The organism is Nitratidesulfovibrio sp. SRB-5 (assembly GCF_019931275.1).
In the GTDB taxonomy this organism is placed as follows: Bacteria; Desulfobacterota; Desulfovibrionia; order Desulfovibrionales; family Desulfovibrionaceae; genus Cupidesulfovibrio.
The window spans coordinates 1-57671 of sequence record NZ_JAIOTY010000001.1; the positions used below are offsets into that span (position 1 = coordinate 1).

A 57671-nucleotide genomic window follows, 5' to 3' on the forward strand; every position below is an offset into this window, starting at 1 on the left:
GTTGCGCAACACCATGAAGGGCATGCCGTTGTCGCCGAAACGGTAGCGAATGATGTCGCCGCCGGGCAGCACCACCGAATCCAGGGCCACGGGCGCAAGCTGGCCATGCGGACCATGGGGGTTATGGGGACCTTGGGATGCATGGGATGCACCCCCGGCGGCGTTGCCCCCATTGCCCCAATTTGCATAGCAAAACCACGAGATGTTGCGCCCATTCTCGCGACAGCGCAGCCGCGAACAGCCCTTTTGCCCGCTGGCTGTGTCAAACGGCGCCTGCCACGTCGGGCGGATACGAGAAGAGTATGCGCCCTGGTGGCGGGCTTGTTTTCCTTGCCAGCGAACAAAAATGCGTGTTCGCGACGCCGTCCGGGGCGTACATGTAGCGCGTCTGCCCCGCGCGCACGAGGCGGCCCGTGTTGTCGTAGGCAAAGACACGCTCCGTCTCCAGCATCCGCAGCGCGTCGCGCGACATGCCGGGCAGCGGGTTCACCCTTGCCGTGATGCGCTGGCCCGCCGTGTTGTAGGTGTAGCGTTCCGCCACTTGGCCGTCGCGGCGCGCCTCGGTATGATTACGGATTGTTGACTTGTGTTTTTATGTTTGAAGATATAGGCAATGCGAATATGCGGCTGTGACTTTTGGGCTTGAAGGAGGGCGCGTGGGCGCGTTCAGAAAAAATCTGATAGTCGTGTTGTTGCTGTTTTTTGTGGCTGTTGATTATTTGATATGGGATTTGTTTGATGCATCTTTGAGCATACAGAATACATACATAATTGTGGCGTGCCTAGTGAGATTGTTTATCTTTGGGCTCGCCGTGTTCGCCGCGAGGCAGGCCAAGTTTGGTGCGTTGGGGGTGAAAGCTGTTGTTTCTTATGCGGCAATACTATTTATCATTTCGCTTTATTCGGGTGTTCCTGAAAGGATTCCTGGTCTGAACATAATTCCTTTCAATATTGTATGGTTCTGGAACGATCCTCTTGATATAGATAAATCATTAAAGGGAGCAATGTTGATTTTTTACTTTGTAGTATTGTGCTGTTATGGGGCATTGTTGAAAAATGGAAAGAAAAGCGGCGTTCGGTGACGCCGCTTTTCTGTTATTTATTGATGAACTCTCCTGAGTTCTTGTCGCGTGGATGATCAATTTCTCTCCATATTCTTTTTGCCTTTTGGAGAGACGCGTCTACTAGTTCAGGCATGGCGAATCCCCATGAGATAGGTGAAGTTGCTTCATCAAGCACCTGAATACTCTTCATGCCCTTGCGGAGTTCCTGCCCTTTGTCCCTGAGGATTTCTTGCACACGTCGCTTCTCTTTTGAACCATAGGGTGCCCAGAACGGGGCAACGCTAGGTACGATCGTTGTTCCCTCCAGTCCCAGCGGGTCGAAGGCGCTGACTGGGTCGTCCACGCAATAGTCGTAGGGGTCGTGGTCGCCGCCGGTGTCGCCCAGCGGGTCGGGCGCGGTGAAGCGTCCGGTGCGCGGGTCGTAGTCGCGAAAGCCGAAGCGCACGAGGCCGGTGTGCCGGTCCGTCAGCCCCCCGGCAAAGCCCAGCGGCAGGAAGAAGTGCGGGCAGGTGTCCAGCAGCGGGATGCCGAAGCTGTCGTATTCCATGCGCTTCACCACACGGCCATCGGGGTCCAGCAGCGCCTTTGGCGTGCCCGCCTGGTCGCACCCGATGCGGAAGGTGACGGAACGCTGCGGCACGGCGGGTTCCCCGGCCTTGCGGAAGATGGACGGGTCCAGCAGGTTGCCGTCCAGGCTGTCCAGCGCGGGGCCGCGCACGGTGACCGCCTCGGGCACGCGGTCCCCGCCGTAATGAAAGGTGTAGTCCGAGCCGGTGCGGTGGTCGCGGAAGCGGGCCAGGCGCAGCGGGTCGAGCCATTGGTATTCCTCGCTGGGCGCGTGGTTGCGCAACACCATGAAGGGCATGCCGTTGTCGTTGAAACGGTAGCCCGGTATTAGCTTGGCAGTTATTGTGTTTTTCTATATGTGTAGTGGCGTTGATTGCCGAGCGCATTGGTTGCCGGGTTGTTGCCGTGTCAAGATTTTTCGTTTGATGTTATATCAACGATGCAGAGAGGTTGGAGGATGGGTGGTGTTGTGGAAAGGTTAAGGCTCGACACTTTGATGTTTCAGCATGCTGCAATAATATTGATTGTTGTCGTGGATCATGTTGTTTGGTTTGGCATGGGTATCTCTGATGAAGTGAATATTGCATACGTTATTTGCGGTAGTATTTGCTCTTATGGCAACAACGCACGAATCTATGAATAGAATTCTGACAGCAATGATGGTGTACTGTTTTTTTTGATAGCTCTGGTTGGCGGCTATAGTCATAGTGGATATCATTATAGGATAATTCCGTCTGAGGATGACGATTTTATGCATTTCAAGAGGATGGATGATGTAAGGCCAAATATTGGAGTATTGTTTTTGTCGTCATGCGTGTATCTCTTCGTTATATATTTTGCACATAAACGCGGCATCGATTCTAAAAAATAAGGCAATATGTTATGGTGCCGGAATGGAGTACATATGAAATTTGATTTTGAGGCGATACTTGTTCAGCGTGTCGTTGTGGCGCTGATCGTTGTTGTTGACCATTTCGTATGGTATTTTGCTGATTTTTATAAAGATGTAAATGCGTACTATATAGTTGTCATTGAATTTTTGCGGATAGCAACTGTAATTTTTGTGTTTTTATATAGAAGCGATAATGTGATGAGGAAAATTCTTACTGGTATGATGCTATACTCATTTTTTCTTGCATTCGTAAATCTGTATGGAAGCAGTAACTCGTACTATGGACTGCATCAGCGTACCATAACAAATATGTTCTATTTTAAAAAATCATCAGATATAGAGTTTAAAGACCTGTGGCCGGCATTTTTTGCATGCATTTATCTTCAATGCATATATTTCGCTCATAGATATGGAGAAAAGAGAATCGCAAAATAGTGGTGGCCACCTTCCTGTGGAAGGTGGCCACGGCATTACTTGTCGATGAATTTGCCGGTTCCCGAATCTCTCGGATGTTTTGCCGGGTCCCATTCCTTATTTTGAGGGGGGGTGCCGTCGGCTTTGTGTGATTTTTGCTTTTCAGAAATTTTTTTAAAGAGATAGCTAATGGGCTGAAATTCGTCAGCGTGTACAGCCCCCGTCCCGAACCCGCGTGCGCGGGAACCCGCCTCCTCCTGCATTTCGGCGATGCCTTCCTTCTTCTCTTTGCTTCCGTATGGGTATGACCACCACGGGCGCAGGCGCTTCAAGATACCCTCTCCTTCCAGGCCCAACGGGTCGAAGGCGCTGACCGGGTCGTCCACGCAATAGTCGTAGGGGTCGTGGTCGCCGCCGGTGTCGCCCAGCGGGTCGGGCGCGGTGAAGCGTCCGGTGCGCGGGTCGTAGTCGCGAAAGCCGAAGCGCACGAGGCCGGTGTGCCGGTCCGTCAGCCCCCCGGCAAAGCCCAGCGGCAGGAAGAAGTGCGGGCAGGTGTCCAGCAGCGGGATGCCGAAGCTGTCGTATTCCATGCGCTTCACCACACGGCCATCGGGGTCCAGCAGCGCCTTTGGCGTGCCCGCCTGGTCGCACCCGATGCGGAAGGTGACGGAACGCTGCGGCACGGCGGGTTCCCCGGCCTTGCGGAAGATGGACGGGTCCAGCAGGTTGCCGTCCAGGCTGTCCAGCGCGGGGCCGCGCACGGTGACCGCCTCGGGCACGCGGTCCCCGCCGTAATGAAAGGTGTAGTCCGAGCCGGTGCGGTGGTCGCGGAAGCGGGCCAGGCGCAGCGGGTCGAGCCACTGGTACTCCTCGCTGGGCGCGTGGTTGCGCAACACCATGAAGGGCATGCCGTTGTCGCCGAAACGGTAGCGAATGATGTCGCCGCCGGGCAGCACCACCGAATCAAGGGCCACGGGCGCAAGCTGGCCATGCGGACTATGGGGGGCGTTGGGACTGTAGGGATTGGGGGATGCATGGGGTGCGCCATCGGCGGCGTTGCCTGCGTTGCCCCCGTTGGCCCCATTTGCATAGTAAAACCACATGCTGGAGCGCCCTTCCTCGCGGCAGCGCAGCGTGCCGTCCGGGGCGTACATGTAGCGCGTCCGGCCCGCGCGCACGAGGCGGCCCGTGTTGTCGTAGGCAAAGGCGCGCTCCGTCTCCAGCATCCGCAGCGCATCGCGCGACATGCCGGGCAGCGGGTTCACCCTTGCCGTGATGCGCTGGCCCGCCGTGTTGTAAGTGTAGCGTTCCGCCACCTGGCCGTCGCGGCGCACTTCGGTCAGGTGGCCGCGTCCGTCGTGGGTGTAGTCGTAGCTGGCGGCGCGCCCGCCGCCGCGTTCCTGTTTGGCGCGCAGCCTGCCCTCGGGCGAGAAGGTGCACTGCACGTCCAGCGCAGGGGGGATGTCGCCGGACTGGGGAGCGACGGCGGAGGCAGAGGCGGCGGACTCGTCCGTCCTGCCGGGGGCACCCTCGGCGCGGGAATGGGGCGTGTGGGGTGCGGGCACGGCGGAAGCTTCGGAAGCGGCGAGAGCCGCAGGGAATGCGTCCGCGCCGTACCCCGGCCCGGCGGGTGCCGCCCTTCCGGCAGGCACAGTCCCTCCGGTGGTCACGGGCTGTTCATTGCGGGGCCGTTTGGCGAACACCACGGTGCGCAAAAAGTCTTCGGTGGACATGGCCTGGGGTGAACGCTGGGCAGGGGCGCGGCGGGATGCGCGCCCGCGAGTGGCTGCGGACATGGCACTTCCTTTGGTTGATGATGGAAATGCCGCACCCGTAGCATGCGGGTTTCGGCCCGGCGTTGCCGCAACAGGGCCGCAGCGGGGTGGGGTGACCGTCCGGAAGGGGTACGGCCATGGCGTGACCCGGACGCAATCTGGATGCATCCCGCTCGTGGCTTCGGCATGGCCCGCCCGCCATCACGGAGGTACCCGACCGCTACCGGGCATCCCCTGGGCAGCATCCCCTCGCCATCCCGCCGTCATCCGGATGTTCCCCCCTTCGGACAACCGCAGCCCCCTTCCTCCGGCTCCCCTAGTCCGCGCCTCCTTTCCGGCCCCCGATCCACCCCGGCGCGTCTTGACCTTGCCGGGTGGCTTGATTAGCGTGGCACGTCTTCACTCCACGCGGTGCGCCGGGGGCCCGGCGCGTCATCTCCGTCACCACCCAGGCGCGGCCGTGCCGCCATCGCTGGCCGCCATGCGCCCGCCAGCGCGGCCCGCCAACGTGCCCCCAAACACGCGGGGCGTACATCCGAGAGGTAGGAAACATGGTCCAGAAAGCGGAAACCATCTGGTTTGACGGCAAGCAGGTGCCCTGGGACGAAGCCAACGTGCACGTGCTGACCCACACCCTGCATTACGGCGTGGGCGTGTTCGAAGGCATTCGCGCGTACAAGTGCGCCGACGGCGGGTCCGCCGTGTTCCGCCTGCGCGAGCACATGCAGCGCCTGCTGAACTCGGCCAAGATCCTGCGCATGGTCATTCCCTACACCGTCGACCAGCTCGTGGACGCCGTGGAAGAAACCCTGAAGCGCAACAAGCTGGCCGAAGGCTACATCCGCCCCCTGTCGTTCGTGGGCGCGGGCGCCATGGGCGTGTACCCCGGCGACAACCCGGTGCAGACCATCATCGCCACCTGGCCGTGGGGCGCCTACCTTGGCGCAGAGGCGCTGGAACACGGCATCCGCGTCAAGACCAGCTCGTTCTGCCGCCACCACGTCAACGCCATGATGACCAAGGCCAAGGCCTGCGGCAACTACGTGAACTCGGTGCTGGCCAAGATGGAAGCCAAGGCCGACGGCTACGACGAAGGCCTGATGCTGGATACCCAGGGCTTCGTGTCCGAAGCCACCGGCGAAAATATCTTCATCGTGCGCGGCAAGCTCATCAAGACCACCCCGCTCACCTCGGTGCTGGACGGCATTACCCGCAACAGCCTGATCACCCTGGCCCGCGAACTGGGCTACGAAGTGGTGGAGCAGCAGTTCACCCGCGACGAACTGTACATCGCCGACGAAGCGTTCTTCTGTGGCACCGCCGCTGAACTGACGCCCATCCGCGAGGTGGACCTGCGCGTCATCGGCCAGGGCACCGCCGGTCCGGTGACCAAGCACCTGCAGGGCGAGTACTTCAAGGCCGTGAAGGGTGAAAACCCGGCCTACGCCCACTGGCTGCACCGCTATACCATCTAGGGTCCGTCCGTGTATGATCGCCGCACGCCGGGCACCCGTCCCGGCGTGCGGCGTGCGTTGCGGCCCCCGCCAGCCCGGATGGCCCGGAATCGCCCGTAGCGTCCAGATTTTGCCGCCCCACGGCACGCACCAACCCGCGCCCCGTCCGGCGTCCCGTCCTTCCGCGCGAAGGCGGGCGGGACAGGCGGCGCTGCAGGCCCGCACTTCATGAGCAACGCCCCCCTCACCGCCAGATACCGCCCGCAGACCTTCGCCGAGGTGGCCGGGCAGGAGACGGTAAAGGCCATCCTTTCCCGCGCCGCGGCGGAAGACCGCGTGGCCCCCGCCTACCTGTTCAGCGGCACGCGCGGGGTGGGCAAGACCACCATCGCCCGCATCCTGGCCAAGGCGCTGAACTGCGAAAAGGCCCCCACCGGCGAGCCGTGCAACACCTGCGAACAGTGCCGCAAGGTGGTCATGGGCAACCACGTGGACGTGGTGGAAATCGACGGCGCCTCCAACCGGGGCATCGAGGACGCCCGCCGCCTGCGCGAGGCCATCGGCTACGCGCCCATGGAAGGCCGCTACAAGGTCTTCATCATCGACGAAGCCCACATGCTGACGCGCGAGGCGTTCAACGCCCTGCTGAAAACGCTGGAGGAACCCCCGCCGCGCGTCACCTTCGTGCTGGCCACCACCGAGCCGCACAAATTTCCCGTGACCATCATCAGCCGCTGCCAGCACTTCACCTTCAAACGGCTGCCCGAGAACGAGCTGGAAGCCCACCTGACCGGCGTGCTGACCCGAGAGGGGCAGGACTTCGACCCGGCGGCGGTGCGGCTCATCGCGCGGCGGGCCGCTGGCAGCGTGCGCGACTCCATGTCGCTGCTGGGCCAGGTGCTGGCCCTTGGCGGCGACCGCCTGACCGTGGAGGGCGCGCGCGGCGTGCTGGGCCTGGCCGGGCAGGAACTGTTCTTCGAGGTGATGCAGGCCCTGGCCTCGCAGGATTGCGTGGCGGTATCCGCCGTGGTGCGCGACCTGCTGGACAAGGGCGTGGACATAGGGTTCTTCCTGCGCGAACTGGCCGCCACCTGGCGCAACCTGTTCATGCTGCGTCAGGCGGGCGAGGCCGCCCTGCCCGCGCTGGACCTGCCGGAAGAAGAAGCCCGCCAGTGGCTGGAATGGGCGCCTAAGTTCGAGATCACGCACATCCACGCCTGCTGGCAGATGACCCTGGAAGGCCAGCGCCGCGTGCTGACCAGCCTGGAACCGGCCATGGCGCTGGAACTGCTGCTGCTGAACCTGGCCATGCTGCCGCGCCTTGTGTCGCTGGAGCAGCTGTCGCGCGGCGGCGGGGCAGGCCCCGCCGGTGGGCGCGGCGTGCCCGGTGGCGTGGGTGGAGCGGGTGGCGGACCTGCTGGCGGTTCGGGCATGCCCGGTGGGGGCGCGGGGGGCCACGGCTCCATGCCGCCTCGGCAGGGCGGGTACGGCGGATACGGCGGATATGGTGGACAGGGCGGACAGGGCGGATATGGCGCCCAATCCGGCCAATTCGGCCAATCCGGCCAATCCGGCGAATCGTTCCCGCAGGCCCAGCCGCCGCAGGGCCGGTATCCCGGTCCGGGGCAGGTCCGGCCTCAGGCCGCGTCGTCGGCATCGTCCATGTCTTCGTCGTCCGGCGTGCCCGGTGTGCCGGGCATGCAGCCCGCGGGCGGCTTTCCCCGTCCCGAGCGAGCCGCCCCGGCGGCGGCCCCCGCCCCCTCGCGCGGCGGTTCGGACACCTCGCTGCCGTGGGATGACGTGCCGTATCCCGCGCCCGGCGCAGGCGCCGTGCCCGGAGGCACCGCCGTGGCGGGTGCCCCCGGTGGCTCCGGTAGCCCCGATGGGGTGGACGCCGCGCCTGACATGGCATCCGCACCCGCCCCTCAGGGCGAGGGCACGTGGGACGGCTTCGTGCGCTACTGCGCGGAACGCAGCAACGGCGGCAACGGGTTGTCCGTGCTGGGCCAGGCGCGTGGCCGCATGGACGGCGGCCGCCTGATCGTGGAGACGCGGTTCCGCACCCAGTACGAGCACCTCTGCTCCACCGGCAATCAGGCCGCCCTTGCAGAATACGCCCGCGCCTACTTCGGCGACGGGACCACGGTGGAGGTGCAGCCCCCCACCACCCGCATCAAGACCCCCTCGGAACTGCGCGCCGAGGCCGAACGGCACCCCGCCGTGGGCCTGCTGCGCGAACAGTTCGGGGCCACCATGCTGTCCTGCCGGCCCCTGTCCGACAGCCAGCTTCAATAGAACCATCCGGAGGAATCCATGCGCGGTATGAACGACCTCCTGCGCCAGGCGCAGGTCATGCAGACCAAGATGAGCAAGCTTCAGGCCGAAATGGCCGACCGCACCCTTGAAGCCACCAGCGGCGGCGGCATGGTCAAGGTCACCGTCACCGGCAAGCAGGAAGTGAAGGCCATCGTCATCGATCCCAAGGCCGTGGACCCCAACGACGTGGAAATGCTCCAGGACCTGGTGCTGACCGCCGTCAACGAAGGGCTGCGCCAGGCCAAGGACATGATGGAGAAGGAGATGGGGGCTTTGACCGGCGGGCTCAAGATGCCCGGCCTCTTCTAGCCGCGCTCCGTCCTTTCGTTCTCCGGCTTCGTCAGCCGCGCCTTTCGCTCCGGTCACGTACGAGAAGAGCGCGATGCGGTCGCCATCCGTAACACTCACGGTGTTCGTGTAACGGCTGCCGCACGCTCCCTGCGCGAAAGCCCCGGCTTCCTTGCCGGAGAACGAAAATCCTGTCGCGCGGGGGGCTAACCTTCTGCAATGCCGCCCCGGTGAAGAGGGAAACAAAATCCCCTCCTTGTGGCGACGCCTCCTGTGGTGCCTGTGCCGCAAGAGAACGAAAAATCTGTCGCGCGGCAACTGTCTCAGAGCCTGTGCAACGGCAGGAAAAACCGATTTCCGCAATGTAACCCGGAGTGTCCGTGCAGCGACTGCCCGAACCGTTGAAGGCGCTGGTGGAGCAGCTCTCCCGGCTGCCCGGCCTTGGCCCCAAGTCGGCCCTGCGCCTTGCCATGACCCTGCTGAAGTGGCCCGCCAGCGAAACCCGCAGGCTGGGCCGCGCCGTGCATGACCTGCGCGACAACCTGCACCTGTGCGGGCGCTGCGGCGCGCTGACCGACGTGGACCCGTGCGGCATCTGCACCGACCCGGCCCGCAGTGGTGAGACGCTGTGTCTGGTGTCGGAGTGGGATTCCCTGCTCACCCTGGAAGAGGGCGGCTTCTACAAGGGCCACTACCTCATCCTGGGCGGTCTGCTGGCCCCGCTGGACAACCTGCACGCCGATTCGCTGGAACTGGACCGGCTGACCAAAAGGATGGCCGAAGGCACGGTGCGCGAGGTGGTCATGGCCCTTGGCACCACCGTGGAGGCGGAAAACACCGCCACCTACATTCGCAACATGATCGCCCGGCAATACCCGCAGGTGCGCGTGACCCGGCTGGCCCAGGGCATTCCGCTGGGGTCCGAGGTCAAGTTCATGGATCGGGAGACGCTCAGGCAGTCGATGCAGTACCGCCAAGATCTGTAGGCTCGAAAAGGTCTTTTTGCCCCCGGCGTCGTCAGGCTCGCTCCGTGCGCGGGTCGCTAAGGAAGCGCTCTGCGGTCGCCATCCGTAATGCTCGCGCGAGCGCTTGCATAACGGCTGCCGCACTCCCCACGCCCGGAACTCGCCTTCCTTGCCGGGGAACAAAAATCCTCTTTTCGAGCGGCTTCCGCCTTTGTCACAAGCAAAGGCAGAAGCCGTGGCTTGTCAGAAAAGAAACCCCGCCCACCTTCGCAATGAAGGCGGGCGGGGTTGTTTACATGCGATGTGGATGTCGCGGGCCTGTCCGGTTCTGTTCGGGGTGCCCGTCAATCAAGGGGGACCGGGGGAAGATGTTCCCCCGGCGGGGTCCGGGGCGGAGCCCCGTTTCCCATTTGTCGCGGTCCTGCCCGGCGGTAGCCGCCTACGCCGCCGTACCCTTGGCGTCTGCGTCGGGCATGGTGTTGCCCGAAGCGGGTCGGCACTGGGATTCGATGCGTTGGGCGGCGCATTGGGCCAGTTCGCCCACGGTGCACAGCAAGAGGCGCCCGCGTTCGAAGTGTTCCACCGGGGCGTCGCAGGTGCGCAGGCCGCGCAAGGCAAGCAGGGCCTCGGGCGCGCCCAGCACGCCAAGGGACCAGGCCGCCGTGCCGCGCGCGGGCAGGTCGCAGTCGGCAAGGCCCGCCAGCAGGGCGGGCACCGCCGTTTCGGCAAAGCCGGGCAGTCCGGGCCGTTCCTGGGCCAGGCGTCCGATGGCCCAGTACACGCCGCGCCGCAGGGGGGCGTGGTCGCAGTAGTTGTCGTCCTTGCCCGTCTCGCGCACGTACGAGACGAGGATGCGGTGGTATTCGTCGGCAAGGCGGGGGTGGCAGGCCAGTATTTCGCCGAAGGCCTCGGGGATGCCCCAGCCGATGTTTCCGGATTCCTCGTTCATGTGCCACATCAGGCGGCGCATGATGATGCGGGCGTCTTCCATGTTGGCGTCCGCGATGCGCGCCACCACCCGCCCCAGGGCCACCACGGCGCGCCATTTGGCCTCGCCACCCAGCAGCAGTGACGACAGCAGCGGGCCAACGGCGCCTTTGCCGGGCAGCGCCACGATTTCGTCCAGGTGTTCTTCCCACTCGGCGGAAGCGAGCAGCGCGCGCAGGTGGGTCTTCAGCGATCTGAAGCGGGGCATGCTCTCCTCCTTTCCCGTGTCGTGCCGGGCGATGGATTCGCCCGGGCGTGCAGCATATACCATAACAAGGTGAGCGCACGATGCAACCCCGGCCTGTTGCAACCCGTCGCGGCCCGGTTGGTGGCGGCCTGAACCTGTCCGGTCAGGCCTGCACTGAAAGGGGATGAGCGCGCATCCGGCCATGCGTCCGGCCAGTGTCTGGCCCGTGTCTGGCAGCGCCGCCCTGCATGCGGGCGCGTCAGGTGTTGCGCCTGGTGATGCGTCCGGTGACGCGTCCGGTGTTGCGTCCGGCCCCCTCGGTGTTCCGGATGCAGCGGGCCCGGCCAGCCGACCGGTCTGCCAGCCCTACCGGTCTGCCCGTCCGACCGCTCCGGCCAGCGCAGCCGGGCGCGCGGAGGAGCGGCCCCCATGGCCGGTTGCGGGTGTCGCCTCGTTGCGCGCCCCATGGCGATTGGATATGCTGGAAGGAGATTCGATATCCTTTCGCCCAGACGTTCTGCCCAGACTCGCTACCCGGACTCGCTACCCGGACGTTCTGCCCGGACGCTCGGCCCACATACTTCGTCCACACACTCCGTCCGGACACTTCCCCCAGACGCTCCGCCAGAGGCTACGCATGTCCAGCGCCGCAGACCGTCCCCCCAGCATCGCCGCCCGCCGGGCGCGCGTGGCGGTGCGGCGCGGCGCGGGCGGCTGCGCAGCCGCGCGTTGCGACACGTCCCCGGTGTTTCTCGCCTGTCTCCGTTCTCCCCTTGCACGGCCATGATGGGCCCCCTGCGCAGCATCCTTGCGCGCTGCTGGGCGCGTTTTCCGCTGCGGCCCCTGCTGCGGCATGTGGTGCCGCCCGCCCCGGGCCTGCGCCTGCGGATGGTGGGGTGGTGTTCTCTGGTCTGCCTGTTGCCGCTGGGCATCGTCAGCGCGGTGTTCGTGCAGGTGACCACGGTGCAGACCGACAGCTACCTGCATGCGCAGGGGCGCACCCTGGCCGATGCGGCCTCGTTGCAACTCACCCGCCTGTCGCGCACGGCAGAGGCCCTGGCCCGCGTGGTGGCCGGACTGCGGGTGGAATACGACGGCGACATGCCGGGACTGCGCCTGCGCCTGTCCGAACTGCACGGCCTGTGGCCCCGCGCCTGCATCGAGGTGTTCGACATGGGTGCCGAACCCGTGGTGCGGCTGCTGCCCGCCAGCGGCGGGCCGGAGCGGCTTGCGGGAGGCGTCACGCCCAACGGCGCCACCACCGACGGGGCGCTGGTGGTACGCCAGGCGTTGCGGGGGCTGACGCGGCGCGACGTGTTCCGGTCCGTCGACGGGCTGGCCATCAAGGCGGTGGTGCCGATCATCGTGCCCCTGGAGCAGGCGGGTTCACGCCACGGCGGGAAAATCCGGCGCCCCCTGCCCACTCCCATGGGACCGGCATCCCTGCCGGAATCTTCTCTGGGCGGCATGGTTCCGCTGCCGCCCCAGATGTCCCTGTCGAGCCAGATGGAACAGGCCCCGTACGCGCCGTTTGCCTCCGATGCGGAGGAGATCACGGGCCAGGCGGACCTGGAAGGGCTGGCGGCCCGGCAGCACGGGCGCATCGTGGGGGCGGCGGTGGTGTCGTTTCCCATGAACAGGTCGCTGTTGCGCGGTCTGGGCGATGCTGTGCGCGCCGACGTGGCGGTGTTCGACCTGGGCGGCGAGCGCCCGCGCGGCACGCTGTTTCCCGGTGACGGCACCGCCGACGTGGCCGACTGGCCGGACCGGCCGGACCGACCGGACCGACCGGACCGACCGGACCGGCCCGACCTTGCGCAGGGTGCGTCGCCTGGTGGATTGGCTGGCGGGGGTGTGGCGGGCGGTGTGCATTCCGGCACCGGCGCGTCTGGCGGCACTGTTTCCGGGGGCGGCTTTTTCGGCAGGGCGCAGGGTTTCGGTCAGGCGCAGGGCCTGCCCTTCCTGCAACGCTATGAACAGGTGGCGGGCAAGCCCTATCTGGTCAGCTACCAGCCCCTGCCGGGGGGCAGCGGCATGCCCGTGGGCGCGCTGGCCGTGTTCGTGGACGTGGAGCCGCAACGCTCGCGCCTGCGCACCGCCGTGGAATACACCCTGCTGGCCGCCGTGGTGGCCCTGGGGCTGTCCGTATGCACGGGGTTTCTCATCGCCGATCGGGTGGTGCGGCCCCTGCACGAACTGCTGCACGCCATCCGGCGCATTTCGCTCGGCAACTACAGCGAACGGCTGCCCCCGGCGGGCATGGCCGAGATAGGCCAGCTGGCCCAGGCCGTGAACCACATGGCCTCCACGCTGGAGGAAAACCGCACCAGCCTTCTGGGCGCCTTGCAGGAAAAGGTGGAGTCGGGCGAGCGCCTGGCCCGCGCCAACCGCGAACTGGAGTTGCTGAACTGGGAACTTACCCGCGCCCAGGCCAACTACCGGCGCATTTTCGAGGAATCGGCGCAGGGCATCTACCAGTCCACGCCGCAGGGCCGTTTTTTGCGGACGAACCCGGCCATGGCGCGCATGTTCGGCTATTCTTCACCGTACGAGATGGTGTCGTCGGTGACGGACATCGGCGAGCAGTTCTACGTGCGCCCCGGCGAGCGCGAGGAACTGCTGCGCCGCCTGCGCCAGGAGGGGCGGGTGTCGCTGGAAACCTGCCTGCGCAGGCGTGACGCCAGCGTGGTGCACGTGGCGCTGACCGCCCGCGCGGTGACCGGAGAGACCGGCGAGCAACTGTACATCGAGGGCGCGGTGCACGACATCACCGAGCGCGTCGAGCGCCACCGCGCCGAGCGCGAGCGCGAGACCGCCGAGGCGGCCAGCCGCGCCAAGACGCAACTGCTGGCCCGCATGAGCCACGAGGTGCGCACCCCGCTCAACGCCCTGCTGGGCATGGCCGATGTGCTGGACCGCACCCCCCTGGAGCCGGAACAGCGCGGTTACCTGGACGTGCTGCGCAATTCCGGCCATTCGCTGCTGGCGCTGCTGAACGACGTGCTGGACTTTTCGCGCCTGGAAGCCGGACGGGTGGTGCCGGAGCGGGTGGGCTTTCGCCTGGGCGAGATCATGGCGCAGGTCTGCCGCCAGATGGAACCCGCCGCCAGCGCGGACGGGCGCGGCCTGCGCCTGGACTGGGCCGTGCTGCCCGGCGTGCCCGACGCGCTGGTGGGCGACCCGCTGCGGCTGCGCCAGATTCTGGGCAACCTGGTCTCCAACGCGGTCAAGTTCACCCCTGCGGGGCGGGTGATGGTGCTGGCCCAGCCCGCCGACGGCAACGTGCCCGACCGCGATGCCGGGCCAGTCGCGTCTCCGGTCGCATCCCCGGTCGCATCCCCGGTCGCGCACCCCGCCACGCCTTCCGCGTCGCCGGACGAGGTGCCTTGCCGCCCGTCCTCCGGCAGGCGGATGGAAGTGTTGTTTTCCGTGGCGGACACGGGCATCGGCATTCCGCCGGAACATCAGGACGTGGTGTTCGAAAGCTTCATGCAGGCGGATTCGTCCATTACCCGCCAGTACGGCGGCACGGGGCTGGGGCTGTCCATCTGCCGGGCGCTGGTGGAAATGCTGGGCGGCGCCATCTGGCTGGAAAGCGCCCCCGGCAGGGGCACCACCGTGTATTTCACCCTGCCCATGCAGCCCGCCGGCGAAGCCGTCTGCGTGCCGAATCCGGCGGGTCTGGCAGGTCTGGCGGAAACGCGGCCCCCCGGTGCCTCCGAGCCCTTCGAGGGCACGGTCATGCCGGTTTCACCAGCCGCATCAGGCGCAGCCGTCCCGTTGATCGCGCGGGATGTTCCGGCCGACGCACGGGCCAGCGTACAGGCCGACCCCGTCACGCCCGTCATCCCAGTCACGCCAGTCACGCCGGGCGATGCTGTCGTTCCGGTCGGGGGCGCGGCGACGGAGGGCGTGCCCGCCGCCGGTGCCGCCGGTGCCGCCGGGCTGGCCGGGGCTCCGGTCCCGCCAGACCTGCCGGACGCGCGGCTCGGCGACGAGGGCTCCGGACCGCAACGGTCCCTGTCCATCCTGCTGGTGGAGGACAGCCCCAGCAACCGCCTGCTCTTTTCGCTGTACCTGCGGGGGCGCCCCTGCGCCATCACAGAGGTCCACAATGGCGAGGAGGGCGTGGCCGCCTATGCCACGGGACGCTTCGACCTGGTGTTCATGGACATCGAGATGCCGGTGCTGGACGGCTATCGGGCCACGCGGGCCATCCGCGCCCTGGAGCGCGAACGGGGCCTGCCGCCCACGCCGATCATTGCCCTGACGGCGCACGTGGTGGGTGAATTCCGCAACGACTGCGCGGCGGCGGGGTGCACCGGCTTTCTGGCCAAGCCCTTTTCGCGCGGGGAATTGCTGCGCTGCATGGCCCGCCACTGCGGGGGCGGCGATGCGGCGGGGGATGCCTGGCCGACCGGGAGCGATCTGACCGGCGGCAGTGATTTCACCGAGGGGGCGGGGTCTCCGGCGGGCAATCCGTCCAGTCCGGGCCCGGAATAACCGGGGGACGGCTGGCCGGGCTGGCCGGGCTGGCCAGGCTGATCGGGCGGGCAGCCGGACTGGTGGGCCGGGAAGTGCCGGTGGCGTCGGCGGCTGTGCCCGAAGGTTCAGCGCAGTCCAGCCACGTCCAGCACCACTTCCGCAGCCATGCGTCCGCCGCCGCGGCGGGGGGCCATCCATTCCTCGAAGCGGTGGCGCACCACTTCGCGTCGCAGGGGGCTGCGCAACTGTTGCAGCAGGGCCTCCGCCAGGGCGTCGCCGTCGGGCACCTCGGCCAGCAGTCCGGCCTCGGCCAGTCCCCTGTCCGTCAGTCCCCCGTCCATGGTCATCCCTCCGTCCTTGGCCAGCCCCCCGGCCTTGCCCAGCCCCCCGGCCTTGCCCAGCCCGTGATCCACCCATGCGAAATTCTCGCGCGATGGCCCCACGCAGGGCACCACCCCGTGGGTCAGTGGTTCCAGAAAGTTCTGGCCGCCCAGCCGGGCCAGCGAGCCGCCCACGAACACGGCGGCGGCGCTGGCGTACAGCGCTGCCAATTCGCCGAACACGTCCCAGATCAGCACCGTGCCACGGTCGGAAGACTGGCCGTAAGGCGCGGCCACGCGGCGCGAACGGAGTTCCCACGGCAGCCCGGCCTGTTCCAGCGCGTTCACCCACGCGGGCACGCGGTGCATGTGGCGGGGAGCCACGGCGATGTCCACATCGGGACGCTCCTGCACGATTCTCTGGATGACCGGCAGCAGGGCGGCTTCCTCTTCCTCGCGCACCGAACCCAGCACCGCCAGCGGGGCTCCATCCCGCAGTACCGTGCCCGCAAGGCCGGGCACGCCCGGCACGCCGGACGCGTCGTGTGCGCCGGGCACGCCGGATTCGTCCGGTTTTTCGGGCTGGGGCAAGGCCCGGTCGAACTTGATGTTGGGCATGACCGAGGTGCGATGGTGCCCGAACAGCAGGCCGAAGCGCTGGGCGTCGTCGGGCGAGATGGCGGCGATGCGCGCCGGGGCCAGCCCGCGCCAGAAGTCGGGGGTGAGCAGGTACCCGGCCAGGGTGCGCGGGGTCATGCGCCCGTTGACCACGGCCACGGGGACGCCCCGCGCCGCGCAGGCGGACAGCAGGCCGGGCCACAGTTCCGTTTCCAGCAGGGCCACGGCGCAAGGGCGGGCCTGGTCCAGCGCGCGGCGCATCAGGACCGGCTCGTCAAAGGGAAAGTAGCGCACCTGCACCCGCAGGCCGGGCCGGTGTGCGGCGGCCCAGTCACGGGCCTTTTCCAGCACCTCCACCCCCTGCCGGGTGCACGAGGTGAGCAGCACGGCGAGTCCGCCGTCCTGAGAGCACGGGGGAGCGCATGGGGGGGAGGAGGGGCATGGCCGGTCGGGGTTGCCCGTGGCGTCGTCCATGGTGCCGTCCGGGGTGCCATCCGTGGCGTCATTCGGGGCGTCGGGGGCGGAGCCGTACGTGATGCCCCCCGTGCCGGTGCCGTCCAGGTGGCGCAGCAGTTCCCACGCCAGATAGGCCTCGCCGCCGGAGGCCGCCTGCACCCACAGGTGGGCCGCCTCGGCCCAGTGGTCGGGCACCAGGCGCTGGTCGTAGCCTTCGGCCAGGCGGGCATTGCGGCGCAGCAGGGGGCGGGCCAGACGCCAGACGCCGCCGTAGACGGCCAGCAGTGCGGCGTGCAGAGGGTCGGACTTCATGCGGGAACCTTTTGGCGAATCAGGGAAAAGATGTGTCGGAAAGAACCGGGGCGGACATGGTGCGGGCCGCGGCAACGCCTCAGCCCGCGTTGGCGGCCAGCTTGCCGTTGCGCGACACGGCATCGTGCAGGGGCATGCCCAGCCGGACGGACAGGGCCTGCTCTATCTCCACGGCCTGCTCGTGCGATTCGCGGATGCGCTCGCGGATGCGTTCGGTGCGGCCATACCGCTCCACGAGGTCGTCGAAGCGTTCCTCCAGCGTCACCAGCTGGTCGTGCTTCACGCGCTTGTCGGCGTAGATGATGATCAGCGGCATCAGCCATTCCCGCACGGTCACGTCCACTCGCCACGGCCAGTGCACGTGGTGCATCACCCCCTGGGCGATGCGCGGGTTGCCCGTCTCGTGCAGGGTCCACGCGCCGCCGAGCTGGGCGTGGTTGCCCCCGAAACGGATGGTGTAGTCCTTGGCGATGTCGTGCAAGAGGGCGCTGGCCAGCACCGAGGGCAGATGGATGTCCGTGCTGTTCGGGCCATTCGGGCCGTCCGCGACATTGTCCAGCGCCGCGCGGGCCAGCGCCATGGCCATGTCGGCCACCCTGAGGCTGTGGGCGCGGATGTGGTCGGGCATGGCGTAGCGGTCCCACAGGGCATGGCAGGCGGCCATGTCGGGCACGGGCCAGACGTCTCCGGAACCGGAGGGGTTCGGGGACGCGAAGCTGAGGGGCGGCAGGTCGTCCGGCGTCATGCAGCGGACAGCCGCCGCCTCGCGCGGATTTTCCACGTCGCCGGTAAAGGGCATACCCACGGTGGCGGTCATGCGGTCTCCTCTGGTGACGCGCGGGCCGGGCGGACCGCCGGATGCCGGTCCCGTGCGATGCGCCGCGCGTTCGCCACATCCGCAAACATAACCACTGGCCGGGCAAAAGGCAAAGCGCGCGCCTGCGGGCGTCTGCGCTTTCGCCGCGTTGACAGCAGCCCTTGGCACGTCGTAGCACCATCGGGACACGGTGCGGAGGGCATGGGGTTGCCCGCGCGAAACCGTGCGGGCGGCGGGCCATGCCCAAGGGGCGGCACCGCCGTCGCGTCGCGCCTGACCGGCCCACGGCCCGGCGGCGCATCATCGTCCGGCGGGCGGCCCGCGGGATTCGGCCCACAGCGGCCCACCCGGGTGCACCGCCGACGCAGCGACAGGCAGGAAGACCAACGTGAGCGTGAACTTCTCCACGGCCTTCAAGGATCCGGATCTTTCCCGCGGCCTTATCGAACGGCTGCACCGCGAACTGGACCGCCCCCTGCGCTTCATGGAAGTGTGCGGCACCCATACCGTGGCCATCTTTCAGAGCGGCATGCGCCCGCTGCTGCCCGCCGGGGTCAGGCACCTGTCCGGCCCCGGCTGCCCGGTGTGCGTGACCCACGAAAGCGAGGTGGCCGCCTACCTGCAACTGGCGGAAAAGCCCGGCGTTATCATCGCCACCTTCGGCGACCTGATGCGCGTGCCCGGCCCCGGCGGCGACAACCTGAAGCTGGCCCAGGCCAAGGGCGCGCGGGTGGAGATCGTCTACTCCGCCCATGACGCGCTGAAACTGGCCGCCGACAACCCCGGCGACACCGTGGTGTTCCTGGGCATTGGCTTCGAGACCACCGCCCCCACCGTGGCCGCCACGGTGCTGATGGCGCGGCAGCAGGGGCTGGCCAACTTCTGCGTGCTCTCGTTCCACAAGCTGGTGCCGCCCGCGCTGCGGGCCCTGCTGGCCGACCCGGACTGCGCCGTGGACGCCTTTCTGCTGCCGGGGCACGTGTCCACCATTCTCGGCATGGAGCCGTACCGCTTCGTGGCCGAAGAATTCCGCACCCCCGGCATCATCGCCGGGTTCGACCCCGTGGACATCCTGCAAGCCCTGCTGATCATGGTGGAGCAGCGCAAGACGGGCGAATTCGCCATCGTCAATTCCTACCGCCGGGCCGTGGACGACGCGGGCAACCCCCGCGCGCGCGAGATTCTGGACACGGTGTTCCAGACCGCCGACGCCCTGTGGCGCGGCATCGGCTGCATTCCCGGCAGCGGTCTGGTGTTCCGGCCCGAGTTCGAGCAATACGACGCCATGGCCCGTCTGGGCCTTACCCTGCCCGAGGCCAGGCCCATCGCGGGCTGCAAGTGCGGCGACGTGCTGAAGGGCAAGATGCAGCCCTGCGACTGTCCGCTGTTCGCCAAGGCCTGCACGCCCGCCAAGCCCGTGGGGCCGTGCATGGTCTCCACAGAGGGCAGCTGCGCCGCCTACTTCAAGTACAACGTGGAGGCCTGATCGCATGGCCGGGGATACGCTTCTTCTCGACTACGGCAGCGGCGGCAAGGCCGCGCACCGGCTCATCGGTGAACTGTTCCTGAAACACTTCGACAACCCCGTGCTGCGCACGCTGGACGACGCCGCCCGGCTGGAAATGACCGGCCCGCTGGCCATGAGCACCGACAGCTACGTGGTGGACCCGCTGTTCTTTCCCGGCGGCGACATCGGCACGCTGGCCGTGCACGGCACCGTCAACGACGTGGCCATGCTGGGCGCGCGGCCCCGCTACCTGAGCTGCGGGTTCATCCTTGAGGAAGGGCTGGACATGGAGGTGCTGGAGCGCATCGTCATCTCCATGGGCAACGCCGCGCGCGAGGCCGGGGTGTGCATCGTCACCGGCGACACCAAGGTGGTGCCGCGCGGCATGGCCGACAAGGTGTTCATCAACACCACCGGCATCGGCGAGATCATCGCGAATCCCTCGCCCAGCGGGCATTCCGCGAAGCCGGGCGATGCCGTCATCATCAGCGGCAGCATGGGCGACCACGGGCTGACCATCCTGTCGCACCGGGAGGGGCTGAACTTCTCCGCCGACGTGCGCAGCGATTCCGCCGCGCTCAACGGGCTGACCGAACGGCTGCTGCTGGAGGTGGGCGACATCCACGTGCTGCGCGACCCCACGCGCGGCGGCCTTGCCACCACCCTCAACGAGATAGCCGGGCAGTCGGGCGTGGTCATGCGCATCGCGGAACGGGACATCCCCGTGCGCGATGCCGTGCGCGAAGGCTGCTCCTTCCTCGGTCTGGACCCGCTGTACCTCGCCAACGAGGGCAAGCTGATCTGCATCCTGCCGCAGGAAAAGGCCGACGCGGCCCTTGCCGTGCTGCGCCAAAGCCCCCTCGGGGCCGACGCCGCCCGCATCGGCACCATAGTGGCCGCCGATGGCGCCGGGCCGGGCCGGGCCGGGCAGGTCATCCTGGAAACGCCCATGGGCGGCCATCGCCTGCTCTCCATGCTGGAGGGCGAGCAGTTGCCGCGCATCTGCTGACGGCGGCGGGCTGGAAAGAAGACGAAGATAAGAAGAGATTGAATACGAGAGAGGGGGGCTTTGAAAAGCCCCCCTCTCTCGTGTTCTCACCCCGCAAACGCTCTGGTTGGGGGCTCACGGCGAACGCGCGTGGGTGCCTCGCGCTGTACAGAAAAATTGTGCAGTTGTTTCAGGGAGAGTCGTTTTGTTATGCGGATGTTATTTGCAATTCGTTATAAAATATAACATTGAGCGCGGGTGCATTCTGATGAATCTCCTTACCTGGTGCGATGAAAACATCTACCCAGCAAGGAGGCCGTATGCTGTTTTTGACCAACAGGGTGCCCAAGTCGGGTGGCAAGGGCAAGTATGGGAGAAGTGTTGCGTTCGACTCCCGGAACAATGAGGTTTCGTCCTCGCTGCTCTTTTGCATCAGGGATGGCGAAGACAGCTACAGGGAGGTTGGAAACGAAGCCTTTTTTGATTCGTTGAGGCAAGACGCGGCGAATCATATCGTTTTGTATATCCATGGGTTCAATAATTTTCTGGAGGAGGATATTTTTCCGCGCACGGCGCAGTTGCAGGGTCTGTTCAATGCTGATGATGGTGACCGGGTGGTGGTTGTCCCCCTGATCTGGCCGTGCAACGACAAGGTTGGAGTGGTGCGTGATTACTACGACGACCAGCGCACGGCGGATTACAGCGGCGGGATATTTCACAGGGCGCTCGGAAAGTTTTTCCAGTGGCAGGAAAAACGATCTGGCGATGATGGCCCGAAATGCTTGAAGCGCATCAACGTGCTTGCTCATTCCATGGGAAACAGGGTGTTGCGCGGCGCTTTGAACGGTTGGGCAACCTATGAACAGGACGGGGTTCCTCTGGTCTTTCGCAATGTCTTCATGGTGGCGGCCGATGTGGAGAACGAGACTCTCGCCAAGGGGAAGCCGGGCCGTTTCATCTCGGATGCCGCGAGGAATCTGGTTGTCTACCATGCCGCCGATGATCTTGCCATGCGCGCCAGCAAGGTGGTCAACCTGAAGAATGCGATCGCTTCGCGGCGTCTGGGGCACACCGGGCCCGAGGATTGGGACGAGGTTGCGAACAATGTTCATGCCGTCGATTGCGACAACGTGAACATGACCCTTGATCCGGGAAACGGGCATACATACTTCGGGGCCTATGCGGATGGCAGCCCTGGCCCCGTTTTCAGGCATATTGCGGAATGCGTCCGGACGGGGCGTGTCACCGCTCCGCCTGAAGAGCTGACCTTGCGGGATAAGGCAGGGTAGATGGACGTTCATGGGGCTTGCCTGAAAAAAAACGCCGCCGGGCATGCAGCCCGGCGGCGTTGGCAATCTGGCGGGGGAGGCGTGTCGCTACCGCGCCCCCTTGGGGAACAGGATGACCCCCACGGTCTTGAGCACGATCTTCAGGTCCAGCAGGGGCGACATGTTCTTGATGTAGTACAGGTCGTATTCCAGCTTGTAGCGGGCGTCCTCTATGGAAGCGCCGTACGGGTAGCACACCTGCGCCCAGCCGGTAACGCCCGGCTTCACGGTGTGGCGCACGTAGAAGTAGGGGATGACCTTTTCCAGTTCGCGCACGAACTGCATGCGTTCCGGGCGCGGGCCGATCAGCGACATGTCGCCGCGCAGCACGTTCCACAGCTGGGGCAGTTCGTCGATGCGCACCTTGCGGATGAACTTGCCCACCTTGGTCACGCGGGTGTCGCCCTTCTGCGCCCACACCGCGCCGTTCTTTTCCGCGTCCACGGTCATGGAGCGGAACTTCAGCACCGTGAATTCCTTTTCGTGCAGGCCCACGCGCTTCTGCTTGTAGATCACCGGGCCGGGCGATTCCAGCCGGATGACCAGGGCGGCAACGGCCATGATCGGCAGGGTAAGCACCAGCAGCACGAACGAGGTCAGCACGTCGAACACCCGCTTCAGGCGCTGCATGGACCCCTGCGTGTTCAGGTTGAAGCCGTCTTCCATCAGCAGCCATTCGTCGCGGATGAGGCTGACGGGAATGCGCCCGGCCACGTGTTCGTACAGGGTGCGGATGTCCACCACCATCAGGCCGCCCAGTTTGGCGCGCAGCAGTTCGCGGGCGATGTCCTCGTCCAGCGGGGCGTCGGGCAGCATGACCAGCATGGTGGCGCCGTTGCTGCGCGCAACCCCCAGCGGATCGTACGAGGGGCCAAGGCACGGCCCGGCGTCGGCGTCCATGTCGCCTTCGCCCACGTAGCCCAGGATTTCGGCGTGGGGCATGCTCTGCGCCAGCAGGCTGCGCACCTTGCCCGCACGGTCCACGCCCACCAGCACCACCTTGTGCCGGGTCATGAAGCGCTTGCCGATGCGGTGCCACACCACGCGCCAGGTCAGGCACAGGGTCACCACCAGCACCAGCAGCAGCACGAAGGTGGCCCGGTCGAAGCGCCAGCTTTCGAACGAATAGAAGGTGAAGCCGGTGGCGATGACCCCCAGCACGGACGCCACGCCCACGCGGGCCACGGAATCGCGGAAGTCCTCGTCGCCCACCGAATAGCAGTCCAGCACGTAGAACGAGAGCAGGAAGAAGAAGGTGGTGAAGAACGAGGCGCCCGTATAGTCGATGAGCACGCTGTATTCGTCCGGCAGCATGATTTCGCCGATGGCGTACAGCGCGATGAGGATGCACAGGGCATCCAGCAGACGGAACAGGCCGTTACGGATATTGTCGTTCACGCATTCCTCCCGGAATGGATGGGAAATCTTACGTCGCGGGGGCAGGCTGCCGCGCCCTTCGGGGCGGACCCGACGGGCGAAGGGACAATTGGCAGGCAGCCGCTACGCCAGGCGCATGACCCGCAGAATATGCTCGCTCACCTTGTCGGCGTCGAATTCCGTTTCCGCCAGCCGCCGCCCGGCCTGCCCCATGCGGGCGATCAGGTTGCGGTCGGTGATGAATCGTTCCATGGCGGCGGCCAGGGCCTGGGGGTCGCGCAGGGGCACGCGGAAGCCGTTCACCCCGTCCTCCACCACCTCGCGGCAGCCGGGGGCGTCGGTGACCACGGCGGCGCGGCCCATGCTCATGCCTTCCATCACCGAGCAGGGGGTGCCTTCGCGCCACGAGGGCAGCACCACCACGCTGGCGTCGGCCACGTACGGGCGCACATCGCGGGTCTGGCCAAGATATTCGATGATTCCTTCACGCGTCCAGCCTTCCACCTCTGCAAGGGGCACGCTGCCCGGTCCGCTTTCCGGCGGGCCCAGCACGCGAAAGCGGGCGTCGGGATGTTTCGCCTTCAGCAGGCGCGCGGCTCCGGCGTATTCACGCAGGCCCTTGGCCTCCAGCAGGCGACCCACCAGCAGGAAGGTCGGCGGGTCCAGCACCGGTTCCGCCTGGGCGAAGTGGTCCAGCGCCACGCCGGTGCCCCGGCACATGGCCACGGACGTGGAGTGCGGGATGATGTGGTTGTCCTCGAACACCCGGCGGTCTTCCATGTTCTGGAAGAACACCGTGCGCACGCAGGCAAGGGCCACGCGGTAGAGCAGGGCGGCCACCCTTGTCAGCATGCGCTTGATCGGGGTGTCCGCCTCGAACATGTAGCCAAGCCCGGTGATCATGGCGTAGCGGGCGGGCACGCGCGCCAGCGCCGCCGCCGTGGCCCCGTAGATGACCGGCTTGATGGTGAAGCAGAAGGCCACGTCGGGTCGTTCCTGCCGGAAGACGCGATACAGCGCGGCAAAGGTGGCGGCGTCGCGCACGGGGTTCAGCCCTTTGCGGTCCAGGGGATAGCCCGCCACGCGGACGCCCATGGCTTCCAGCGCGGCGCGGCCTTCGGTGTCGGTGTCGGCGTCGGGCACGATGCACAGCACTTCGTGTCCCAGCGCACGGAGCCTGCGGATGAGCACGCTCCAGAAATTGACCATGGCCCGGGCCTGATTGCCCAGAATGGCGACCTTCATCTGATGCCTCGCTGGCTGAGCGACCGGATACGCCGGGCGCAGGTCCCGGCAGGGCGCCGGGGAAGTGTTGCCCCGCCCTTGGCACACGCGGCGCGGGGAGCGGAAGAACGCGCACCTTGTAACAGGTGGGCAGCACGCTGAAAAGGGGGCCGCCCGGCGGGCGGCCGGGCTGCGTTTGCGGGCCGCCGGACCGTGCGCCCCGTGCGGGGGGCTGGCCCTCCGACCGGGGTGGGCTTCCGTTTTGCGGCGGGGCGCATCGTGCCCGCAGCGTCATCATCCTGCCGTCGGGTCTGTATCCTGTTGCACCATACACGTTTCGTGCCGGGCGGCATGCTTTCCCGCGGGCTCTTTACAGGGTGTGGCGTTGGGAGTAGAAGCCCGCACGTTGGGGTGGTGCGCGGCAAGCCCGTCACCAAGGGCCCCGGACTGCGGCGGCGGACGGAACGCCACGCCGCCGTACCGCAATGCCACCGCGCGGCATGCGCCCCGCCGCACGGGCTGCGCTCTGGCGCAACACCGCCCGGCGCGCCATCCTTTGACGCAACATTCCGGCGCACGTACAATGCGCATTCCATCCGAAACCACCACTCCCTAGGGAGGATACACCACCATGACCCGTTATACCGCCCTGATGCAGGAACTGGAAGCCGCCCCCCGCACCTGGCTTGTTACCGGGGTTGCCGGATTTATCGGTTCTAACCTGCTGGAAACGCTGTTGATGCACGGCCAGAAGGTGGTGGGGCTGGACAACTTTGCCACCGGCTATCAGCGCAACCTGGACATGGTGCGCGAAATCGTGGGCGCGGACCTGTGGCGCAACTTCCGCTTCAAGGAAGGCGACATCCGCAACCTGGAGCACTGCCGCGAGGTGTGCGAAGGCGTGGACCACGTGCTGCACCAGGCCGCCCTGGGTTCCGTGCCGCGCTCCATCGAAGACCCCATCCTGGCCAACGAAAGCAATATTTCGGGCTTCGTGAACATGATGGTGGCCGCCCGTGACGCCAAGGTGAAAACCTTCGTCTACGCCGCGTCCAGTTCCACCTACGGCGACGAACCCACCCTGCCCAAGGTCGAGGACAAGATCGGCAAGCCGCTGTCTCCCTACGCGGTGACCAAGTACGTCAACGAACTGTACGCCGACGTGTTCGCCACCTGCTACGGCATGAAGGCCATCGGCCTGCGCTACTTCAACGTGTTCGGCAAGCGGCAGGATCCCTTTGGCGCCTACGCGGCGGTCATTCCGCAGTGGTTCGCCTCGCTGCTGCGCGGCGAGACCGTGTTCATCAACGGCGACGGCGAGACCAGCCGCGACTTCTGCTACATCGACAACTGCGTGCAGGCCAACCTGCTGGCCGCCACCGCCACCGACGAGGCGGCCCTGAACACGGTGTACAACGTGGCCTTCGGCGAACGCACCGACCTGAACCAGCTGTTCGACCTGATCCGCGAGGAAGTGAGCCGCCACAAGCCGGAAGCCGCCACGGCCAGGCCCGAGCACCGCGAATTCCGCTTTGGCGACGTGCGCCATTCCCTGGCCGACATCAGCCGCGCCCACACCCGGCTGGGCTACGAGCCGGTGTACAGCGTGCGCCAGGGGCTGCGCCTTTCCGGCGACTGGTACGCCGCCAACCTGAAGTAGGCGCGCTGCGCGGGTTGCCCCGCGCGGTCCCGCACGATCGCATTGTCCGTTCCGCCCCGCCGCAGCCCCTGCGGCGGGGCGTCGTGCGTTTGAAGGGGGTGGTACCCGGCGCCATGCTACTCCCGGATGTCATGTTCGCACCCACGCCCGCGCCACACGTCCGCGCCCGGCGTCCGTTTCCGGTGTCCGCTCCCGGCGGGCAGCTTGGGCGGCACGTCTTGTCGGTCGGGCTACGGAAAGAGGGGCTTGCCAAGCCCGGTCCGGAGGAGTATTTGGCGAAACATGCAAATGATTGCACCGCAACGCACAGCCGCCCACCGCAGGCTCATCGAGGCGCAGGCCGAAATCTTCAAGGCGCTGGGGCACCCCAGCCGCCTGCTGATGGTCGAGGAACTGACGCGCGGCGAACGCTGCGTGTGCGAATTGCAGGCGCTGGTGGGCTCGGATGTCTCCACGGTGTCCAAGCACCTGTCCATCCTGAAGGGCGCGGGCGTGGTGCGCGACGAGAAGCGCGGGGCCAACGTCTACTATTCGCTGTCGTTGGGATGCGTGCGGTCCTTTCTGGAGTGCACAGGGCGGCACATCGATCAGGCCGCCCAGGTGCTGTCGCAGGATCTGGCCCGGTTGGCCGCCCTGCGGTCCGGGGACTAGCTGGCGGCTTTGCGGCTGGGGCTCGGCGCGCGTCCGCGTGGAGCCGCAGCCGGATGAACGAGCGTTTTTTTTGTGGGAACATTTGCACATTACGCCAAATGAACAACTGGCGGACGCAGTGGCGCGGCCCGTCACCGAGCGGAAGGCAACATAACGATGACCAGCGGACATGGCACCAACGGCAAGAACGGTCCCGACGGAAAGAACGGCCCCGATGGCAAGGACACGGAGACATTCGCATCACCCGGGGGTACGCGGGCGGACATGCCCGAGGATAGGCCAACGGGCCTCCCGGCGCAGGGACAGCCCGGGCATGATGCGTGGCCCGGCACGGCGGGCGACGCATCCGGATGCGCCTGCATGACCGCCGGGAGCGCGCCAGCCCCCGGCGCCCTTGCCTCCGGGTTGCGACCATTGCAGCCCGTTGCCCCGCATGCGGCATCCACCGGCGGGGGGTGCGGCTGTGCGAGCGCGTCCGGCACATTCGGCATGTCCGCCTCGTCTGGCGCGGCGGCATCGTCCGGTCCCTCGCTGACGCCCCTTGCGCCCCGTGCTACCCTTGCTCCCCTGGATGGCCCGGCCAGCCTGACCCCACTCTCCGGCGGTGGCTCCGCCGCCGGTGGGGGGTGCGCCTGTTCCGCTCCTGTCGCCGCCGCCGCGCAAGCCCCGGCCCTGTCGCCGGGGCAGGAGCGCGCCGGGCTGTTGCGCCGCCTGTCCATCATGGCTGTGTGTCTGGTCGCGTGGTGGGCGGTGTACCTGAACCTGCCCGCCGCCTCCCGCTCGCTGACGTACGGCATGCTGGGCCTGACGCCCGGTTCGCATCTGGGCGAGGCGGTGGAATTCTTCCTGTACGACACCCCCAAGGTGCTCATGCTGCTTTCGCTGGTGGTCTTCGGCATCGGCCTGGTGCGTTCGTTCTTCACGCCGCAGCGCACCCGCCGCCTGCTGGCCGGGCGCGGCGAGGCCGTGGGCAACGTGCTGGCCGCCCTGCTGGGCATCGTCACCCCGTTCTGTTCCTGCTCGGCGGTGCCGCTGTTCATCGGCTTCGTCTCCGCCGGGGTGCCGTTGGGGGTGACCTTTTCGTTCCTGGTGTCCGCGCCCATGATTAACGAGATCGCCGTGGTCATGCTGTACGGCCTGCTGGGCTGGAAGGTGGCCGCCCTGTATGCGGGCACGGGCCTTGCCATCGCCATCGTGTCCGGCTGGATCATCGGGCGGCTGGGCATGGAACGCCACATCGAGGGCTGGGTGTTGCAGGTGCGGGCCGAGGCGGAACAGATGCACGACGCGGGCCTGTCCTGGTCCGGGCGCATCGACTACGGCGTGCAGGCCATGCGCGACATCGTGGGCAAGGTCTGGCCGTGGGTGGTGCTGGGCATCGGGGTGGGCGCGGGCATCCACGGCTACGTGCCGGAGGGGTTCATGGCCTCCATCATGGGGCGTGGGGCGTGGTGGGCCGTGCCGCTGGCCGTGGCCATCGGCATTCCCATGTACTCCAACGCGGCGGGCATGATCCCCGTGGTGCAGGCCCTGCTGGGCAAGGGGGCCGCGCTGGGCACGGTGCTGGCGTTCATGATGGCCGTCATCGCCCTGTCCCTGCCGGAGGCGGTGATGCTGCGCCGCGTGCTGAAGCCCCGGCTGGTGGCCGTGTTCTTCGGCGTGGTGGGTCTGGGCATCATGCTGGTGGGGTACCTGTTCAACGCCCTGGTGTGACGGCATCCCCCACGGGGTGCATCGGAAAAAACGCAGACGGGCGCATGGCACACCCCCGGGGAGTGCCATGCGCCCGTACTGCGTTTCCGCTCCCTCTCGCCGTCCGAGCGTTGGCAGAATGACGGCGAAAGGTGATTTTCCGGCCCCTAGCGCCAGCATCGGGGCCGGAAAATCGTATGGGGAGGGGAGTATCTTGCCGGTGCGTGCCGCGTGGGGCGGCCAGCGCCTCGGCTACCCGATCAGGGCGTACATTTCGCGGGCGTCGGCGTGGTCGGGCGCGCGGTCGAGAATGACCTCGAGTTCGGCCCGCGCCTCGTCCTTGCGGCCAAGGGAGATCAGGCACCCGGCCAGCGAGAAGCGCACGTTGTCCTTTTCGGGGGAAAGTTCCAGGAAGGCCCGCAGGTGGGCCACCACTTCTTCGATGCGGCCAAGGTGGTAGCCAAGGCGCAGCAGGCCGTTCATGGCCACCAGGTTGCCGGGGTTCATGCCCAGCGCGGCCACGAAATGGTCGAAGGCCTCGGCGTGCGCGCCGGTTTCCATCTCCACCAGGCCCATGCCCGCCAGCGACTTGTCGTTGGCTTCGATGTTGGCGGCCTTGCGGTACAGCACCAGGGCGGCTTCAAGGTTGCCGCGCTGCACGGCGATGGTGGCGAGCCCGAGGTACGGGTCCGGATGCACGCCGTTGCTGCCGGCGGCCTTGCGGTAGTACTCTTCGGCCTTTTCCAGGTCACCCATGAAAAGGTAGCACTCGCCCAGTTCCTTGTTGATTTCGTAATCGAGATGGTTGCTCATGTTCTCCCCTCCATGCCGTAGGGCATTGCGCTTCTGGGTCGCCCCGCGCTGCGCGGGACGGGCGCCGTTCCGGCGCCGGAGCGGTTCGCCTGTCGGATTCGCGAACGCTCACGGGAAAGCTGTGCCCATGTCCTTCGCTTAGCACTATGCGTGCCATTGCTGGCTGCGAAGTGTTCGTGGGCGCAGCAAGCCTAGCAAACCATGTGCCACGTCATTTTGACGGGGTGATGCCGTGTTTGCAACCCACTAATATGTAAGCTGTGTTTGCAATCGTTAAGCGGGCATGGGGCCATGCTCCGGCATGTCCCGGCAGGGCACGGGGCGACGGGGACACCGCCCGCTGGGCACAAAGCGCCGGTTTGCCGTCCTTGCTGTCGTGCTCATGCCCTGCACGGGGGGCAAATCCTGCCGCATGCCTCCATGCGTCCCCGGATATCGACGCCGCCCGGTCATCCGCGTGATGGTCGGGCGGCGTCGTCATTCCGGCGGGCGCGGGCTACGCGAAATGCTGCGTTTTTTCATGTAATCATGCGGTATTAAAAACATTCATGGCGCTGGAACACCTCTTGCTGAACCGGGTGTGCATCCACGGGCCGCACAGGCGGTCACCATACCCTGCGCGGCACACGCCCCAGGGGCGAAAAGGGGAGGAATCCCGCATGAAAAGCCTTTACGAACCGCATGTGAACCTTGTCGGCAAGGTCATGGACATGCAGCTCCAGCGTCAGAATGTCGTCATGAGCAACATCGCCAACGTCCGGACGCCCGGCTACAAGCCGCGCGAACTGGAGTTCGAGAAGCAGTTGCAGTCGGCGCTGGGGCTGGACGCCAAGGGGCGGATGACCCGCACCGAGCAGAACCACCTGCCCTCCGAGTTCAGCGCCGACGGCTTCAACGCCGACTGGGAAAAGGCGGCCAAGCCGCGCGTCATCCACGGCGAAGACCGCGTGAACCTGGACAAGGAAATGGCCAAGATGGCCAAGAACTCCCTGCATTATTCCGCCCTTACCACCGTCATTCGCGGCAACCTCGAGGGCGTCAAGAACATCATACAGGAAGGGCAGAAGTAATGGACTTCATGACTGCCATTGATATCGGCGCCTCCGCACTCAACGCGGAGCGCACGAACATGAACATCATCTCCATGAACCTGGCCAACGTGAAGACCACCCGCACCGAGCAGGGCGGTCCCTACCGGCGCAAGACCACCATCATGGCGGCCCAGGACATCGACGACCCCTTCGCCAAGCACATGCAGGGCGCCCTGGACCGCGAACTGAAAGGTGTGCGCGTGATGCACGTGGCCACCGACTCGCGCCCCCTCAAGCGCGTGTACGAACCCGGCCACCCCGACGCGGACCAGGACGGCTTCGTCGCCTACCCGGACATCAACGTGGTGGAGGAAATGGCCAGCCTGATGACCGCCCAGCGCGGCTACGAGGCCAACGTGACCACCATCGACACCGTCAAGGCCATGTACACCAAGGCCTTGGAAATCAGCCGCTAGGTAACGGGGAGATACGGCCATGAGCATCCAGGCAGTAGGGCTGAAGGCCTATTCCAACGCCCTCGGCAACTTCACCAAGGCCGAACAGGCCACCCGCGCCACCGCCGCGCCCACGGCGTCCGGCGTTCAGGCCAAGTCGTTCACCAACACGCTCTCCGAGTCGCTGACCAAGGTGAACGAGATGCAGACCGAAAAGTCGCAGATGATCCAGGCGTTCGCGTCGGGCGAAACCCAGAACGTGCACGAACTGATGATCACCCTGCAAAAGGCCGGACTTGCCGTGAACATGACCTCCGCCGTGCGGAACAAGGTCATGGAGGCGTACAAGGAACTCAGTCGCATCCAATTCTAGGGCGCGGTCGGCCTTTCGCCCTCCGGCGTACCGACCCGAAGGGCGCGCAGCGTGGCCGTTAGGCGAGCTTGCGAGCCTTACGGGCATCGAGAGCAAAGCGTCAGGCATCGCCTTTTACTCCGGTCACGTACGAGAAAAGTACGCTCCCTTCGTAAAAGACTCGCCTTCCTCGCCGGAGAACGGAAATCCGGCAGATCGGGACGCCCGGCAGACGACGGGAATCATCCGAATGCCCCGGCGGGCGGTGGCCCCTCGCCGGAGAACGAAAATTCGACCACGCCAGGCGCTCGGTAAGCGACGGAAATCATCCGAATGCCCCGAAGCGAGGCTTGAAGAGACTGACCGATCCGCACCGCCCATCGCATTACGCCGCGCATAGCAGTCCAGAGACCACTCGCCAGAGACGACCCCGGAGGAAGAACACATGGCTCCCGCTCTCGCAGACGTCATCCAGAAGGCCAAGGGCTTCTGGGAACGCATCTCCATCTCGCAGCGCATCTTCATCGCCGGTCTGGCCGTGGCGGTGGTGGCCGTGTTCTTCGGCCTGGTGTTCTGGATGAACCGTCCCGACTACCGGGTGCTGTACTCCAACCTGTCGCCCGAGGACGCCAGCCGCGTGGTCAAGCTGTTGCAGGCCGACAAGGTGGCCTACAAGCTGGAGAGCGGCGGCTCGTCCATCACCGTGCCCGCCGACAAGGTGTACGACCTGCGGTTGAAGGTGGCCGGTGAAGGCAATCTGGTGGGCCAGGGCATCGGCTTCGAGATTTTCGACCAGGTCAAGGTGGGCCAGACCGACTTCGTCCAGAAGATCAACTACCAGCGCGCCCTGCAGGGCGAACTTTCGCGCACCATCTCGGAATTTCCCAACGTGGAGAGCGCGCGGGTGCACCTGGTCATTCCGCACCGCAGCCTGTTCATCGAGGAACAGCAGAAGCCGTCCGTCTCGGTGGTGCTGAAGCTGCGCGACAGCAGCAAGAAGCTGGAGTCCAAGGACGTGCAGGCCATCGTCAATCTGGTGGTCATGGCCGTGGAAGGGCTGGACAAATACAAGGTGTCCATCGCCGACACCACCGGCAAGATCCTGTACGCCCCGGACGAGGACGGCAGCATCACCGGCATGACCACCACCCAGCTCGACCACAAGCTGCGCATGCAGCAGACCCTGGAGCGGCGCATAGAAGAGCTGCTCTACCCGGTGCTGGGCGCGGGCAAGATCATCGCCAAGGTCAACGCCGACCTCGACTTCAGCCAGCGTACCATCCGCAAGGAACTGTACGACCCCGAAAAGACCGTGGTGCGCAGTGAACAGCGCAGCGAAGAATCGCAGCGCGGCCGTTCCAACCTCGAAGCCGGTTCGCCCGACGCAAATTTCCGGGGCGATTCGCCCACGGGCGGCGCGTCCACCCAGGAAGGCAACCGCGAAACCCGCACCACCAACTACGAAATCAACAAGGAAGAACAGAATATCGTTGCCCAGGTGGGCGACATTTCCCGCCTGACCGTTGCGGTGATCGTGGACGGCACGTATGAGAAGGGGGCGGACGGACAGTGGGCCTTCGTTCCCCGCAAGGCCGAAGATGTCGAGCGCATCCGCCAGCTGGTGGGCAATGCCGTGGGGTACGACCGCGCGCGCGGCGACACCATAGAGGTCAGCAGCATTTCGTTCGGCGGGCCGGACGTGCCGCAGGAATCGAGCCTGCCCCAGTTGGTCATGGACTACGCCCTGCGCCTTGGCAAGCCGCTGCTCAACGCCCTGCTGGTCTTCCTGTTCCTGGTGCTGGTGGTGCGCCCGGTGGTGCTCGCCATGATCCGTCCCCGCGTGGAGGGAGAGATGATCGAAGGGTTGGAAGGTCTGCCCGAAGGTGAAGAGCGTCTTGCGCTCATCGAGGGCGACGAGGAAGTGGACGCGCTGGACGCGTTGAAGAAGATCGAGGACATCAAGGCTCACGCCCTGCAAATGGCCGAACAGAACATGGATCAGGCCGTGAGCATCATCAGGAGCTGGTTGAAGCATGGCGACGGATCAAAGGTTGGAGCAGCTTAAGGGGCCCCAGAAGACGGCGATCCTGCTTCTCGCCCTGGGCGACAAGTTCACCGCCGAAATCTTCAAGCGCATGGAGCGGCAGGAAATCGCCGCCGTCTCCAAGGCCATCGTGGAACTGGACACCGTGCCCAAGGAGCTGGTGGAGGACGTCCTGCGCGAATTCCACCATGCCCTGGTCACCGGCCAGGACATGATCGCCGGCGGCGCCGAGGCCGTGAAGCGCATGCTCATGAAGAACCTGGACAGCGAGACCGCCAAGTACATCATGGACTCGCTGAACCTCGACTCCGGCCCCGCGCCCTTCCGCGAACTGGGCAACGTCAGCCCGCGCCTGCTGGCCCAGATCCTGCGCAACGAACACCCGCAGACCCTGGCGCTGATCCTGGGGCACATGCACCCGGACAAGGCCGCGGAACTTTTGACCAACCTGCCCGCGGGCGTGCGGCCCGAGGTGCTCATGCGCCTTGCCCGCCTGGAAGCCGTGCCCGAAGACATGCTGATGGAAGTGGACAAGGTGCTGCAAAGCCAGCTCATCGCCATGGGCGGCAAGGAAGGCAAGAAGGTGGGCGGCGTGCCCTCCGTGGCCGAAATCCTCAACGCCGTGGACCGCGCCACCGAAGAGGAAGTGCTGGCCGAAATCGAGGAAGAATCCTCGCAGATGGCCGAAGACATCCGCAACCTCATGTTCGTGTTCGAGGACGTGAAGGCGCTGGACGACCGGGGCATCCGCGAACTGCTCAAGGAAATCTCCAACGAGGACCTGACAATGGCCCTGCGCGGCGCCTCCGAGGATCTGCGCGACAAGTTCTTCAAGAACATGTCGGAACGCGCGGCCACCATGATCCGCGAAGACCTCGAGATCATGGGCCCCACGCGCCTGTCCGACGTGGAAGGCGCGCAGCAGAACGTCGTGAAGACGGTGCGCAGGCTGGAAACCGAGGGCCGCATCATCGTGGGCCGCGGAGGCGGAGATGTCTTCGTCTGATTCCGGCAAGCCGGAACGGTGGGGCACCATCTTCATGGGGCCCAGCCCCTTTGCCGAGACCACCCTGTCCGGCATGGAGGGCGCCAACCCGCGCCCGCTGTGGGACGAGACAACCGAAGAGGAATACATGGCGCGCGTGCGCGCCAAGGCGGAAGCCAGGGCGCGCGAGGTGCTGGACAAGGCCGCAGAGGTGCTGGCCCAGGCCCGTGCAGAGGCCGAGGTGCTGCGCGCCGCCGCCCACGAGCAGGGCCGCAACGACGGCTACGCCGATGGCATGGCCCAGGCCCAGCACGAACTGGACGAGTTTCGCGCGGCCATGGGCGAATCGGTGTCCGCCGTGCTGGCCGCCATTCAGGGGCAGTGCTCGTCCATTTTCGCCGCGTGGCGCGGCGACCTGGTGGACCTGATGCGCACGGCGGTGGAACGCAGCGTGGGCCTGGTGGTGGACGCCGAGCGCGCCGCCGTGCTGGAGACGCTGTTCGTGAAGTCGGTGCAGGCGCTGGAAAGCCGCCGTACCCTGACCATTCGCGTGAACCCCGAGGACGAACCGGCCGTGGCCGACATCATCGCCGCCACCAAGGACCGCTTTCCCGGCCTGGAGGCCTGGAGCGTGCGCGGTGACGCGGGCATCGGCCCCGGCGGCATGGTGGTGGAAAGCCGTGACGGCATGGTGGACAACACCATCGAAACCCGCCGCAGGATCATCGAGGACGTGCTGGCCGGGCTGACCCTGCCCGAGGATCGCCCATGATCTCGTCCATGATCTTATCCATGCGTGGGGACCGCCCGTGACTCCGCCCGACAGCCCCCGCGACAGCCGCCTGTCGGGGCTCGATCCTGCCGCCTGCCAGCGCCTGCTGGGCGAGGTGCAGGCCATGCAGACCTACGGCAAGGTCACCAAGGTGGTGGGCCTGGTTGCCGAAGGCTGCGGCATAAAGGCCCCGCTGGGCGCGGTGTGCCACATGCTGCCCGAAGGGTGCGAATCCGGCCTTGTGGGCGGTGCCGTGCGGCAGGGCGCCGCGCCAGACCCCGCCACCTGCGAGGGCATTGCCGCCGAGGTGGTGGGCTTTCGCGACGGCAACCTGCTGTTCATGCCCTATGGCGACCTGCGCGGCATCCGCCCCGGCAGCCTCATCCGCAACACCAGCCTGCCCCCCGTCTTTCCCGTGGGCGACGCCCTGCTGGGCCGCGCCTTCGACGCATTCGGCGCGCCGCTGGACAGCGGCGCCCATGTGGCCACCACCGGCGTGGCCCCCCTGTACGCCTCGCCCCCCAACCCGCTGGCCCGCCCCCGCATTTCCGACCCGCTGGACGTGGGGGTGCGCGTCATCAACAGCCTGCTCACCCTGGGCAAGGGGCAGCGCGTGGGCATCATGGCCGGTTCGGGCGTCGGCAAATCGACGCTCATGGGCATGATGGCCCGGTACACCGTGGCCGACGTGAACGTCATCGGCCTCATCGGCGAACGTGGCCGCGAGGTGGTGGAATTCATGGAAAAGGATCTGGGGCCGGAAGGCATGGCCCGGTCCGTGCTCATCGTGGCCACGTCCGACCAGTCGCCCCTGGTGCGCATGCGCGCCGCCTATGCCGCCACCGCCGTGGCCGAGTTTTTCCGCGACCAGGGCAAGGACGTGCTGCTGATGATGGATTCGGTGACGCGCTTCGCCATGGCCGCGCGCGAGGTGGGGCTGGCCGTGGGCGAACCGCCCACGACAAAGGGCTACACCCCCACCGTGTTCGCCCAGCTGCCCAAGCTGCTGGAACGCGCGGGCCGCAGCGAAAAGGGCACCATCACCGGCATCTACACCGTGCTCGTGGACGGCGACGACTTCAACGAACCCATTGCCGACGCGGTGCGCTCCATTCTGGACGGGCACATCGTGCTTACCCGCGACCTGGCCGACATGGGCCACTTTCCCGCCATCGACGTGCTGCGCTCCATCAGCCGGTTGCGCAGCGACATCTGCGCCAAGAACGTGGTGGACGCGGGCCGCGTGGTCACCCGGCACCTGGCCACCTTCCGCAAGGCCGAGGACATGATCAACATCGGGGCCTACGCGCAGGGCAGCAACCCGGACATCGACAAGGCCATCGCCATGAACGGCCCCATCAACGCCTTTCTGCGCCAGGACGTGACCGACGCCGCGCCGCTGGCAGATTCGTTCGCGCAGTTGCAGGGGTTGGCCGCCGGATAGGGCAGGTGCGAAGGTTGGCGACGATTTTCGAAACGAGAGCGGGCGGGACGGCAATGTCCCGCCCGTTGGCGTTCTGAAGGGAAATCCGGCGCGGTGCGCCCGCGTCACGCGGTGCGTCGCTGCCCTGTTGCCAGCCGCCATGCCCACACCGCCGCGCATCCGGCAAGCAGGCCCACCAGCCAGCCGCCCAGCACGTCGGAAGGGTAGTGCTTGCCAAGGTACAGGCGCGAATAGCCCACCACCAGCGGCAGCAGGAACGCCAGATACAGCAGGCGGGACGCGGGGCGCGGGGATGCCGCGTTCGTGCCAGATAGGCCAGACGGGCCAGACGGGCCAGACGGGGCGTCGTCCCTGCGTCGCCCGGCGCAGGCCGCGCCCAGGCCCGGCAGCATGGCGTACAGCGCAACGGCCACGGCCATGGTGTTGGCCGCATGGGCCGAGACGAAGGAATCGCCCTTGTTCTTGCGCTGCTTGAAGTCCGTCGGGTTCTGCCGCCATTCCCCGCCGTCGCGGTAGTGCACCATCGGCAGGGCCTTCAGCGGGCGCACCCGGTCGGTGGCCTTCTTGAACACGTTGCTGGAGGCGTCGGCCAGCCCGGCGGCAATGCCCACCACCAGCAGCAGGGCTAGCAGCGGCCGCAGCCCGGCCTTGCCGCTGCGGGCCAGGTACAGGGCTCCGCAGGCGGCAATGGCCACCCACAGCAGCAGGGTGCTGGAGACGAGCGGCATCAGCAGGTCCAGCGCAGCGTTGCGCCAGTCCACGTTGACGCGCAGCAGCCACTCGATGTCCCACGTGAAGGGGGTGTCGAAGATGTGCAGCATGGGGGTGTGGGGAAAGAGTGTGTGGTGGGCCGGATGTCCGGCCATGGGGTGGAAGCGGTCGTGCGCCTAGTTCAGGATGTAGCGCATGGGATTCACGCACACCCCGTTCAGGCGCACCTCGTAGTGCAGGTGCGGGCCTGTGCTGCGCCCGGAGTTGCCGATGTAGCCGATCAGGTCGCCCCGGTTGATGGTCTGGCCTTCCTTCAGCACGAAGCGCTGCATGTGCGCGTAGCGGGTGGCAAGCCCCCCGCCGTGTTGCAGCACCACGCAGTTGCCGTACGCGCCGTCCACGGCGGCGAAGGTGACGGTGCCGCGCGCCGGGGAATAGATGGGCGTGCCGGGGCGGTTGATGACGTCGATGCCCTTGTGGAATTCGCCCTTGCCGGTGAAGGGCGAGACGCGCATGCCGAAGGTGGAGGAAATGTAGCCGTCGGCGGGCCAGATGGAGGGGGTGGCGGCCAGCACCTCGCGGTTGTCGCGCAGGGTGCGCACCAGTTCCTGCTGGCGCACCTCTTCCAGCCGCACGTCGGTGGAAAGCTGCTGCAGGAAGCTGTGCATCTTGCGGGCCAGCAGTTCCTGACGGTGCAGGGGCAGGTAGCTCTTGGAAAAATCTTCGGAACGCGAGCCGCCCATGGAGGCGATTTCGCCGGGGTCCTTCTCCATGTTCATCATCAGGCGCAGCTTGGAGTCGAACTGCTGCACGCGCGAAAGGTCGGCCTGAAGGGTGCGCACCTTGCCCACCATGTTCAGCATCTGCCCGTTCTGTTCCTCCACCGTGCGCTCGGCCTCGGCCAGTCGGCGCTGCAAGGCCGCGTTTTCCGTATAGAAGCCCCACAACCACACGTTGGCACCGGCCAGCGCCAGCACAAGGCAGACCACGGCGAAACCGAACCACCCGCGCATGCGCAGGTTGCGGTGGGCGCCGTCGCGTTCCTTGAGGATGACGATGTGGTATTTGCCGAGCAGCATGTGTCGGGCGTGGTCCTTGGTTGTGTGGGGCCTGAATGACGGGGCCGGGGGTAGGCAGCGCCGGGCAGCAGAGGGGGCCGGATCGCACGGAAGCCGGTAGTGCAGGCGTGGCTGGCCGCGTTGCGGCTGGCGTCAGAGCGTAGCCATTGGTCTAGCGTTATTGGTCCGAGGGTGTCAACCCAAGCTGCCAGCGAATCAACCCGTTGAAAATGTTGGCTTTGGCGAATTTGCTGCCCTTGCACAGTTCCTTCACCTCGTCGGTCATCTCGCTGCGGCGCGAATCGAAGGCCGACGGGCAGGGGTTGGTCCACACGGGCAGGTTCCACTGCTTCACGGCGCGGGCAATGACCGGCTTTTCCACCAGCATCATGGGGCGGATTACCGTCAACCTGCCGCCGAAGAAGGCTTCCTTCATGGACATGCCGTCCACCCGGCCTGTCTGCACCAGGTTCATGAAGAAGGTGGTCACCAGGTCGTCGGCGTTGTGGCCGAAGGCCAGGTGGGTCAGCCCGTACTGCTTGCACAGTTCGAACAGTCGGGTGCGGCGCAGCTTGGCGCAGTAGAAGCAGGGCGAATTGCGCAGGTTGGCGGGCGAATGGGCCACGGGGCCGTGGTCGGTGACCTCTATGTGCGAGGCCACGCCGTTGGCGCGCAGCCATGGCAGCAGCGGGGCGTGGTTGTGCGGGTCGAAGCCGGGGTTCACGTGCAGGGCCATGATCTCGAACCTGAAGGGCACGATGCGCTGGCGCAGTTTCAGCACCTGCAACAGCACCCAGCTGTCCATGCCGCCGGAAACGGCCACGCCGATGCGCGCGCCGGGGTGGATCATGGCGGTCTGCTGCATCAGCTTGCCTGCGGCGGTGACGCACTGCTTCTGGGCGTAGGACAGTTTTTCGCGGGGCATGGAGGTCTCCGTATGTCGGGATGGCGGGCCGGGCGGGGGCTTGCGGCAGGGACGGCGCGTGACGGTATGGCCGGGTGCCGACCGGTGCGGAGGCGAAGCGCGGACCGCCGGGCCGCCCCCCGATACCCCGGCGCGAAGGCGGAAGCAACCGCTGACACCGCTGACACCGCAGGCGCCGCCGTGTCTGCCGGTTCGTCGCGTCCGGCTGGCCCGCCGCGCCCACCTGGCCCACTTGGCCCGGCTGGTCCGTGCGCCTCATCTGGCCGCCCGCCCTGCCTGCTCCGCCTGTTCCGCCTAGTCCGCCCGGTCCGCCCGGTCCGCCTGTTCCGCCAGACGCCCGGCCCTTCCGGGTCTCGGGTGGTCACGGGCTTCGCTGCCGCCAGGGTTTCGCCATCCCGGCGCGCCGTGCATCAATAAGAAGAACGGTGGACGTTCGCACGTTGTCTCCGCGCCCGGCACCAGGACGTGCTTGACGTGTCTTGACAGGACGGGTATGTTGCGCAGCTTGGCGTAATGCGTCCGCATGTCGCCGGTGTGCCGACTCCGATGTCATCCCTGATGTCGCCCCAGTGTGCACAAGTGTGCCCCAGTGCCGGAAGTTCACCGCCGCCCGCAGGAAATCGCGCGGGGGGCTGGACAACCGGCCTTGCCGCATTACCTGAAAGAGGCGTTGCGCGCCCGTGCCGCACGCCCAATCCTTTCCGCAAGGAGCTCCCATGGCCCGCATTACCGTTGAAGACTGCCAGGAACGCGTCGATAACCGCTTCCTTCTCGTGCAGATGGCCATCAAGCGCGTGCATCAGTACCGTGAAGGGTACGAGGCGCTGGTGGATTCGCGCAACAAGGAAGTGGTAACCGCCCTGCGCGAAATCGCCGCAGGCAAGGTGCTGCCCGATGAAGAGGCGCGCTACGTGGAGACCGAGGAAGACTTCCGGGCCGAATAGCCAGCCATGAGCCAGCGTGACTATTACGAGGTGCTCGGCGTAGCCCGGGACGCGTCGGAGGACGAGATCAAGCGGCAGTATCGCAAGCTTGCGCTCCAGTACCATCCCGACCGCAACCCGGACAATCCCGAGGCCGAACAGATGTTCAAGGAGGCCGCCGAGGCCTATGACGTGCTGCGCGACGCCGACAAGCGGGCGCGGTACGACCGCTTCGGACACGCGGGCCTCAACGGCAACGGCGGCGGCCATGGTTTTGCCAACGCCGACGACGTGTTCGCGCATTTCAGCGACATCTTTGGCGATCTCTTCGGCTTCGCCACCGGCTCGTCGCGCATGCGCGGTCCGCGTCCCCAGGCCGGGGCCGACCTGCGCTACAACCTGTCCATTTCCTTCCGTCAGGCCGCCAAGGGCGACGAAGTCACCCTGCGCCTGCCCAAGAAGGTGACCTGCGACGAGTGCAACGGGTCCGGCGCGGCAGCGGGCACCAAGCCCGAAACCTGCCGCCACTGCGGCGGCAACGGGCAGATCCGCCAGAGCCAGGGCTTTTTCCAGATCGCCGTGCCCTGTCCCGTGTGCCGGGGCGAGGGCCAGGTCATCCCCACGCCCTGCCCCAAGTGCAAGGGTTCGGGCATCCTCCAGCAGGTGCGCGAACTGGCCGTGCGCATTCCCGCCGGGGTGGACACCGGCAACCGCCTGCGCCTGCGCGGCGAGGGCGAGCCGGGCCTGCACGGCGGCCCCCCCGGCGACCTGTACGTGGTCGTCAGCGTGGAGCAGGACAAGACCTTCCGCCGCCAGGGCCAGGATCTGGTGATCACCCACGAGGTCAGCTTCGTGCAGGCCGCTCTGGGCGACCGCATCGAGGTGCCCACCCTGGACGACCCGGTGACACTGGATATCCCCAAGGGCACCCAGAGCGGCGAGGTGTTCCGCCTGACCGATCAGGGCCTGCCCTACCTTGGGCACCACCAGAAGGGCGACCTGCTGGTGGAGGTGCGCGTGCTGACGCCCGTAAGCCTGACCAAGAAGCAGGAAGAGCTGCTGCGCGAATTCGCCAAGCTGGAAGAAGGCAAGCCCTTCGAAAAGGTCAAGAAGGTGGCGCGCAAGATTGGCAAGGCCATGGGCATGGAATAACCGTCGTTTTTACGCGTGCAGATGTTCCGTCCGCCCCCGGTGTTCCGCCGGGGGCGGACGCCGTTTTTCGGGGGTTGCGCCCGGCGGCAGGTTTTGTGCGCTGCGTCAGGTTTCGCGTCCGGCGCGGCGGATTGGCCTTTGCGGTGGCGGTGTGCTAGGCTGAATCCGAGTACCGGTTTTCCCATGCAGGGGTGTCCCCGGCGCGCCGTGCCAGCGGCGCGCCGGGGCTTTGTTTCCGTCCGGCAGGAGGTGTTTCATGATTGCCGATGTCCGTTCCGGCGCGCTGTTCCGCGCGGAAAGCCTGTTCGCCGAGCACGTCTGCGATGCCGCCGTGCTGGCCGGTTTCGACGTGTCCACCGACGCGGTGCGCCGCATTCTGGCCGGAGACCCTGAGGCCCCGGCGTCCCCCGATGCCCGGACCTTCGTCCTGCGGCAGGGCCAGGCGCTGGGCTGGGTGCTGCGCCGGGTGCGTTCCGGCACGTTCGACCTCACCTGGGGCACGGCCCGCGCGGTGAACGCGCTGCTCACCGGCGCGCCGCATGACGAGACCGGAGAGGGCGTCGGCACCGCCGGGCAACCGCCCGCGTGCGACCCGCTGCCCGGCGTCGTCATCGGGCCGGACGCTTCGGACCCGCTCGGGCAAGCGGTGCGGGTGTTTCTGGAACTGGCCGTGCGGCGTCCCTTTGCCGGGGGCAACGTGCGCACCGGCTACCTGCTGGCCGAAGGCGCGGTGCTGCGGGCCGGGTTGCCCGCCATCGGGGTGCCCGGACCGTTGCGGCAGGAGTTCGACGACCTGATGCGCCGCTGCCGGAGGAGAAGCGTCGGGGAAGGACCGGCAGCCGCCGGAGTTAACGGGGCCGAGGTGGAGGCCATGGCCGGATTTTTCCGGCGTTGCGGACGGTGGCCCTAGGCGGGCCGGGCATACGACGGGAATACGACGGAGGACGACATGTGGCATCTGGACATCGACATAGCCGGTGCGCTGCTGATCTTCGGGCTGCGCCTCGCGGACGTGGCGCTGGGCACGGTCCGCGCGGTGCTGGTCATGCGCGGCATCCGCCCGATGGCGGCGGCAGTGGGGTTCTTCGAGATTCTCATCTGGGTGTTCGCCATTTCGCAGGTCATGAGCCATCTGGACAACTTTGCCAATGTCCTCGCCTATGCCGCGGGGTACAGTTCGGGCATCCTGCTGGGCATGTTCATCGAAGACCGCATGGCCCTGGGCGTGGTGGTGGTCAACATCGTGACGCCCGACGGCGAGGACATGGTCCGGGCCATCCGCCAGGCGGGCTTTGGGGCCACCGCGCTTACCGGCACGGGGGGCAGCAGCGACGTGAACATGATCCGCGTGGTGTCGCCCCGCAGGCGCTCGCGCGAATTGCTGGCCCTGTGCCGCGAACTGTGCCCCGGCTGCTTTGCCACCGTGGAGGACGTGCGCAGCGTGCGCGGGGGCTTCAGCGTCTGATGCGCGTGCGTGGTTGGCGGCATGGTCATGGGTGTTTTCCCTACTTTGAAATGAGGGTTCACCCATAAAGCCCCCATGGAACCCTCCCGGAATCTTGACGGCCCGCAGGAGACCGTGTCACTAATCAAACAGCCGGTACGCACGGTACCCGTGTGCCTGGACAGTTTGGCGCATGCCCCCGGTTTTCATGGTTTCCGTGCCGCTATGGCGCGGTGGCCGGGGTGCCATGCCCGACCGTCCCTCCCTCCGTGCCCGCAAGGAAACACCCCGACATGAATTCAGTCCAGTCGTTCCCGCGCCACGCCCGAAGCCGCATCCCCGGCAAGGGTGAGGCGCAGGCGCGGTGCTGGTCGCACGGCTTCGGGCTGGCGATGTCCGGCGTCGGCATGGCCGTGGCGACGGAACGGACTCCATTGCCCGTGCTGGCCGGGCAGGCCGTTTCGCAGGGGGCGGCCCTGCTGGCTGCGGGGCTGCTTGTGACCGCGCTGTCGTGTCTTGCCGCGGCCCCCGCGCTTGCGCGTGACGCGGATCCCGCGCGGGAGCGCGGCGCGGCGTGCACGCCGTGTGCCGCGTCGCGGCCTCGCCATCCGGAGTCCGCACAGTGCCCGTCCCGGCCTCTGGACCTTGCGCAATGCATCGCCCTGGCCCTGCGCAACAACGCGGCACCCGCCGCCGCGCGCGAGGGGCTGGCCATCGCGGAAGCCCAGCATCGCCAGGCCCTTTCGGCCTACTGGCCGCAGCTTGCCGCAACGTACACCCAGACCCGCCTGGACCGTGATCCGGCCTTCGTCTACCCGGAAGACTCCTTCAACTATACGGTGGACATGGGCGGTGGTCCCATGGCCATGCGCACCACCGTGCCCGAGCGGCGCATCCGCCTTGCCGACCGCGACATCGGTGAATTCCGGGCCGATCTTGGCCTGTTGCTGTACGACGGTGGCCGCCGCGAGGCCCGCGTGCGCGAGGCCGTGGCGGGCCGCGATGCCGCCGTAGGCGAGGCGCGCCTGACAAGCCTGCAACTGGTGCACGACGTGACCACCCGCTACTACGGGGTTGTCCTGGCGCGGGCGTTGCGCGACATCGGGCGCGAAACCGTGCAGCGGTTCGAGGCCACCCGCGACGTGGCCGAGCATTTCTATCGCGGCGGTTCGCAGCGGGTGCGCAAGACCGACTGGCTGCGCGCCCGGGTGGCCGTTTCCGGCATGAAGGGGCGTCTGGCAGAACTGGATTCCAACGTGGAACTGGCGGAATCCGCCCTGGCCAACGCACTGGGCCTGGCGTGGGACGCCCGGGTGCGAGTGGCGGACACGGAACTGCCCGCCGCACCCGCCCCAGGCGACCTGGATGGTGCCGTGGCCGACGCCTACCGCCTGAATCTGGACCTTGCCCGCTTCGACGCGGGAGCCCGCGCGGCAGAGGCCGGTCTGGACGATGCCACCGGTGAATACCTGCCGGTGGTTTCGTTGTTCGGCACCCTGTCCACGGTGACCAATTCCTACGACGGCGGCCTGGTGGCCGAGGGCGAACGCACCCGCGGCGCGGCGGGGGTGACCGTGGAATTGCCGCTGTTCGAAGGCTTTCGCACCCGGGCGCGGGTGGAGGAAATGCGCGCCCGCCTGCGCCAGTTGGCCCACCAGCGGGTGCTGCTGCGCGAGGGCGTGGCCCTGCGCGTGAAGGATGCCGTGCTGCAAGAGCGCCGTGCGGCCCGACAGGCGGACATCGGTGCCGAAACCGTGGCCGTGGCCGGGGAAAGCCGCGCCCTGACGGAGCGCGCCTACCGCGAAGGCCTTGTGGATACCCGCGAACTGCTTGAAGCCCAGATTTACGAATCCATGGTGCGCGCGGCACGGCTGCGCGCCCTGTACGAGGCGCAGGCCGCCGCCGCCGCGCGCAATCTGGTGGCGGGCGCCGAGATTCTCGAGCACCTGCGGGAGGTGGGCTATGGCGCCCGTGCGCTGCCCTGAGCCTTCCACACCGCTCCATCTGCCCGGCCATGCTGCCGGGCCGGACCCATCCGCCCGGCCTGCCCCTTTTGCCAGGCCCGGCAGGAAGCTGCTGCCGCTGCCATGCCGGGCAATCCTGCTGGCACTGCTGCTGTTGTGGGCCGCACCCCCCGTGGCGCCCGCGTCTGCCGCCCCGGCGGAACTGCGCCTTGGCTACGTGGAGCATTTTCTGCCCGGGGTGGACCGCAAGGACGTGGCCCTGGCCGTGCAGTTGTGGGCACGCCGCTACGTGGAGACGGAGCGCGGCCTTGGCGTGCACCTGTCGGCCTTCGGTTCGCGGGCCGAAATCCGCGCCGCCCTGCTGGCTGACCAACTGGACGTGGTGCACCTGCCCACCGTGGACTATCTGGCGCTGTCACGCGAGATGGATCTGAAGCCCTTCGGCGTGCCCGTCACCGACGGCGAATTCGGCGAGCGCTACGTGCTGCTGGTGGCCAGAGGTTCGGGCATCACCCGCATCGGGCAATTGCGCGGCAAGCGGGTGCTGGTGCAGGCCCTGTCCCTGGGGCAGGAAAGCCTGCCCGCGCGCTGGCTGGAACGGCTGCTGCGCGATCAGGGGCTGCCCCAGGCCACCAGGCATTTCCTGTCCGTCGATTACGAAGTGCAACCCTCGCGCGTGCTGCTGCCGGTATTCTTCGGCCAGGCCCCGGCCTGCATCGTCACCGAGCGGTCGTTGCGCACCATGGCCGAGCTGAATCCCCAGATCGAGGCGCAGATGGAGCGCATTGCCGTTTCACAGCCGCTCATAGATTTCGTGATGTGCCTTGCGCCGTCGGCGGATCCCTCGCTGGCGCCGCGCTATGCGGAACTGGGCCTTGGCCTTTCGGACAACCCGTGGGGCAGGCAGATGCTGCTGTTGCTGCAACTGGACGGCATTGCGCCGTTCCGCCCAGAGGCCATCGAACCCGCACGCCGACTGGTGGAGCCATGAGCATGCGCCCGGAAGGCCAGTCCTCTTTTGTCCCGGTGGCTGCCGGTCAGTCCACCGACAGGGGGAGCACACACGGCACCGCCCAGCCCGGCCCGTCTGGTCCGTCTGGTTCGTCCGATCCGTCCGGCTGCGTTCTCGCTTCAGGCCCGGCCATGCCGACCTCGGGGTGGGTGGACCCTCCGGAAGCGTCGAAATCGCCGGAACAGCGGGACGGGGCCGGTACCTCCGGTCCTTGGGACGGGGCCGGTACCTCCGGTCCTTGGGACGGGGCCGGTACCTCCGGGCCTTGGGACGGGGCCGGTACACCCGGTCCTGGCCGTTCGTCCCATCCGCAGCGCCCGGGTTTCGGCATCGCCTTCAAGGCGGGCGGGCTGGCCTTTGTGGCGGGGGTGATGATCATCGCGGCCATTCTGGGCATGATAATTCCCTACCAGCAGGGGGTGCTGCGCCGGGGCATGGAATCGCAGGCCGACAAGCTGGCCTCTTCGGTGGCGGAAGTGGCCGCCAGCGCCTTGGCGGCGCAGGACTACGCCGCCCTGGTGGATCACTGCACCGGCGTGCTGCAACGGCAGCCGGGGCTGGAATACATCGTGGTCACCCGCATGGACGGATCGTCGCTGGTGTTCCGGCGCGGCGGCTGGGGCTTTCAGGCTGCTCCGCGGGACTCTGCCGGTGTTGCCGCCAAGACGGAGCCGTCCAGCGGCTTTCGCCTGGGGCTGCCCCCCGGCCTTGACGTTCCGGCGCCCCGCGGGAGCGCCCGGTTGCCGGGAGGCCTGAACGGACAGCCGGGCGTTCCGGATGCGCCGGGCACCGCCAATTCCCCGGCATCTCCCAACCCCGCCGGTGCGGTAAGCCCCGGCACGTTCCCCGGTGTTTTCACTGACCGGGCCGCCGACGGGCCGGAAGTGTACCACCACACGCTGCCCGTGGAACGGGCGGGCATTTCCATCTGCACCGTTGCCGTGGGCCTTGCCCTGGACGGCTACCGGGCGGAACAGCGCGCCGCGTGGTGGCACATCGGCGCGCTGACGGCCATGGCCATGCTGGTGGCGCTGGCCACGGCGCTGCTGCTGTCGCGCACGGTGACCCGCACGGTGCTGCGCCTGTCCGGCTGGGTGCGTTCCATCGGCCCCGGCAACATGGGCCAGCGCATCCGGATCGACACCGGCGACGAGCTGGAGGGGCTGGCCAACGCCTTCAACGGCATGCTCGACCTGCTGGAGGCCTCGCAGCGGGAACTGAACGAGGCCCATCGCGAACTGGAGCGCCGCGTGCGCGACCGCACCGCCCAGCTGTGCGACGCCAACGCCAAGCTGCACCTGATGGGCGAGGTGTTCACCCACGCGGTGGAGGGCATCTTCATCACCGACAGCGCGGGCACGGTGGTGGCCGTGAACCCGGCCTTCGAACGCATCACCGGCGTGGACGCGCAGTCCATGGTGGGGCGCCTGTCCCCGGCCCTGGGCATGGTGCCCGTTAACGGCACCCGCAGCGTGTGGGACGAGATGCTGGAGCACGGATCGTGGATCGGCGAGACGCGCGGGCCGCACCGCGACGGCTGGCAGATTCCGCAGTGGCTGAGCCTGGTGTCCATCCGCGACGAGGCCGGGGTGATCCTGAACTGCGTGGGGGTGTTCTCGGACATCACCGACATCAAGCAGAAGGAAGCGCAGATCACCCATCAGGCCAACCACGACGACCTGACCGGCCTGCCCAATCGCAAACACATCTTCGAACTGCTGCACGACGCCATCGCCCGGGCCTCCGTGCGCGGGCAGAAGCTGGCCGTGGTGTTTATAGACATGGACGGCTTCAAGTTCATCAACGATTCCTACGACCACGCCACCGGCGACCAGTTGCTGTGCGACGTGGCCCGGCGGCTGCGCGCGGCGTTGCGGCCCGGCGACATCCTGGGACGGCTGGGCGGCGACGAATTCGTGGCGGCGGTGGGCGGCATCAGCGACAAGGGCCATCTGGACGGCATCATGCGGCGGCTGTTCGAAACCTTTGCCGAGCCGTTCGAATACGGCGGCATGGGCTTTTCGGTCACGGCCAGCTTCGGCGTGTCGGTGTATCCCGAAGACGGCGATTCGGCCAACGCCCTGCTGTCGCGCGCGGACATCGCCATGTACCGCGCGAAGGACATGGGCAAGAACGCCATCGCCGTGTTCTGCGAGGAACAGTGCCTGGAATTCACCCGGCGCTACCGCATGGACCAGGAGATCAAGGCGGCCATTGCCGGGCGCGAATTCCGGCTGGTGTACCAGCCCATCGCCGACGCGCGCACCCTGCGGGTGCGCAAGGTGGAGGCGCTGCTGCGCTGGGAGCGCGACGGCGCGGTGGTGGCCCCGCCATCCGTGTTCATCCCCGTGGCGGAAAGCTCCAACGCCATCCGCGAGATAACCCGGCTGGTGGTGGAAATGGCCTGCGCCCAGCACGCCGCGTGGCGGCTGGAGGGGCTGACCCTGCCGGTGGCGGTGAACATCTCGTCGCGCTGCCTGAACAGCGACGAGACCATCAGCCACATAGCCGCCTGCCTGAACGCCTACGACGTGCCCCCGGACGCGCTGGAGGTGGAGATTACCGAAACCTCGCTGATGCAGAACTACGATCGCGGCAACGCCATGCTGTGCACCCTGCGCGACCTTGGGGTGCGCGTTTCGCTGGACGACTTCGGCACCGGCTATTCGTCGTTGCAGTACCTTGCGCGCATGCCCATCCACGCCCTGAAGATAGACCGCACCTTCGTGCAGGAACTGCTGGACGAAGGCGGCAGCCTGGAAATCGTGGAGACCATTCTGGGGCTGGCCCGCAGCCTGCGTCTGGCCACGGTGGCCGAGGGCGTGGAGACGGCGGCCCAGCTTTCCGCCCTGCGCGGCATGGGCGTGGACTACCTGCAAGGCTACTGCCTTGGCCGCCCGCTGCCCGCCGACGACATCCTGACCCTGTGCCGCAGGGGCATGCGGCTGGTGCCCAGGGACGTGGAGCGGTAGACCGCGCAGGACGCGCCGGGGGCGCGGGCCTGTCCGATCCGGCTCCGGCCCAATTCCGGCCCAATTCCGGCCCGGTCCCCCCCTCGCGCGCCGGTTCCCTTGTCGGCCCTCAGGCTTTTCCATGCCTGCGGGGCATTCCCGAATCCCGAGCCCCCGCCGACGGACGCCGCATTGGCGTCCGCCCTGTTTTGCGCTACAGCCAAGAAGGATGGAGCCGCCAGCGCGGGGCCGCGCGGGGGCCGTCCCTTTGCCCAGTTTCACGCCCGGCAGGAGGTTATCCCCCCATGTCTTCCGATACGCCCAAAACGCCCCATGCGCCCGGCACGCCCGGCGTCCGGCTTGACGATATGCCCGACCCCCTCGATTATGGCGAGGACGGCCCTGACCTGCCCAACACCGGGTGCGGCTGCGGGTGCGGTGCGGCATCCTCGCTGGAATGCACCGGCGGGCTGGGGCATGCCGTGCCGGTGGCCGACGATGCGGAGGCGGCCTTCAGCCACATGACCGAGGACGGCAGCGTGACCATGGTGGACGTGGGCGCCAAGGCCCCCACCCAGCGCACCGCCATCGTGCGGGCCGTGGTGGAGGTGAACGAAAACACCCTGGACCTGCTGAAGCGCCACGCCCTGCCCAAGGGCGACGTGCTGACCACCGCCAAGATCGCGGGCATCATGGCCGCCAAGCGCACGGCGGAACTGATTCCCATGTGCCACCCGCTGGCCATCAGCTACGCCGACGTGCGCTTTGTGGTGCAGGACGCGCCCCCCTCCATCGAACTGGAGGCGGAAGTGCGCACCACCGGCCAGACCGGCGTGGAAATGGAAGCCATGGTCGCCGCGCAGGTGGCCGGGCTGACCATCTACGACATGTGCAAGGCCGTGCAGAAGGATATCGTGCTGCGCGACTGCCGCCTGGTGTTCAAGTCCGGCGGCAAGAGCGGCACATTCCGGGTGGGGTAGGGGCAGGCAGCCCTTCCTCCTGACGCCGTTCAGGTTGGCAAGGCAGAAAGGCCGCATGGGCGGCCTCTCTGCTTTCTTCGTTTATCTGCGCGTGCTCAGTCCACGAACGCGCACCCTTTCTCTTTCAGCATCTCGTCCACCCAGGTGCGGTCCCAGGTGCCGTCCGCTATGGCGGCCATGACGCGCGTTTCCTTCTCTGCCATGGCGCGGGCTCTTTCCAGCACCGCCGGGGCGTCGGCGGGGCGCACCACCACGATGCCGTCGCGGTCGCCCGCCACGATGTCGCCGGGGTTCACCACCAGTCCGCCGCAGGCGACGGGAAAGTTCACCTCGCCGCCGCCTTCCTTCATCGGGCCGTTGGGCGAAATGCCGGTGGCGTACACCGGAAAGTCCATGGCCTCGATTTCCTCGGCATCGCGGATGCAACCATCCACCACCAGCCCGGCCAGGCCGCGCTGCTTCATCCACGTGGTCATCTGTCCGCCCACGATGGAGTAGAACTGCTCGTCATGGGCGTTGACCACCAGCACGTCGCCGGGCCGGGCCATGTCCATGGCCTTGTTGAACAGCAGGTTGTCGCCCACGCGCACCCGCACCGTCAGCGCGGTGCCCAGCAGGGGGGCGCGGTTCATGGGGCGGATGCGGGAATGCATGCAGGCCATGCGGTTCATGGCGTCGCCGATGTTGGAAACGGGAATGGACCGAAAGGCGTCCACCAGGGCGGCATCGGGCCGGGTGATGGTGCTGCGGACGCGGTAATAAGGATTGGTCATGCGGGATCTCGTGCGTTGTTCGCGGCGCGCGTCCCGCCCCGCCCGGCAAGGCCGGTGCGGGTGTGGCACGGGGTGGGGCGGCACCGTGAGGGTTGGGAAATTTCAGTGTGCGGCGGTGGGCAGGCCGAGCCTGTCGGTCCAAAGCGCGGGGCCGGTCTGCTCTGGCGGGGGCGGGCCGCCTGTCATGCCCAGCCTGTTCGGCAGGGCGCGGCAATGCGTCAGCGTGCGGCCTCCTCCAGCCGGGCGGAGATGAACCCGTCCACGGCGTCGGTGTACGCGCCGGGCAGGCCCAGCAGGTGGTTGATCTCGCCGTGGGTCAGGGCCTGCGGCAGCACGGGCGTCTTGCGGCCTGCGCGGGCCGTTTTGGCGGCAAGGGCCTCTGCCGCCGCACAGGGCTTGTCGGCCCGTTTGGTGGAACACACCAGCAGCATGGGCACGGCCCCGGTCATCCACTGTTGCTGGGGCGAGGCCTTAATCCAGTAGGACGGGTTCTTGCCGAAGGCCTCGTCGTAGAAGCCCAGGTGGCGGCGCTGCATGATGGCGGGCACGTCCATGGCCGCGGAATCCAGCACCACGGCGCCCGCCACGGGGCGGTCGAGCAGGGACGGCGCGGACGACACCAGCGCCACCAGATGCGCCCCCGCCGAATGGCCCATCAGGATGATGCGCGACGGGTCCGCGCCCCAGCCGGGGGCGGCATCGGCCACGCGGCGCACGGCGGCGGCCATGTCCCCGGCCTGCTCCAGCGCCATGGCATCGGGAAGCATCCGGTAATTGATGCTTGCCAGCACGTAGCCCTTGGGCAGCCAGCGGGCCAGCTTGTTGTCCATCAGGCCGGGGTTGGCCTTGTCGCCCACCTTCCACGCGCCGCCATGTACCATGACGATGACGGGCGCGTGCTGCGGGTTGGGCGGCAGGTACACGTCCATGACCTGTGCCGGGTGCGGGCCGTACGATTCGACCAGCCTGCGGCTGCCGGGCACGATGCTGGCGGGGTCCAACGGATGTTGGGGGTTGCTGCCCCGGCGGGCGGCGGCGTCATCCTGCCGGTTTGCCGCGCCATTGCCCGATGCGGTGCTGCCGGACGCGGTGCTGCCCGATGCGGTGCTGTCGGACGCGGCCCGCTCGGCGCGGCGTTCACGCAGCCTGTCGAGAATGGGACCGGCGGCGGCTTCGGGCGTGGGACAGGCAAGGGCGACGGCCAGCAGGGCGGTCAGCAACAGGGACGGGAAGGGAAAACTGGTGCGACGGGCAGGCATGGGGTGCCCTCCGGATGAGGGAATGTGGCGGGGGGCTGGCCCGTCGTGACGGCGGTGCGGGTATCGTCAGTGGTCGTGCGGCGTCCGGTGGGTTGCCGGACGCCGCACGGTGTCGCTTTGTGTTTTGTCCAAATGAGGATTTTCGTCCGGTGGCAAGGAAAACAAGCCTGCCATGAGGGAGCATGCGGCAGCCGTTATGCGAGTCTTCGAGCATTACGGATGGCGACCGCATCGCGCTCTTCTTGTATTCGACCGAGCCTTAGCCGTTAGGTGAGCGCACAGCGCGAGTCTTACGGATAAGGACAGCAGAGCTATGGCAGGTGACGTTTGACGCAGCCACCGGGCGAAAAGACCATTTGGGTAGGCTTACCAGACCATGCGCAGTTTGGCCCCCATGCCCGAAATCTGCCGCTTCAGGTCCGGGATGGTGTACTGGCCGTAGTGCACGATGGAGGCGATCAGCGCGGCGGTGGCGCCGCCCGTGGTGATGGCGTCGTACATGTGCGCCGGGCTGCCCGCGCCGCCGGAGGCGATGACCGGAATGGACACCGCGTCGGCGATCATCCGGGTCAGGGTCAGCTCGTAGCCGTCCTTGGTGCCGTCCGCGTCGATGGAGTTGACGCACAGTTCGCCGGCGCCCAGCGCCTCGCAGGTTCTGGCCCATTCGATGGCGTCCATGCCCATGAACTTGCGCCCGCCGTGGATGACGATCTCGTAGCCGGAGGGGATGGCCTCGGACTTCTGCACCTGCTTCACGTCCATGCCCACCACGATGGCCTGCGACCCGAAGGCCGCCGCGCCCTGGCTGATGATGTCCGGGTTCTTCACCGCGCCGGAGTTCACCGACACCTTCTCCGCCCCGGCCACCAGCACGGCCCGCATGTCTTCCACGGTGTTGATGCCCCCGCCCACCGAGAAGGGGATGAAGATTTCCGAGGCCACCCGCTCGACCACGTCGAGAAAGATGCCCCGGTCCTCGTGCGAGGCGGTGATGTCGTAGAACACGATTTCGTCCGCGCCCTGCTCGTAGTAGCGGCGGGCGGTTTCCACCGGGTCGCCGATGTCCACGTTGCCCTCGAACTTCACGCCCTTGGTCAGCCTGCCGTTGCGGACGTCCAGACAGGGGATGATGCGCTTGCTAAGCACGGCTGGCCTCCTTGCAGTAGGCGTAGAAGTTGCGCAGCAAGGCAAGGCCGGGCCGACCGCTCTTTTCCGGGTGAAACTGCACGGCCCACAGGCCGGGGCCGCCGTGGATGGCGCAGAATTCCTCGCCGTAGGTGCACGTGGCGATGACGTAGCTTTCCGGCGGGGCGGGGTAATAGCTGTGCACGAAGTAGAATTCCGCCTCCGGCTCGATGCCCTTCAGCAGTTCGCACGGGCGCTTCTGCACGATGCTGTTCCAGCCCATGTGCGGCACGCGGATGGGGGTGCCGTCCTCTTCGGTCCAGGCGGCGTTGAACAGGCGGCATTCGCCGGGCACGATGCCGAGGGCCTTGGTGTCGTTTTCCTGGCTGTAGTCCAGCATGATCTGGCAGCCCACGCAGATGCCCAGCAGCGGCTTGCCCGCCTGCACCTGGTCCTTCAGCACCTTGTCGAGCCCGGTGGTGAGCAACTCGTTCATGGCCTGCCCGGCCGCGCCCACCCCCGGAAAGATCACCCCGTGCGCCCCGGCGATGACCGCCGGATCCGCCGTGATGACGCAGGGAATGCCCAGGTGGTCCAGCGCACGGCGCACGCTGGTCTGGTTGCCTGCCTTGTAGTCGAGGATAGCGAGCATGTTCCTGTCCCTCGTGTTGCTTGGCGGCATGGCCGCCGTCCGCGTGCAGGCCCGTTGGCCCCGTGTGGAGCCGGGTGACGGTGTCCGGATGACAACCCACATGACAAAAATCGAAAATTCACCCGCCGGGCCGCCGGAATGGCTGTTGACGGCGCGCGGAGCGGCCCGGGTGCGCCCGTGGCGTCGGCAGGCGCCGGGTGCCGGGGCAAGGTGAAGGCAATGCGGTAGCATCAGCGGGCGGTGGGGCGCAAGGGGCGGCGCGCGGCGGGGCGCCGTGCGGATTTTCCGGGTGGTGGCGGGGGGCGGTGCCGCCTTGCTGGCGCGCGGGGCGGTTTTGCCGCCAATGGCAAGCGGCGGCAAGGGATTCCGGGTATCGGCGGGTTTCTCGCGGTACTGCCGCCGCGCGCCATCCCCGCCTGCGGTGGGCATGCCCGACACCCGCCCCCGCTTTCCCATCAATGTCAAAAAACGGGGTTCCGGCCCTTCCGCTACCCCGTGCGCGTCTTGCCAAGCGCGGGGGCGCGCGATATAAGAGCCGGATTGCTGACGGAACGTGGGTTCATTCTTGCATGTTCCGTAACAATCGCGGGTGGATGGCCGTTCCCCCGCGCCTCGCCGCGCCGGAACGCCCCGCACACTCCTCCCGCCTTTGTCCCGGCAGCCCTCTTCTTTCCCGCCCCTGCGGGGCAACCCTGTTACCAGACAGAGTCCAATGCCCAAACGCACCGATTTGAAGCGGATCATGGTCATCGGTTCCGGCCCGATCGTCATCGGGCAGGCGTGCGAATTCGACTATTCCGGCACGCAGGCCGTGAAGGCCCTGAAGGAAGAAGGCTACGAGGTGGTGTTGGTCAACTCCAACCCCGCCACCATCATGACCGACCCCGGTCTTGCCGACCGCACCTACATCGAACCCATCGAGCCCGAAACGGTGGCCGCCATCATCCGCAAGGAGCGGCCCGACGCGCTGCTGCCCACCCTGGGCGGCCAGACCGGCCTGAACACCGCGCTGGCCCTTGCCGCCATGGGCGTGCTGGAAGAATGCGGCGTTGAACTCATCGGAGCCAACAAGCAGGTCATCGAAAAGGCGGAAAGCCGCGAACTCTTCCGCGAGGCCATGGCCAACATCGGCCTGAAGGTGCCCGCCAGCGGCATTGCCCGCACCATGGAAGACGTGCGCCGCCTGGGCACCGAAATGCCCTTCCCGCTGATCATCCGCCCGGCCTTCACCATGGGCGGCACCGGCGGCGGCATCGCCTACAACATGGAGGACCTGGAAGAGATTGCCGCGCGCGGTCTTGCCGCCTCCATCAAGCACGAGGTGATGATCGAGCAGTCGGTGCTGGGCTGGAAGGAATTCGAGATGGAGGTGATGCGCGACAAGGCCGACAACTGCGTCATTATCTGCTCCATCGAAAACTTCGACGCCATGGGCGTGCACACGGGCGATTCCATCACCGTGGCCCCGGCCCAGACCCTGACCGACGTCGAGTACCAGATGATGCGCGATGCCTCCATCGCCATCATGCGCGAAATCGGCGTGGAAACGGGCGGCTCCAACGTGCAGTTCGGCATCAACCCGCAGAACGGCGACATGGTGGTCATCGAGATGAACCCCCGCGTGTCGCGTTCTTCCGCGCTGGCCTCCAAGGCCACCGGGTTCCCCATCGCCAAGATCGCGGCCAAGCTGGCCGTGGGATACACGCTGGACGAAATTCCCAACGACATCACCCGCGAGACGATGGCCAGCTTCGAGCCGTCCATCGACTACTGCGTCACCAAGATTCCGCGCTTCACCTTCGAAAAGTTCCCCGGCGCCAAGGACGAGCTGACCACCTCGATGAAGAGCGTGGGCGAGGCCATGTCCATTGGCCGCACCTTCAAGGAATCGTTGCAGAAGGGCCTGCGCTCGCTGGAAGTGGGCGCGCCCGGCCTTGGTTCCGCCTTCCGCTGCAAGGGTCCGGAGCGCGAGGACATCATGCGCAAGTTGCGCACGCCCAACTCGCGCCGCATCTTCTACGTGCGGCACGCCATGCTCGACGGCATGACCGTGGAGGAAATCCACGAGGCCACCGCCATCGACCCGTGGTTTTTGCGCCAGATGAAGGACCTGGTCGACATGGAAGCCGAGCTGCGCGACTTTGCCCTGGGCAACGCCATGACCGTGGACAACGCGGAACTGGTGGCCCTGATGCGCCGCGCCAAGGAATACGGCTTTTCCGACCGCCAGCTGGCCGAAATGTGGAAGCGCCCCGAATCGGACGTGCGCACCCTGCGCAAGGCCATGGGCATCGCCCCCACCTACTATCTGGTGGACACCTGCGCCAGCGAGTTCGAGGCGTACACCCCTTACTACTACTCCACCTACGAGACCGGCCATGAAGTGGCCGTGGAAGACCGCAAGAAGGTCATCATCCTGGGTGGCGGACCCAACCGCATCGGGCAGGGCATCGAGTTCGACTACTGCTGCTGCCACGCCTCCTTCGCGCTGAAGGAAATGGGCGTGCAGGCCATCATGGTCAACTCCAACCCTGAAACGGTATCGACCGACTACGACACCTCCGACCGCCTGTACTTCGAGCCGCTGACCTTCGAGGATGTCATGAACATCATCGAGACGGAAAAGCCCGACGGCGTGGTGGTGCAGTTCGGCGGGCAGACCCCGCTGAACCTGGCCGTGCCGCTGATGCGCGCTGGCGTGCCCATTCTTGGCACCTCGCCCGATTCCATCGACCGCGCCGAAGACCGCGAACGCTTCCAGGCCCTGTTGCAGAAGCTGGGCCTGCGCCAGCCCGCCAACGCCACGGTCATGTCCCTGCCCGAGGCGCACAGCGCCGCCGCCCGCATCGGCTACCCGGTGGTGGTGCGGCCCAGCTACGTGCTGGGCGGCCGGGCCATGGAAATCGTGTACGACGAGGAACAGCTGGCCGACTACTTCGCCAATTCGGTGGGTGAAAAGCCCAAGCACCCCATCCTCATCGACAAGTTCCTGGAAAGCGCCACCGAGGTGGACGTGGACGCCCTGTCCGACGGCACCGACGTGTACGTGGCGGGCATCATGGAACACATCGAGGAAGCGGGCATCCATTCCGGCGACTCCGCCTGCGTCATTCCGCCGCACACCCTGCCCGAGGCCATCGTCAACGAGATCGCCCGGCAGACCGTGGAACTGGCGCGCGAACTGCGCGTGGTGGGCCTGATGAACATCCAGTTCGCGGTCAAGGACGGCCTCATCTACATCCTTGAAGTGAACCCCCGCGCCTCGCGCACCGCGCCCTTCGTGTCGAAGGCCACCGCCGTGCCCCTGCCGCGCCTGGCCACCCAGATCATGCTGGGCGCCACGCTGAAGGAACTGGACCCGTGGTCCATGCGCCGCACCGGCTACTTCTCGGTGAAGGAATCGGTGTTCCCGTTCAACCGCTTCCCGGGGGTGGACATCCTGCTCGGCCCCGAAATGCGGTCCACGGGCGAGGTGATGGGTATTGCCTCCAGCTTCGAGGAAGCCTATCTGAAGGGCCAGCTTGCGGGCGGACAGCGCCTGCCGCAGGGCGGCAAGATCTTCATCTCCGTCAACGACCGGGACAAGCTGCTGATCACGGAAGTGGCCAGCATGTTCGCGGACCTTGGCTTCGAGGTGTTGGCCACCAGCGGCACCGCCAAGCTGCTGCGCGAAGGCGGCGTGCCCGCCACGGCGGTGCACAAGGTGTACGAAGGGCGACCCAACATCGTGGACTTCATCAAGAACGGCGAAATCGCCCTGGTGGTCAACACCGCCTCGGGCAAGCGCACCGTGCAGGATTCCAAGTCCATCCGGCAGGCAACGCTGATGTACGGGGTGCCCTACAGCACCACCGTATCCGGGGCCAAGGCCATCGCGCAGGCCATACGGGCCAGCCGCTGCTGCGGGGTGAACGTGAAGAGCTTGCAGGAATACTACGGAACCAACTAGAATACCGACAACGGGACCGGGCCTAAGGCCCGGTCCTGCACTTTGGGGCCACGCGCAATGTGGCGAACGCCAAGCAAACGCCGGGCGGAAGCCAGACGAAAGTTAACGAGCGGCTGGCGCACGACATGACCACAATGGGCGCGTAACGGACCGTCTGCATCGAGGTAGAGCATGATCAAGCATTACTGCGGCATCTTCGGCATCTACAACCACGTCGAAGCGGCGCGCATGGCATACTTCGGCCTGTACGCCCTGCAACATCGCGGGCAGGAAAGCGCGGGCATCGTCACCTGGGACGGCCAGAAGCTGCGCGAACACCGGGGCATGGGCCTGGTGCCCGACGTGTTCAACGAACGGCACCTGGGCAAGGAGCTGAAGGGCAACATCGCCGTCGGCCACATCCGCTATTCCACCACCGGGGCCTCGCTCATCCGCAATGCCCAGCCGTTTCTGGTGCGCTTCAAGGGCATGGAAATCGCCATCGCGCACAACGGCAACCTGACCAACACCGTGGAGCTGCGCGACGAGCTTGAACAGAAGGGGTCCATCTTCC

45 protein-coding genes (1 of these 45 running past the window's edge) are annotated in these 57671 nt (G+C 66.9%); 29 read left to right on the forward strand and 16 right to left on the reverse strand.

Annotated elements, in window-relative coordinates; genetic code table 11:
- Nucleotides 1-262: 262 nt before the first annotated feature.
- A complete protein-coding gene (locus K6142_RS00005; RefSeq protein WP_190243761.1) occupies nt 263-541 on the reverse strand; it encodes a hypothetical protein in 279 nt (92 codons plus the stop codon).
- Nucleotides 542-656: 115 nt separating this feature from the next.
- Here K6142_RS00005 and K6142_RS00010 point away from each other — a divergent pair, with 115 nt between their 5' ends.
- Nucleotides 657-1082: a hypothetical protein gene (locus K6142_RS00010; RefSeq protein ID WP_190243762.1), complete on the forward strand. Its 426-nt coding sequence runs from the start codon at nt 657-659 to the stop codon at nt 1080-1082.
- 13 nt (nt 1083-1095) lie between these two features.
- On the opposite strand, the gene K6142_RS00015 is transcribed toward K6142_RS00010, so the two are convergent.
- A complete protein-coding gene (locus K6142_RS00015; protein ID WP_223290221.1) occupies nt 1096-1929 on the reverse strand; it encodes an RHS repeat domain-containing protein in 834 nt (277 codons plus the stop codon).
- Between the two features lie 1064 nt (nt 1930-2993).
- On the reverse strand, nt 2994-4733 hold the full coding sequence (locus K6142_RS00020) for an RHS repeat domain-containing protein (protein WP_223380697.1): 1740 nt from the start codon (nt 4731-4733) through the stop codon (nt 2994-2996).
- A gap of 530 nt (nt 4734-5263) precedes the next feature.
- Here K6142_RS00020 and K6142_RS00025 point away from each other — a divergent pair.
- The 4 genes from K6142_RS00025 (at nt 5264) to recR (ending at nt 9756) form a co-directional block, all read left to right on the forward strand.
- Entirely contained in the window at nt 5264-6187 is a 924-nt protein-coding gene (locus K6142_RS00025) for a branched-chain amino acid transaminase (protein WP_012613377.1), read from the forward strand.
- A 207-nt stretch (nt 6188-6394) separates the two neighbouring features.
- A complete protein-coding gene (gene dnaX / locus K6142_RS00030) occupies nt 6395-8461 on the forward strand; it encodes a DNA polymerase III subunit gamma/tau (protein WP_190243764.1) in 2067 nt (688 codons plus the stop codon).
- A gap of 18 nt (nt 8462-8479) precedes the next feature.
- Nucleotides 8480-8791 (forward strand): YbaB/EbfC family nucleoid-associated protein, encoded by a 312-nt coding sequence (locus K6142_RS00035; RefSeq protein ID WP_190243765.1) that lies wholly within the window; start codon nt 8480-8482, stop codon nt 8789-8791.
- A 359-nt stretch (nt 8792-9150) separates the two neighbouring features.
- Complete coding sequence (gene recR, locus K6142_RS00040; protein WP_190243766.1) at nt 9151-9756, forward strand: recombination mediator RecR; 606 nt, start codon at nt 9151-9153, stop codon at nt 9754-9756.
- A gap of 418 nt (nt 9757-10174) precedes the next feature.
- Here recR and K6142_RS00045 read toward each other — a convergent pair whose 3' ends face one another.
- Nucleotides 10175-10930, reverse strand: coding sequence for a DVU0298 family protein (locus tag K6142_RS00045; RefSeq protein WP_190243767.1), 756 nt, complete (start codon nt 10928-10930; stop codon nt 10175-10177).
- A gap of 762 nt (nt 10931-11692) precedes the next feature.
- Here K6142_RS00045 and K6142_RS00050 point away from each other — a divergent pair.
- Nucleotides 11693-15412 (forward strand): ATP-binding protein, encoded by a 3720-nt coding sequence (locus tag K6142_RS00050; RefSeq protein WP_190243768.1) that lies wholly within the window; start codon nt 11693-11695, stop codon nt 15410-15412.
- Between the two features lie 107 nt (nt 15413-15519).
- Here the strand turns inward: K6142_RS00050 and K6142_RS00055 are convergent, their stop codons facing one another.
- Both K6142_RS00055 and K6142_RS00060 read right to left on the reverse strand, forming a co-directional pair.
- Entirely contained in the window at nt 15520-17100 is a 1581-nt protein-coding gene (locus tag K6142_RS00055) for a 3-deoxy-D-manno-octulosonic acid transferase (RefSeq protein ID WP_190243769.1), read from the reverse strand.
- Between the two features lie 79 nt (nt 17101-17179).
- A complete protein-coding gene (locus K6142_RS00060) occupies nt 17180-17917 on the reverse strand; it encodes a phosphohydrolase (protein ID WP_190243770.1) in 738 nt (245 codons plus the stop codon).
- 388 nt (nt 17918-18305) lie between these two features.
- Between K6142_RS00060 and hypD the strand changes: the two genes are divergently transcribed.
- The 3 genes from hypD to K6142_RS00075 all read left to right on the forward strand — a co-directional run bounded on the left by hypD (nt 18306) and on the right by K6142_RS00075 (nt 21701).
- On the forward strand, nt 18306-19403 hold the full coding sequence (gene hypD, locus K6142_RS00065) for a hydrogenase formation protein HypD (protein ID WP_411722677.1): 1098 nt from the start codon (nt 18306-18308) through the stop codon (nt 19401-19403).
- A 4-nt stretch (nt 19404-19407) separates the two neighbouring features.
- Nucleotides 19408-20433 carry a hydrogenase expression/formation protein HypE gene (hypE, locus tag K6142_RS00070; RefSeq protein WP_190243771.1) on the forward strand — a complete coding sequence of 342 codons (1026 nt, stop codon included), beginning with the start codon at nt 19408-19410 and terminating at the stop codon, nt 20431-20433.
- A gap of 299 nt (nt 20434-20732) precedes the next feature.
- Entirely contained in the window at nt 20733-21701 is a 969-nt protein-coding gene (locus tag K6142_RS00075; protein ID WP_190243772.1) for an alpha/beta hydrolase, read from the forward strand.
- An 87-nt stretch (nt 21702-21788) separates the two neighbouring features.
- Here K6142_RS00075 and K6142_RS00080 read toward each other — a convergent pair whose 3' ends face one another.
- Complete coding sequence (locus K6142_RS00080) at nt 21789-23138, reverse strand: TIGR03013 family XrtA/PEP-CTERM system glycosyltransferase (protein WP_190243773.1); 1350 nt, start codon at nt 23136-23138, stop codon at nt 21789-21791.
- A 102-nt stretch (nt 23139-23240) separates the two neighbouring features.
- Nucleotides 23241-24362, reverse strand: coding sequence for a glycosyltransferase family 4 protein (locus tag K6142_RS00085; RefSeq protein ID WP_012613387.1), 1122 nt, complete (start codon nt 24360-24362; stop codon nt 23241-23243).
- A gap of 610 nt (nt 24363-24972) precedes the next feature.
- Between K6142_RS00085 and K6142_RS00090 the strand changes: the two genes are divergently transcribed.
- From K6142_RS00090 to K6142_RS00100, 3 genes are all read left to right on the forward strand, one after another.
- Complete coding sequence (locus K6142_RS00090; RefSeq protein ID WP_190243774.1) at nt 24973-26001, forward strand: NAD-dependent epimerase/dehydratase family protein; 1029 nt, start codon at nt 24973-24975, stop codon at nt 25999-26001.
- Nucleotides 26002-26283: 282 nt separating this feature from the next.
- Nucleotides 26284-26652 carry an ArsR/SmtB family transcription factor gene (locus tag K6142_RS00095; RefSeq protein WP_190243775.1) on the forward strand — a complete coding sequence of 123 codons (369 nt, stop codon included), beginning with the start codon at nt 26284-26286 and terminating at the stop codon, nt 26650-26652.
- 720 nt (nt 26653-27372) lie between these two features.
- Nucleotides 27373-28365: a permease gene (locus K6142_RS00100; protein WP_190243795.1), complete on the forward strand. Its 993-nt coding sequence runs from the start codon at nt 27373-27375 to the stop codon at nt 28363-28365.
- A 231-nt stretch (nt 28366-28596) separates the two neighbouring features.
- Here the strand turns inward: K6142_RS00100 and K6142_RS00105 are convergent, their stop codons facing one another.
- Nucleotides 28597-29157 carry a tetratricopeptide repeat protein gene (locus K6142_RS00105; RefSeq protein WP_012613391.1) on the reverse strand — a complete coding sequence of 187 codons (561 nt, stop codon included), beginning with the start codon at nt 29155-29157 and terminating at the stop codon, nt 28597-28599.
- A gap of 659 nt (nt 29158-29816) precedes the next feature.
- On the opposite strand from K6142_RS00105, the gene flgB reads away from it, so the two are divergent.
- The 7 genes from flgB to K6142_RS00140 all read left to right on the forward strand — a co-directional run bounded on the left by flgB (nt 29817) and on the right by K6142_RS00140 (nt 36240).
- A complete protein-coding gene (flgB, locus tag K6142_RS00110) occupies nt 29817-30227 on the forward strand; it encodes a flagellar basal body rod protein FlgB (protein ID WP_012613392.1) in 411 nt (136 codons plus the stop codon).
- Entirely contained in the window at nt 30227-30664 is a 438-nt protein-coding gene (gene flgC / locus K6142_RS00115) for a flagellar basal body rod protein FlgC (protein ID WP_012613393.1), read from the forward strand. Before flgB ends, flgC begins: the two co-directional genes overlap by 1 nt.
- Nucleotides 30665-30683: 19 nt before the next feature.
- Nucleotides 30684-31016, forward strand: a complete 333-nt coding sequence (gene fliE / locus K6142_RS00120) for a flagellar hook-basal body complex protein FliE (RefSeq protein WP_190243776.1) — start codon at nt 30684-30686, stop codon at nt 31014-31016.
- A gap of 424 nt (nt 31017-31440) precedes the next feature.
- The gene (gene fliF / locus K6142_RS00125) at nt 31441-33060 is read left to right on the forward strand and encodes a flagellar basal-body MS-ring/collar protein FliF (protein ID WP_190243777.1); all 1620 of its coding nucleotides are present in this window, start codon (nt 31441-31443) and stop codon (nt 33058-33060) included.
- Nucleotides 33029-34045, forward strand: a complete 1017-nt coding sequence (gene fliG, locus K6142_RS00130) for a flagellar motor switch protein FliG (protein WP_012613396.1) — start codon at nt 33029-33031, stop codon at nt 34043-34045. The genes fliF and fliG overlap by 32 nt, the downstream gene beginning before the upstream one ends.
- Nucleotides 34032-34796, forward strand: a complete 765-nt coding sequence (locus K6142_RS00135) for a FliH/SctL family protein (protein ID WP_190243778.1) — start codon at nt 34032-34034, stop codon at nt 34794-34796. Before fliG ends, K6142_RS00135 begins: the two co-directional genes overlap by 14 nt.
- 70 nt (nt 34797-34866) lie before the next feature.
- Nucleotides 34867-36240 carry a FliI/YscN family ATPase gene (locus tag K6142_RS00140; RefSeq protein ID WP_263284247.1) on the forward strand — a complete coding sequence of 458 codons (1374 nt, stop codon included), beginning with the start codon at nt 34867-34869 and terminating at the stop codon, nt 36238-36240.
- A 104-nt stretch (nt 36241-36344) separates the two neighbouring features.
- On the opposite strand, the gene K6142_RS00145 is transcribed toward K6142_RS00140, so the two are convergent.
- From K6142_RS00145 to K6142_RS00155, 3 genes are all read right to left on the reverse strand, one after another.
- Complete coding sequence (locus K6142_RS00145; RefSeq protein WP_190243779.1) at nt 36345-37106, reverse strand: phosphatase PAP2 family protein; 762 nt, start codon at nt 37104-37106, stop codon at nt 36345-36347.
- Between the two features lie 21 nt (nt 37107-37127).
- On the reverse strand, nt 37128-38030 hold the full coding sequence (locus K6142_RS00150) for a M23 family metallopeptidase (RefSeq protein ID WP_190243780.1): 903 nt from the start codon (nt 38028-38030) through the stop codon (nt 37128-37130).
- Between the two features lie 157 nt (nt 38031-38187).
- Nucleotides 38188-38934 carry an ATP-binding protein gene (locus tag K6142_RS00155; RefSeq protein WP_190243781.1) on the reverse strand — a complete coding sequence of 249 codons (747 nt, stop codon included), beginning with the start codon at nt 38932-38934 and terminating at the stop codon, nt 38188-38190.
- A 716-nt stretch (nt 38935-39650) separates the two neighbouring features.
- Here K6142_RS00155 and rpoZ point away from each other — a divergent pair.
- The 8 genes from rpoZ to moaC all read left to right on the forward strand — a co-directional run bounded on the left by rpoZ (nt 39651) and on the right by moaC (nt 49360).
- Nucleotides 39651-39878, forward strand: coding sequence for a DNA-directed RNA polymerase subunit omega (rpoZ, locus tag K6142_RS00160; protein WP_012613402.1), 228 nt, complete (start codon nt 39651-39653; stop codon nt 39876-39878).
- 6 nt (nt 39879-39884) lie between these two features.
- Nucleotides 39885-41009: a molecular chaperone DnaJ gene (dnaJ, locus tag K6142_RS00165; protein WP_012613403.1), complete on the forward strand. Its 1125-nt coding sequence runs from the start codon at nt 39885-39887 to the stop codon at nt 41007-41009.
- Nucleotides 41010-41265: 256 nt separating this feature from the next.
- Nucleotides 41266-41919: a hypothetical protein gene (locus tag K6142_RS00170; protein ID WP_190243782.1), complete on the forward strand. Its 654-nt coding sequence runs from the start codon at nt 41266-41268 to the stop codon at nt 41917-41919.
- Between the two features lie 39 nt (nt 41920-41958).
- Nucleotides 41959-42474 (forward strand): DUF2179 domain-containing protein, encoded by a 516-nt coding sequence (locus K6142_RS00175; protein WP_012613405.1) that lies wholly within the window; start codon nt 41959-41961, stop codon nt 42472-42474.
- Between the two features lie 272 nt (nt 42475-42746).
- On the forward strand, nt 42747-44438 hold the full coding sequence (locus K6142_RS00180) for a TolC family protein (protein ID WP_223290223.1): 1692 nt from the start codon (nt 42747-42749) through the stop codon (nt 44436-44438).
- A gap of 151 nt (nt 44439-44589) precedes the next feature.
- Nucleotides 44590-45408, forward strand: coding sequence for a phosphate/phosphite/phosphonate ABC transporter substrate-binding protein (locus K6142_RS00185; RefSeq protein WP_223380698.1), 819 nt, complete (start codon nt 44590-44592; stop codon nt 45406-45408).
- Between the two features lie 392 nt (nt 45409-45800).
- Nucleotides 45801-48401, forward strand: a complete 2601-nt coding sequence (locus tag K6142_RS00190; RefSeq protein WP_223380699.1) for a putative bifunctional diguanylate cyclase/phosphodiesterase — start codon at nt 45801-45803, stop codon at nt 48399-48401.
- A 467-nt stretch (nt 48402-48868) separates the two neighbouring features.
- Nucleotides 48869-49360 carry a cyclic pyranopterin monophosphate synthase MoaC gene (gene moaC, locus K6142_RS00195; protein ID WP_190243799.1) on the forward strand — a complete coding sequence of 164 codons (492 nt, stop codon included), beginning with the start codon at nt 48869-48871 and terminating at the stop codon, nt 49358-49360.
- 95 nt (nt 49361-49455) lie between these two features.
- On the opposite strand, the gene K6142_RS00200 is transcribed toward moaC, so the two are convergent.
- From K6142_RS00200 to hisH, 4 genes are all read right to left on the reverse strand, one after another.
- Nucleotides 49456-50133 (reverse strand): RraA family protein, encoded by a 678-nt coding sequence (locus K6142_RS00200; protein ID WP_190243784.1) that lies wholly within the window; start codon nt 50131-50133, stop codon nt 49456-49458.
- A gap of 218 nt (nt 50134-50351) precedes the next feature.
- On the reverse strand, nt 50352-51392 hold the full coding sequence (locus K6142_RS00205; protein WP_223380700.1) for an alpha/beta hydrolase: 1041 nt from the start codon (nt 51390-51392) through the stop codon (nt 50352-50354).
- A gap of 366 nt (nt 51393-51758) precedes the next feature.
- On the reverse strand, nt 51759-52538 hold the full coding sequence (gene hisF, locus K6142_RS00210; protein ID WP_190243786.1) for an imidazole glycerol phosphate synthase subunit HisF: 780 nt from the start codon (nt 52536-52538) through the stop codon (nt 51759-51761).
- Nucleotides 52531-53169: an imidazole glycerol phosphate synthase subunit HisH gene (gene hisH, locus K6142_RS00215; protein ID WP_012613412.1), complete on the reverse strand. Its 639-nt coding sequence runs from the start codon at nt 53167-53169 to the stop codon at nt 52531-52533. The genes hisF and hisH overlap by 8 nt, the downstream gene beginning before the upstream one ends.
- 712 nt (nt 53170-53881) lie before the next feature.
- Here hisH and carB point away from each other — a divergent pair.
- Nucleotides 53882-57118, forward strand: a complete 3237-nt coding sequence (carB, locus tag K6142_RS00220) for a carbamoyl-phosphate synthase large subunit (protein WP_190243787.1) — start codon at nt 53882-53884, stop codon at nt 57116-57118.
- Nucleotides 57119-57289: 171 nt separating this feature from the next.
- On the forward strand, nt 57290-57671 hold the beginning of the coding sequence (gene purF, locus K6142_RS00225; protein WP_190243788.1) for an amidophosphoribosyltransferase. 1022 nt of this gene lie beyond the right edge of the window; the window shows 382 of its 1404 coding nt (coding positions 1-382); it begins with the start codon at nt 57290-57292; its stop codon lies beyond the right edge, outside the window.

Coding starts and splice junctions, on each gene's coding strand:
- K6142_RS00015 (WP_223290221.1), bottom strand. CDS start 1,929: ATGCCCTTCATGGTGTTGCGCAACCACGCGCCCAGCGAGGAATACCAA.
- K6142_RS00020 (WP_223380697.1), bottom strand. CDS start 4,733: ATGTCCGCAGCCACTCGCGGGCGCGCATCCCGCCGCGCCCCTGCCCAG.
- K6142_RS00025 (WP_012613377.1), top strand. CDS start 5,264: ATGGTCCAGAAAGCGGAAACCATCTGGTTTGACGGCAAGCAGGTGCCC.
- dnaX (WP_190243764.1), top strand. CDS start 6,395: ATGAGCAACGCCCCCCTCACCGCCAGATACCGCCCGCAGACCTTCGCC.
- K6142_RS00035 (WP_190243765.1), top strand. CDS start 8,480: ATGCGCGGTATGAACGACCTCCTGCGCCAGGCGCAGGTCATGCAGACC.
- K6142_RS00045 (WP_190243767.1), bottom strand. CDS start 10,930: ATGCCCCGCTTCAGATCGCTGAAGACCCACCTGCGCGCGCTGCTCGCT.
- K6142_RS00050 (WP_190243768.1), top strand. CDS start 11,693: ATGATGGGCCCCCTGCGCAGCATCCTTGCGCGCTGCTGGGCGCGTTTT.
- K6142_RS00055 (WP_190243769.1), bottom strand. CDS start 17,100: ATGAAGTCCGACCCTCTGCACGCCGCACTGCTGGCCGTCTACGGCGGC.
- K6142_RS00060 (WP_190243770.1), bottom strand. CDS start 17,917: ATGACCGCCACCGTGGGTATGCCCTTTACCGGCGACGTGGAAAATCCG.
- hypE (WP_190243771.1), top strand. CDS start 19,408: ATGGCCGGGGATACGCTTCTTCTCGACTACGGCAGCGGCGGCAAGGCC.
- K6142_RS00075 (WP_190243772.1), top strand. CDS start 20,733: ATGCTGTTTTTGACCAACAGGGTGCCCAAGTCGGGTGGCAAGGGCAAG.
- K6142_RS00085 (WP_012613387.1), bottom strand. CDS start 24,362: ATGAAGGTCGCCATTCTGGGCAATCAGGCCCGGGCCATGGTCAATTTC.
- K6142_RS00090 (WP_190243774.1), top strand. CDS start 24,973: ATGACCCGTTATACCGCCCTGATGCAGGAACTGGAAGCCGCCCCCCGC.
- K6142_RS00095 (WP_190243775.1), top strand. CDS start 26,284: ATGCAAATGATTGCACCGCAACGCACAGCCGCCCACCGCAGGCTCATC.
- K6142_RS00100 (WP_190243795.1), top strand. CDS start 27,373: ATGGCTGTGTGTCTGGTCGCGTGGTGGGCGGTGTACCTGAACCTGCCC.
- K6142_RS00105 (WP_012613391.1), bottom strand. CDS start 29,157: ATGAGCAACCATCTCGATTACGAAATCAACAAGGAACTGGGCGAGTGC.
- flgB (WP_012613392.1), top strand. CDS start 29,817: ATGAAAAGCCTTTACGAACCGCATGTGAACCTTGTCGGCAAGGTCATG.
- flgC (WP_012613393.1), top strand. CDS start 30,227: ATGGACTTCATGACTGCCATTGATATCGGCGCCTCCGCACTCAACGCG.
- fliE (WP_190243776.1), top strand. CDS start 30,684: ATGAGCATCCAGGCAGTAGGGCTGAAGGCCTATTCCAACGCCCTCGGC.
- fliF (WP_190243777.1), top strand. CDS start 31,441: ATGGCTCCCGCTCTCGCAGACGTCATCCAGAAGGCCAAGGGCTTCTGG.
- fliG (WP_012613396.1), top strand. CDS start 33,029: ATGGCGACGGATCAAAGGTTGGAGCAGCTTAAGGGGCCCCAGAAGACG.
- K6142_RS00135 (WP_190243778.1), top strand. CDS start 34,032: ATGTCTTCGTCTGATTCCGGCAAGCCGGAACGGTGGGGCACCATCTTC.
- K6142_RS00145 (WP_190243779.1), bottom strand. CDS start 37,106: ATGGCCGGACATCCGGCCCACCACACACTCTTTCCCCACACCCCCATG.
- K6142_RS00150 (WP_190243780.1), bottom strand. CDS start 38,030: ATGCTGCTCGGCAAATACCACATCGTCATCCTCAAGGAACGCGACGGC.
- K6142_RS00155 (WP_190243781.1), bottom strand. CDS start 38,934: ATGCCCCGCGAAAAACTGTCCTACGCCCAGAAGCAGTGCGTCACCGCC.
- rpoZ (WP_012613402.1), top strand. CDS start 39,651: ATGGCCCGCATTACCGTTGAAGACTGCCAGGAACGCGTCGATAACCGC.
- dnaJ (WP_012613403.1), top strand. CDS start 39,885: ATGAGCCAGCGTGACTATTACGAGGTGCTCGGCGTAGCCCGGGACGCG.
- K6142_RS00170 (WP_190243782.1), top strand. CDS start 41,266: ATGATTGCCGATGTCCGTTCCGGCGCGCTGTTCCGCGCGGAAAGCCTG.
- K6142_RS00175 (WP_012613405.1), top strand. CDS start 41,959: ATGTGGCATCTGGACATCGACATAGCCGGTGCGCTGCTGATCTTCGGG.
- K6142_RS00180 (WP_223290223.1), top strand. CDS start 42,747: ATGAATTCAGTCCAGTCGTTCCCGCGCCACGCCCGAAGCCGCATCCCC.
- K6142_RS00190 (WP_223380699.1), top strand. CDS start 45,801: ATGATCATCGCGGCCATTCTGGGCATGATAATTCCCTACCAGCAGGGG.
- K6142_RS00200 (WP_190243784.1), bottom strand. CDS start 50,133: ATGACCAATCCTTATTACCGCGTCCGCAGCACCATCACCCGGCCCGAT.
- K6142_RS00205 (WP_223380700.1), bottom strand. CDS start 51,392: ATGCCTGCCCGTCGCACCAGTTTTCCCTTCCCGTCCCTGTTGCTGACC.
- hisH (WP_012613412.1), bottom strand. CDS start 53,169: ATGCTCGCTATCCTCGACTACAAGGCAGGCAACCAGACCAGCGTGCGC.
- carB (WP_190243787.1), top strand. CDS start 53,882: ATGCCCAAACGCACCGATTTGAAGCGGATCATGGTCATCGGTTCCGGC.